Source organism: Modicisalibacter radicis, from assembly GCF_900961225.1.
Classification (GTDB): Bacteria; Pseudomonadota; Gammaproteobacteria; order Pseudomonadales; family Halomonadaceae; genus Modicisalibacter.
Map to the genome: position 1 here is coordinate 56626 of NZ_CAAHFN010000109.1, position 56485 is coordinate 113110.

Consider the following 56485-nt stretch of genomic DNA (forward strand, 5'->3'; position numbering starts at 1 on the left):
ACCGGCCGGCGCGGCCGGTGATCGAGCAACGCCGCGACCTGCCATTCGCTGTGCACGACCAGCCACAACCCCAGCGCATCGACCCGTTCGAGCTCGTCGGGGGCGAAGATCCCCTCGAGCAGGACGATCGGTTCGGCCACCCCCGCCTCGCGCAGCACCGTGGCCTCCTCGAGACTGGCCACGGCAAAGGCCGGCGCCAGGCCGCCGAGCGCACGGGCACAGGCCACGGCGCCATGCCCGTAGGCATCGGCCTTGATCACCACCAGCGCCTGGCTGGAGGGCGCCAGGTCGCGTGCCAAACGGTAATTGTGGCGAAGCGCGTCGAGATCGATATCGGCGTGGAGCGGCCGAGCCATGCATGCCTCCTGCGGCGAGAGGATGATCCGGGTTAGAGGGGCTCATTATTTGATAAAAGAAAGCGGAATTCACGCGCGAAAACACTAAAAAAGCGCGAGAACCCAGCATTTGGCACTGGATATCGCGCTTTCTGCAGCGAATAAGGGGCTTCGACGCTTGCCGTTATTCGCGGGGCGGCGTCGGCGGCTCGCCGATATCCATCATCGCCTCGTAGCGGCTGCCCTCTTCGTTGGGCAGGTCGAGGTGGACTTCGTCACCGGTCTGCAGCCATTCACTGAGGGTGCGCAGGCTGTTGGTGTCGAGGATGCCCGTCTCGCGACGCAGGGCGAGCAGATCGGTGACGTAGCTGTAGCGTGCGTCGGCGTAGTCGGCCTGGGCGTCGTACAGGTTCTGCTCGGCCTGCAGGACGTCGACGATATTCCGCGTGCCCACCTCGTAACCGGAGCGCGTGGCTTCCAGGGCGCTGCGGTTGGAGACGATCGCCTGCTGCTGGGCCTCGACGGTCTCGACGTCGTTGACGACCTGGGTGTACAGCGAGCGGACCTGCTGGGTGGTCAGGCGGCGTTGCGACTCGAAGTCGTACTGCGCGGCCTCGAGCTGATAGGTGTTGCTGCGCACCTGGGCGCGGGTACTGCCGCCGCTGAATAGCGCCCACGATCCCCGCAGGCCGATCTCGGCCCCCGAGTTCTCGCCCTGCACGTACTCGTTGTCGCTGTCCGAGTATTCGTAGCTGGCGTAGGCGTCGAGGCTCGGCAGGTAGCCCGCGCGCGCGATGTCGACGTCGCTGTTGGCGACCTCGATGGCCTGGTTGGCGGCCAGCAGCGTCGGATTGTTCTCCATCGCCAAAGCCACCCAGGCGTCGCGGGTGCTGGGCTCGGGTGACTCGATGGGCAACTCCTCGGACAGCGTGCTGATGGTGTCGTAGCGCTTGCCGGTGAGTCGCTCGAGCGCCTCGAAGCTGACCTGGAGATCGCTCTCGGCGGCGATGCGCTGAGCGCGCGCCAGGTCGTAGGTGGCCTGCGCTTCGTGGACGTCGGTGATCGCGATCAGGCCCACCTCGAACTGTTCGCGGGCCTGCTCGAGTTGCCGGCCGATGGCCTTCTCCTGGGCGACCCGAGCGGCGAGGATGTCGCGGGCCTGGAGAATCGCGAAATATGCCTCGGCGACATCGTAGAGCGTCTGCTGGCGCGTGCTTTCCAGCGTCAGCGCCTGCTGATCGATCTGCTCCTGGGCGCGCTGCAATTCGTGCCAGTTGGTGGCGTCGAACAGCGCCTGGGTGGCCTCGACGCCGACACTCGCGGAATTGTAGTTGTCGTCGCTGGGCGACGATCCGCCGGTTCCGGCACTCGCGGTGCTGCTCTGACTCTCGAAGGTGCGGTTGTTGGCGGCGTTGGCGGTGGCGTTGATCTGCGGCAACAGGTCGCCGCGCGCGACCTCCCGGTTTTCCTCGACGCTGTGGAAAGTGGCGCGCGAGGAGGCCAGGTCGGCATTGTTGTCCATGGCGTCGCGAGCGATCGTCCAGAGATCGGCCGCCTGGGCCTGGGTACACAGCGCGGAGGCGATCAGCAGGGGCAACAGCCGCCGGGCGAAGCCCGGACGCGACGACAGGCGCGGAAGTGAAACGAAGCGGGACGGCATCGATATTTCCTTTCGATAGCAAGCGATAGCGACAGCTATTATACATACGATGCCGCATGTTAGCTTGCGTAGCAAATGACAAATAATGCGCATGCCGGATGAGTGACGGCCGAACGGCAAACGCGGGCCATCGGCCCGCGTCGTCGCTACCCGTCAGTCTGCTCGACGGCCTCGCCTCACTCGAATATCGCGTCCAGCGAGAGGCCCTGCTTTTCCAGCACGCGTCGCAACTTCTTCAATGCCTCGACCTGGATCTGGCGAACCCGTTCACGGGTCAGGCCGATCTCCTCGCCGACCTCCTCGAGCGTCGCCGCCTCGTGACCGCGCAGACCGAAGCGGCGCACGACCACCTCCATCTGCTTGTCGGTCAGTTCGGCCAGCCAGTCGTCGACATGCTGCTTGACGTCGCCGTCGACGAGCGACGATTCCGGGCCGCTTTCGTTCTCGTCGGCCAGCGTCTCGATCAGCGGCTTGTCGCTCTCGCCGCCCAGCGGGTAATCCACCGACGAGACGCGTTCGTTGAGCCCCATCATTCGCTTGACCGTGCCCACCGGCTTGTCGAGGAATTCGGCGATCTCCTCGGCGGTGGCCTCGTGATCGAGCTTCTGGGTCAGCTCGCGGGCGGCACGCAGGTAGATGTTGAGTTCCTTGACGACGTGAATCGGCAGGCGAATGGTGCGGGTCTGATTCATCAACGCCCGTTCGATGGTCTGGCGAATCCACCAGGTGGCGTAGGTCGAAAAGCGGAAGCCGCGCTCGGGGTCGAACTTCTCGACCGCGCGGATCAGGCCCAGGTTGCCCTCCTCTATCAAATCCAGCAGCGACAGGCCGCGATTGAGATAGCGCCGCGCGATCTTGACCACCAGCCGCAGGTTGGACTCGATCATGCGCTGGCGCCCGGCGGGATCGCCCTTCTGGGCGAGACGCCCGAAGTGCACTTCCTCCTCGGGGGTCAACAGCGGCGAGAAGCCGATCTCGTTGAGATAGATCTGGGTAGCATCGAGGCTCTGGTGATAGCTGTTTTCTTCGCGACTAAGCGCCTTCTCGAAGGCTTCCTCCTGTTTGGCATCGCCTTCGTCGATGGCTTCTTCGACATCGACATTCACTTCGTTGAGATCGACTTCCTGTAGGTCCCGTTCAAGCATACTCATGTCGCTACCCCGTTTGTCTGCTGCTTTCCAATGCAGCCATCGGCCGGCTGGAATTATTGTTCTGGCCTGGCTGGGGCGACCGGCAAGACCGGTCGTCCGTCCCTGTTTGCGATCGCGATCCCCTCAACGAGAAGGCAGGTACTCGAGGGGATCTTGAGGCTGGCCTTCCTTGCGTACCTCAAAGTGCAACTTGACGCCATCGGCATCGGTATTACCCATGGTGGCGATCACTTCTCCTGCCTTGACCACGTCGTTTTCCTGGACTCTCAGCGTGTCATTGTGCGCATAGGCGCTCAGGAAACGATCGTTGTGCTTGAGTAGGATGAGATTGCCATAGCCGCGTACGCCATCCCCCGCGTAGACCACGATACCCGGCCCTGCCGCTCTGACAGGTTGCCCCTTTTGCCCGGCTATATCAATGCCGGCGGTGATGTTAGATCCATCACCAAAACGTCCAATGACCTCGCCCTCGGCGGGCCACTGCCAGGGGATATCCTCGACCGGCGAGTAGCTGCGCTGCTGCGCGCTCGGCTCGCTCGCACCACCGGCGACCGCCGTGCCGGCGTCGGTCGCGTCGCCCGCCGGGGAGCCGGACTGCGGCGTTTCCGACGCGGCCTGATCCGAGGCCGTCTCATCCTGCTGGCTATCCGTTGTAGCCGAGGAAGATGACGCGCGTGTGTCGGCCGTTGCCAGGCGTTCGTCGCTCGCGGCAGGGTCCGCCGCGTCGGCGGCCTCGGCTGCGGCCTGCTCACGCGCGATAGCCGCCTGTTCCTGGCGATCGCGCTCGCTGAGCTGGCCATCGGCGCCCGGGCTTTCGAAGTTGTATACGGGGCCCGGGCCGGCCGCGCCACCGGCTCCCGCCGCGCCGGCCAGCGCCTGGCTGCTGGGCGCCTGGGAGGTCGCACCGTCGTCCAGCGGCTCGCTGGACAGTCGCCGGTTGCGCTCGATGGTCTGGGTATCCGGGGCCAGCCAGTCGGGATTCTGCTCCGTCGCCTGGGTCGAGGCGCCGCTGGTCGCCGCCCCCGCCTGTGCACCCGACGCGCCCGACGATGCCAGCGCCTGGCCGTTCGCGCCGGCGCCGGAACCGGCATCGAGACGCAGGGTCTGGCCGGGCTCGATGCGGTAGGGCGGCGAGATGCCGTTGAGCCGCGCCAGTTCGCGGAAGTCCATGTTGTTGCGCCAGGCGATGCCGTAGAGGGTATCGCCGGACTGCACGGTGACCGCTTCGCGGGGTTGCTGGTTGCGGCTGACGGACAGGTCGCTGACCTGGGGGGCACTGCCGGACGAGGCGCAGCCCGCCACTGTCAGGGCCAGCACCGAAACCAGAAAAGCCTTGCGCATGAATTCAATGCTCCTTGAAGGATGACGTGGAACGTTCGCCCACCACCAGTACCAGCACCAGGCCACAGGCCATGAGTGCCAGCGCCGACCATAGCTGGGCCGGCTCACCGGTCAGCGCTGCATAATCGTCGGGCCATAGAAAGCGATAGTCGAGTGGAATGATCTGCTGTTCGGCCCCCAGTTGATAACGCGTCATCTCCCGCCATGGCCAGAGCAGCGGCAGCGAGCCGACGATGAACCCGGCCAGCAGCTGCAACGTGGCGGCATGATGGTGACGAAACAGCCAGGCCAGCAGCCGCGAGCAGGTCGCCAGCCCGATCAGGCAACCGATGCCGAACTGCAGGATCAAGCCTATGTCGAGACTCTTTATGCCCGTCATTACGGTGCCGTAAAGGCCCATGCTCAGCAACAGGAAACTGCCCGACACGCCGGGCAGCAGCATCGCGCTGATGGCGATGGCGCCGCCGACCACCAGCTGGAGGGCGCCGAGCCCGCTCAGCGCCGGCATCAGGCCCGGCAACAGCTGCGCCAGCAACATGCCGAGCGCCAGCAGCAGCACATGCCACAGCCGCCAACCGTTGATATGGCGTGTAACCACTACCGCCGAGGCCAGCACCAGACCGAAGAAGAAGGCGTTGAGCAGCAGCGGCTGATTGTCCATCAGGTAGGTGACCAGATGGGCAATGCTGACCAGGCTGGCGCCGATGCCCAGCAACAGCGGGATCAGGAACGCCAGGTTGAGATGCTCCGCCAGACCGCGCAGGCCGTCGCGACGCCAGGCCGCGTAGCCCGCCGGGCCGAACCGGCGAATCGTGTCGATGAGCTCCTCGTAGATGCCGGTGACGAAGGCGATGGTGCCGCCCGAAACGCCCGGCACGGCATCGGCGGCGCCCATCCCGGCGCCCTTGAAGAACAGCGAGAGTGCTCGCTTCAATGGTGGACTCCTTTCACAGGGTGTCGGGCCGGCGCATGGTCGGCCTCGTTAACGGATCACGCCTTCCAGCAGCGGCACGAAGCGCACCCGCTCGAGCCGCTGGCGCTCGTAGCATTCGCCATGCCGCTCGACCCGGGTCAGCCACTGCTCGCCGTCGTCGTCCTCGATCGGCGCGATCAGCGTGCCGCCATCAGCGAGCTGCGAAAGCAGCACCCCGGGCAGCTCGCTGGCGCAGGCGGTGAGCAGGATGGTGTCGAATGGCGCCGCTTCCGGCCAGCCGTGACCGCCGTCGGTCAACCGCAGCCGTACGTTGTGGACCCGCAACCGCGCCAGGCGCATGCGCGCGCGATCCTGCAGGACCCGGATACGCTCCAGCGACCAGACCGTAGGCACCAGCCGCGACAGGACCAGCGTCTGGTAGCCGGACCCGGTGCCGATCTCGAGCACGCGCCGGGGCTCGGCGGCCAGTACCATTTCGCTCATCCGCGCCACCATCCATGGCTGCGACAGCGTCTGACCGTGACCGATGGGCAGCGAGGTGTCCTCGTAGGCACGGTGCGACAGGGCCTCGTCGAGAAACAGATGGCGCGGCTCGCGGGCCATCACCTCGAGCACCCGCGGATCGTCGATGCCGGTCTCGGCGAGACGCGCGACCATGCGATCGCGGGTGCGCTGCGAGGTCATGCCGATCCCGCTGATTTCACGCCTGTCCAGACAGCGCATCCAGCCAGCCCCGTACGTCGCCGATGGCCGCATGCCGAGTCAGGTCGGTCTGCAGCGGGGTGATCGACACATAGCCAGCCTCGATGGCGGCAAAATCGGTATCCGAGCCTTCATCGGCACTCTCGCCGGCAGGCGCGATCCAGTAGCGCGTGCGTCCGCGCGGGTCCTTGACCTCGAGCGGACGCTGCGCGGGACCGCGATACCCCATGCGGGTGACGCGAAAGCCGCGAATCTCTTCCCACGGCAGGTCGGGGACGTTGACGTTGAGCAGGCTGCGTGGCGGCAGCGACAGCGTATCCGCCGCGCCCACCAGGCTCGCCGCGACCCGCCCGGCGGTATCGAAATGGCGCGAGCCGACCAGCGACACGGCGATCGCCGCCATGCCCAGGTTGCGGCCCTCCATCGCCGCCGCCACGGTGCCCGAGTAGAGCACGTCGTCGCCCAGGTTGCCGCCATGATTGATGCCCGAGATCACCAGGTCGGGCTTTTCGTCCCATACGCCGTTGACGCCCAGGTAGACGCAATCGGCCGGCGTGCCGTCGACGCTGTAGAAGCCATTGTCGAGCGCCGCCAGCGACAGCGGCCGCGACAGGGTCAAGGAGTTGCTCGCTCCGCTCTTGTCGCGATCCGGCGCCACCACGCGCAGGCGCGCATGCACGCTGAGCGCCTCGTAGAGCGCCTTGAGACCCGGCGCATGGACGCCATCGTCGTTGGAAAGCAGCAGTTTACGCATCGTGTCTCCTTTTCATCCGCACGCTAGAGCGTGGGATGCGCGATCAATTCGCGCAGTACCGCCGTGGCGAAGGCACCGCGCGGCAACTCGAAGTGAATCTCCAGCATCTCGCCGCGGCGCTCGAGACGCGGCTCGACCAGGCGCATGCGCAGCGCACGCCGGGCCAGCCGAACGCCGCTGCGCGCCAGGGCGCCGCAAAGCGCCGCATTGTCGTCCGCCAGGCGCCGTTCGTGGTCCGCCGGCTCGCCCCTCGCCTCGTTCTGCCCCACGCCCCAGAGCGGCCCGGCGGGGTGCAGGTCGAGCCGCGCGGCGCGTTCGGTCAGCGGCGCTCCGTCCGGCGACCCGGCGTCCGGCGTCCCGGCGTCCAGGTCGGCGACGAACTGGCTTTGCGTGCCGTCGAGCATCACCACGTCGCCGGCCAGCGGCGTCGCCCAGTCGCCGGCGCGAATCCGCGCCGCCAGCAGCTCGTTGAACAGATAACTGCGCGCGGTGGACAGCATCAGCCCCTGGCGGTCGTCGCGCTTGCGCCAGCCCCTGGCGAGTATGCCACAGGCGCGGCTCAGGTTATGGCCTTCGACACCGAAGCGCTGGGGGCCGAAATAGTTGGGCACGCCGGCCTCGACGAGGCGCTGCCAGCGCGTCTCGAGTTCCGGGTGCGCGACGATCGGGCCACCCAGCCGCAGGAAGAAACGGTTGCGGCGATGCACGCCGCGCTTGAGCTTGCGCGGGTGGCGCCGGTGGGCCAGCACCCGGACCGGCGTGTCGCCGAGACGCACGTCGAGATCCTCCGGCGCTTCGCGGCCCGGCAGATGCACCGACAACCATTGGCGGGTCACCGCGACGCGGTCCTTCATCCCCGAATAGCCGATGTCGCGGGGCGTGACCTCGCAGGCCCGGGCCAAGCGACGCGCCAGCTCGGCGGTACTCAGGTCGCGCTTCTCGAGCCACAGCCAGAGGTGCTCGCCGTGACCCTCGGGGGCGAAATCCAGGCACTCCTCGACCACGAAGTCCTCGGGGCTGGCCCGGTAGTCGCCCGCCGCCAGCGGGCCGCCGTGGGCGCAGGGCCAGTCGGGCGGCCAGGCCGGCCGCGGGGTCTCGACCGCTTCAGTCATGCGCGGTCTCGCTGCTCGTGCGTTCGTCCTGGCGGCTCTCTAGCAGCGCCACCGCCTCGGCGGCGATGCCCTCGCCGCGTCCGGTGAAGCCCAGCCGCTCGGTGGTGGTGGCCTTGACGTTGACCGCGCCGAGGGCCACGCCCAGATCCTCGGCGATGGCAGCGCGCATGGCGGCGATGTGCGGAGCCATCCTGGGCGCCTGGGCGATCACCGTGGCGTCGACGTTGGCGACCCGGAAGCCGGCCCCGGCGAGGCGCGCGGCGACGTCGCGCAGCAGGCCGCGGCTATCGGCGCCGGCCCAGCGCTCGTCGTCGTCGGGAAAGAGGTGGCCGATATCGCCCAGTGCACAGGCGCCGAGCAGTGCATCGCAGAGCGCATGGAGCAGCACATCGCCGTCGGAGTGGGCGATGAAGCCGTGGCTGTGGGCGATGCGCACTCCGCCGATCATCAGGTGGTCGCCATCGCCGAAGCGATGCACGTCGAAGCCGTGGCCGATTCGCATCATGCGCGGGTCTCTCGAGGGTTGCGTGGGTTGCAGTGGCCGGAATGAAGCTCGTGGTCGTCGGGCGCCTCGCGCTGAGCCGCGAGAATCTGGGCGGCCAGGGCCAGGTCTTCGGGATGGGTGATCTTGAGGTTGTCGCGGCGCCCGGCCACCAGCCGCGGCGACAGGCCCAGGGACTCGATGGCCGAGGCCTCGTCGGTCACCGGCGCGCCGGCACGTCCGGCCTGGTCGAGTGCCCGGCGCAGCAGCGCATAGCGGAAGCCCTGCGGGGTCAGCGCGTGCCACAGCCCGTCGCGCGGCTCGGTGGCCGCGACCCGCCCACCGGCATCGGCGCGCTTCATGGTGTCGGCCACCGGCGCGGCGAGCAGCGCGCCCACCGGTTCGTCGATCAGCGCGGCGTGCAGCCGGACCAGGTCGTCGCCATGCACGCACGGCCGGGCGACATCGTGGACCAGCACCAGGTCCTCGTCGCCGGCCTCGGCGGAAATCGCCGCCAGCGCCAGCGCCACAGTCTCGGCACGCTCGTCGCCACCGGCGACACGCCGCCAGTCGGCGAACGGCACCCAGGCCGGATCGAACCAGGCGTCCCCGGGGTCCAGGCAGAGCAGCAGCCGCGCCGACGGGAAGCTTTCGTGCAACCGCGCCAGGGTCTGCGCGAGCACCGGCCGGCCGGCCAGCCTCAGGTACTGCTTGGGGCGATCGGCGGCCATGCGCCGGCCCTGGCCGGCGGCCGGCACGATCAGCCACAGCGGCGCGTCGCTCATGGGCCGGCCTCCCTGTTCGAGGCCCGCCCCGACTCGCCGCCGGTGTCCTCGACACCCGGCACCCAGAAGAACTGCTCGTCCTGACGCACCATGCCGATGTCGCTGCGCGCGCGCTCCTCGATGGCATCGAGGCCGTTCTTGAGATCGACGACCTCGGCCGCCAGGCGCTCGTTGCGAGCCCGCTGGATGTCGTTCTCGGACGCCAGCGCATCGGCCCGGGCGCGGATATGGGTCAGCTCGCGCAGCCCGCCCTCGCCGAACCACAGGCTGTACTGCAGCAGGCCGAGCAGCGCGATCAACAATACGCCAAGCCACTTGAGCATGCGGGGTATCCGTTTCGGTTTAGGGTCTGGGCAACGCCGGGCATTATGCCATCATGAGGCAGTGATTGCCGACGCCCGTAGCCGTTGCGCGTCGGCTTTTGTCGAAGTCACCACCGATCGGGAGACACCATGTACAAGCTCGCGTTCTTCGTGCCCGTCGAATCCGCCGAGGACGTCAAGGAGGCCGTGTTCGAAAGCGGCGCCGGGCGTATCGGCGACTACGAGGCCTGCTGTTTCCAGACCCCGGGCACCGGCCAGTTCCGCCCCCTGGACGGCGCCGATCCGCATGTCGGCCGTGTCGGCGAGCTCGAGCGCGTCGCCGAACTCAAGGTCGAACTGGTCTGCCGCGACGACCGCATCCACGCCGCGGTGGCCGCGCTCAAGCTCGCCCACCCCTACGAGGAGCCGGCTTACGAGGTGTGGAGACTGGAGGATATCTAGGGGGTAAAGCGCTCACATCAGAGTCGTGCCGGCAAGGTGCTTGTACAGCACGGCGCAGCCGATGGCGATGAGTATGAGTCCGCCCAGGACCTCAGCGCCCTTGCCCACGGCGGTTCCGATGGCGCGACCGAGTAGCGTGCCGATGGTGACCATCAAGGTGGTCGCCAGGCCGATGGCCACCGACGCCACGACGATGTTGATGTCCGTCAGCGCCAGGGTGACGCCGACGGCCATGGCATCGATGCTGGTTGCCAGGGCGGTGAAGGCGATCAGCCACAGGGGCCTGTCAGCCTGGGCCCCGGCCATCCTTATCGCCTCGCAGTCACCCTTGCTCAGCCCTCCCCAGATCATGTGACCGCCCAGCAGCGCCAGCAGGAAGAAGGCTATCCAGTGATCGATGCCGGACACGAAGCGGATCGCGACATGGCCCAGTGCCCATCCCACCAGGGGCATGATCGCTTCCACCACGCCGAACACGGCCCCTATGCGCAGCGCACTGAACAGGCGCGCCCTGCTCAGCTCAGTCCCCCGGCCATGCCCGGCTCCCCGGCCGACGGAAGCGGCAAAGGCATCCGTCGACATGGCGAATGCCAGCAGAATCAACGAAACAGGATTCATGTACTCTCCGTCATGCCCACCCCGCGACGCCGAGGGATCGCCCTCGCGCCACAAAGACCCATTATTCTTATCAACTTTCAAACAGCCTATACGCACCACACCCGATTAACAATAACTCTATGAAAACAATGGAAAAATTAACCATCGTCAATCAGTGTCCCGAGGGTTGATACTATTAGGCAAGTATTCGGATGACTAACCGGGGTTGAACAACTTCCCTTCGGTTATTCGCCGGAAACCACCGGCGAATTCCCCGGCGAGCGATCGGTGGCTTACCGTTCGGGGCCGCGTCATGGCGCCGGGTGAGTGGAGATCAATGGCGGGCAACGTTACCGTCGGGATGCCGGGCGCCTGACGGCACCAATCGGGAACAAGTTCCCTCCCACAAGAACCGCCAGCCCATGCTCTGCTGGGCCATCCAGGCCCGGTTTTCGTGGGAGCGAATTTATTGATAGCCGTCAGGCGCTGCCGAAATAGCGCTGGCGATCCTCGGGGCCGATGTCGCTGACATGCAGCGGAAAGTCGCCCTGGCGGCGGTCGCTGAAGTAGTGGCGGAGGGTGCGCTCGATGGTGGGAAAGGCCAGCGAATCCCAGGGGATCTCGTGCTCGGCGAACATCGCCACCTCCAGGCTTTCCGGGCCGGCGGCGAAGTCGCCCAGCAGATCGGCGCGAAAGATCATGTAGACCTGGTTGATGTGCGGTAGGTTGATCAGGGTGTAGAGGTCGCGCAGCCGGACTTCGGCGCAGGCCTCTTCGCGGGTCTCGCGGGTCGCCGCCTCGAGGGTGGTCTCGGCGTTTTCCATGAATCCGGCGGGCAGCGTCCAGTAGCCGTGACGCGGCGCGATGGCACGCCGACAGAGCAGCACGCGGCCCTCGTGCACCGGCAGTGTGCCGGCGACGATGCGCGGATTCTGGTAGTGAATGGTGCCGCAGGCGTCGCACAGATAGCGCGGACGATCGTCGCCCTCGGGAATCGCAAAACGCACGGACTGGCCGCAATGGCTGCAGAAATTCATGAACTCCTCGAGCGGCACGACGTCGCTTGACGCCCTCTTCCCGGCTGGGTAATAAGGAATGAAATTCTCGGAATGCCCATGTTAGAGACTCTTCACGAGCGTCTGCAAGCACACAGGCCACGCAAGGTCGGCCTCGCCCTGCCCCAGGCGGCGGTGTTGCTGCCGATCGTCGAGCGCGACGAGCCGACGCTGCTGTTCACCCGGCGCACCGGGCACCTCAAGCAGCATGCCGGCCAGGTCGCCTTTCCCGGCGGCAAGCGCGAGCCCCAGGACCCGGACCTGCTGACCACCGCGCTGCGCGAGGCCGAGGAGGAGATCGCCCTGGCACCCACCCGGGTATGCCTGCTCGGCCGCTTGAGCGACGTCATCTCGCTGCACGGCATTCGCGTCACCCCGTTCGTCGGGACGATTCCCGCCGACCTGCCGCTGCGCCCGCAGCTCGGCGAACTCGACACCATCTTCGAGGTGCCGCTGCGCTTCTTCCTCGACGATCGCCGCAGTCACACCGACGTCATCGATGTCGACGGCGTGCTGCGCTACGTGCCCAGCTACGCCGCCGGGGGCCATATCATCTGGGGGCTGTCGGCGATGATGCTGGTGGAACTGCTCGCCGAGGGTTTCGGCTGCCCGGTGAGCCTGGACCGAGCCCCGGCCGGCAGCCCGTTGCACTACCGGCCGGAACGCCACCGGACGGTTCCCGACATCGACGCTTAGGCCTTCGCATGCTTTCATCCGATACCGCCAATCCGCTAGCGGGGCTCGATGAGGCCGCGCTGCCGACACTGGTCGACCGGCTCGTCGAGCAGGGCTGGTTCGTCGGCGAACGCTTCATCGACCCGGCCCTGTGCCGAGCCCTGCACGACGAACTTCGCACCCTCGCCGACCATCGCGCCCTGCAGGCCGCGGGGGTCGGCCGTGGCGAGGCGCATCGGTTGCGTCGCGACATCCGCGGCGACGCCATCCACTGGCTGAATCGCGACAGCCAGCCCCAACGCGACTACCTGGCGGCAATGGCCGGGTTGCAGGGCCAGATCAACCGGGCGCTCTACCTGGGGCTGTTCGAGTTCGAGGCACACTTCGCCCACTATCCGCCCGGCAGCTTCTATCGCACCCATCTCGACAGCTTTCAGGGACGCGCCAACCGGGTGATCTCGACGGTGCTCTATCTCACCCCCGATTGGCCGGCCGACGGCGGCGGCGAGATGGCCATCTATGCCGAAGAGGACGACACCCGCGAACTCGCGCGGGTCCGCCCCGAAGCCGGCACCTTCGTGTGCTTTCTCTCCGACCGGGTACCGCACGCGGTGCTGCCGACCCGTTATCCGCGCGCCAGCATCGCCGGCTGGTTCCGCCGCAACGCCTCGCTGGGCGGGTTGATCGACCCGGCGCGCTGACCACGAGGCGTGGCGGGACCCGGCTAGAAGTTCGGCGCGCGCTTCTCCAGAAAGGCGCCCATGCCCTCGCGCTGCTCGGTGCCGGCGAAGCCCAGTGCGAACAGGCTGGTTTCCAGCGCCAGCGCGCTGTCCAGAGGCTGGTCCTGACCGGCGTGGATGGCCTGCTTGGCGGCGCGGATCGCCTGCGGGCCGTTGGCGCCCAGTTGCCGGGTCAGTTCCTCGGCCAGCGTCTCGAGTTCCGCCTGCGGCACCACCCGGTTGACCAGTCCGACGCGCAGCGCCTCCCGGGCGTCGATCTTGCGGCCGGTGGTGATCAGGTCGAGCGCCATCGCCGGGCCGATACGCCGCGGCAGCCGCTGGGTGCCGCCGAAGCCGGGGATCACCCCGAGCAGCACCTCGGGCTGACCGAACAGCGCGTTGTCGCTGGCCACCGCCCAGTCGCAGGCCAGCGCCAGTTCGCAGCCGCCGCCCAGGCAGAAGCCGTTGACCAGGGCGACGACCGGCACCGGCAGGTTCTCGAGGCGCTTGAAGGTCGCCAGCGCCTGGGCCGCGAACCGGCGTGCTTCCTCGGGGGTCTTGTCGCGCATCTCGGCGATGTCCGCACCGGCGACGAAGGACTTTTCGCCGGCGCCGGTGATCAGCACCGCACGCAGGTCGTCGCGCGCGGCCAGCTCGTCGAGCGCCCGCTCGAGTTCGCCGAGCAGTTCGCTGTTCAGCGCGTTCAGCGCCTTGGGTCGATTCAGCGTCAGCCGGGCGACGCCGGCGCCCTCGGTGAGAGTAACCAATGCCTCGCTCATGCTCTCCTCCACGGTCGGGATATCCAGGCCCAGCATACACGCGCCGAGACGCTCCCGACATTGCACCATCGGCGGCCTACCGGGCGTCGCTGGACGCCTCGGCTTCGGCCCGCCGCACCGGCTGCGGCGTCTCGTCCGGCGGCGGCGGGCCGACCAGCGGCTCGGCGACATCCACCTCGGGCACCGCCTGGGACAGGTCCTCGGCGTGCTCGTGCTCGATCGCCCCCTGCACCAGCGCGTCGGTCACGTTGAGCTCGGCGCCCACCACCGTCTGCGGCGGATTGGGCGTGAACGGCGCCACCGGCAGCGGCGCGGGACGACGGCTGCGCCGCCAGGTGAAGAACAGCGCCAGCGCCGCGCCCAGCGCGGCCAACGCCCAGAACAGCCCGGCGTCGCCGAGGGTTGCCATGACCGGCGTGATCAACGGCGGGCTGAGCGTCGAACCGACGGCGTTGATCAGCAGCAGCCCCTGGCTCATGCGCACCAGCGCGCCGGCCGGCGCACGGTCGGCGGCATGGCTCACCGCCACCGGATAGAGCGCGAATACCCCGCCGCCGAGCAGGAACAGCACGCCGGCCAGCAGCCAGGGCCGGCCGGCCAGCGACAGCGCACCCAGTGACAGCGCCAGGCTGGCGATGCCGATCAGGATCAGCACCAGCTGGCGGTCATGGCGGTCGGACCAGCGGCCGATGGGGTATTGCAGCAGCATGCCGCCGAGCACCATCACCGCCATCATCTGGCCGATGTGCTGAACGCTGAATCCGCTGCGCTGCAGATAGAGCGGCATCAGCGAGTAGAGCGCGGCAACCGCCAGCCCCGAGCCGAAGCAGCCCATCACCCCGGTCGGCGTGAGCATGATCAGGCGCAGCGGCGGCAGCGGCTCGGCGTGCTCGAGCAGCGGCGAGACCCGTGGAATCATTGCCATCGGCAGCACCGACAGCGACGCCAGCAGCCCGATCACCATGAACGGTACCTGCGCGCCGGCGGCATCGGTCACGCCCAGCAGCAGTTGGCCGATCACCCCCGCGGCATACAGCGAGATCATGTACAGCGCCAGCAGCCGACCGCGCACCCGGGTGTCGGATGCGGTCAGCAGCCAGCTCTCGATGACCAGATACACGCCCACCGTCGCCCAGCCGCCGATCAGGCGCAGCACGAACCACGACCAGGGATTCAGCCACAGCCCGGCGAGCAGCACGGTCACCGCCACCAGCGAGGCGAAACAGGCGTAGGCGCGAATGTGGCCGATGCGCAGCAACAGCCGGTCGTTGAATAGCGCGCCGATCGCCAGGCCGATGAAATAGGCCGACGAGACCCAGCCGATCACCACCGCCGAGGTGCCGGCGGCATCCAGCCGCAGAGTGATCAGCGTTGCCAGAAAGCCGTTGCCGATCCCCAGGATGAAAAGACCCAACAGGGGAGCCAGGGCCATGGCCAGCAGTTGCCGCGACATGCAGGAAGTGCCTCGTGTCATCATTCGGGCAGGACGCCCACGGGAACCGGCGAACGCGGGTCAGGATTTCGCCGGCGACTATACGCCGGCCGGCCGGCACCACAAAGCGAATTTCAGCAGTCTGGATCAAGAAAATCGCTGCATAATTTCCGCTTATGCGGACACCCGGTTTGGCGTCATTCGGTGTTTGCCGCAGGCGGCCCACGAGCGGGGCTTGCGAGACACGGGGGGACGGGGCAGGATGAGAACGATTAGCGTATCCTGAAGGACGATAACAGCCATGCACGGGCTAGCTGCAACGCTCCCGTGCCGATTGCCCACGGGGGACATCACCATGCTAGCGGGCCTGGATCATCTGGTCGTCGTCGTCACCGACATACCCCGCGCCGTGGATTTCTACACCCGGGTGCTGGGGCTGGAGGCACGTTACCGCGATGCCGAGCGCGTCGACCTGGTGCTCGGCGACATCGCCCTGCGCCTGCACCCGGTCGACACCACCATCGTGCCGCGCGCCGGCTGCCCGATGCCCGGCAGCCTGGATATCTGTTTTCGCAGCCTGCTGCCGCTCAGCGAGGTCCAGGCGCACCTGGAAGCCCTGGCGGTCCAGGTCGAGACCGGACCGGTCGCCCGCCAGGGCGCCGGCGGGCCGATCGTCTCGCTGTACCTGCGCGATCCCGACAACAACCTGATCGAACTCTGCCGCCCCGACCGTCAACCCATGGAGGTTTCATGACCGAGCAACCCGTCACTAACGAATCACCCCAATCCACCGACACCACCATCGCCACGGTGGTCTATGCGCTAATGCTGGCCGGCTTCGTGGTCGGGGTCACCCCGATCGTCGGGGTGATCATCGCCTACGTCTACCGCGGCAAGGGGCCCGACTGGCTCGACGAACACTACCGTTACCAGATCCGTACCTTCTGGATCAGCCTGCTCTATGGCATCGTCGCCCTGGTGCTGTCGCTGATCGGCATTGGCCTGCTGCTGCTGATCGCCCTGGCGGTATGGGTGATCGTGCGCTGCGTGAAAGGCTTCAAGGGCCTGCAGGAGAAACGCGCGCCGAGCAACGTCGATACCTGGCTGTGGTAAGGACGAACGCACGCAAGGCTGAAGGTGGGTGGCCTTGTCGCTATAATGCCCTCCCCAGTGCCCAAGCAGCCACGATCGATGAGTGAACCACCCCGTTCCAAACCGCTCCAGGCCAAGGCCATCGCCACCGTTTGGCGGCTGCTGTCACGTTGCTCGCCCGCCTTGCTGTGGCGTATGGCCCGTGGTCTCGGGCCGCTGGTTCATCGCCTCAGCGCCCGCGAGCGCAAGGTGACCGACATCAACCTGCGCGAGGTCTATCCGCAGTTCGACGAAACGCGCCGCACCCGGCTGGCCCGCGACAGTATCCGCCACTCCACCGCGACGATGCTCGAACTGGGCTTCGCCTGGATGGCCGCGCCGGCCCGGGTCGAGGCCTCGATCCAGGCCGTGCACGGCCGCGAACTGCTCGACGACGCGCGCGCCGAGGGCCGCGGAGTGATCGTGCTGGCGCCGCACTTCGGCAACTGGGAGGTCCTCAACTTCTGGCTGTCGGGGCACTTCCCGTTCACCGCGATGTACGAGCCGCCCAAGATCGCCGAGCTCGACCCGCTGATCCGCCAGGGGCGCGAGCGCATGGGCGCGGCCCTGGTCCCCACCAACTCCCGCGGCGTCGCGGCACTGCTCAAGGCGCTCAAGCGCAGCGAGGCGGTCGGCATCCTGCCCGACCAGGAACCCGCCTGGCGGGGCGGCGTGTTTGCCGATTTCTTCCACCGGCCTGCCTATACCGGCACGCTGCTGCCCAAGCTGGTGGCGCGGACCCAGGCCCGGGTGGTCACCGGCGTGGCCCGCCGCCGGCTGGGCGGCGAAGGCCGGGCGCAGGGCTTCGAGATCCACTTCCTCGCCGCCGACGAGCGCGTCTACGATCCCGACGAGGCGATCGCCGCGCGCGGCGTCAATGCCAGCGTCGAGGCGGCAATCGCGCTGGATCCGGCGCAGTACCAGTGGGAATACAAGCGCTACCGCAAGACCCCCGAAGAGCAGCAGCAGCGCAGCGACTACCGCCGCTACCGGCTCTATCGCTGATAGCCGTTTCGCGCCGCTCTGCAGGCAGCACCGGCGGCTATCCGGCGACGCGCCTTCTCGCTGGACGATCTCAACGGCCGCCTGGTCGAGGCCGCGGCCCGCGCCATCGAGCAGGGCGCACTCGATAACGCCGGCTTGAACGAGCTGGCCGCCGCGTCATCGAAGCGCAATGAAAGCGACGCTATAGCCTCACTTCGACGGCCGGATCGCTGCCGGGCTCCAGTGCCTCTCCCTTCCACAGACGATGCAAGCGGGTCTTGAGAATGTCACCGGGCCCCGAGATGAAGGCAGGACGGCCGAAGTGCGTCATGACCTCGTGCTGGCGTTCGAGAGCACGCCGGTCCTGCGAGACCACCGGCGCCAGGAACAGGCGTATGGCCGCCTGCTTGAGCCAGCCGGGCACGGTGCCGCTGGGCGTCGAAAAGCGCGCGAAGGGCATGAAGCTCCCTTCGGTGACCGGCGTGAAGATGGCGGTGACGCACAGGGTGAGGCTGGACTCGCCTTCCCAGCGGGCCTGCACGGTGGTGGGCGGATAATAACGGGAAACACTGCGTGAACGAGTGCGCTCCAGGAAGCGCGACATCATGCCCAGGTCGGGGGCAGTCTGTTCGATCGCCATTTCGATCCCGTCACCGTGGCTGGTCACGATCAAGGACACCGGCAATCGCTTGTCACGTCGACGAATGAAACCGTGATGCAGGTGGTTGGTATGAAAAGGGTCCATGACATTCTCGATCGCATCGAAGGCGCGACCGGTCCAGCAGCCCTGCTGCCACCAGAAATGGTCGAGTGCCGGATTACCGAAGTCGGGGGGCAACGGTGGCTCGGCTGGCGCCGTATCGGAGAGCGTCACGAAGATACCGCCGTGGCGCTCGACCACACGCAACGCACTGGCCTTCAAACCGTCATCGCGCGTCGTATCGACGAGACAGCCGGGGACCTCGAGGCAGGTGCCGTCGCCGGCGAAGCGCCAGCCATGGTAGGGACACTCCAGTCCACCCTTGTGCACCCGGCCTTCGGAAAGCGGGTAATTACGATGCGGACAGCGATCGACCAAGGCACCGACCCCCTGCTTGCCACGGAACAGGGCAATGGGTACATCACAGCACATCGTCTTGCGCACTCGATGGCAGGCGAGATCTTTCGACAGGGCGACCAGGTGCCAGGCATCGCGCACCGACTGGGGATAGTTCATCAGGGTAATTCCTCGCCATTCCACTCGAGATCGTGTGTTGTCGCGGCATTGGTCGAGATGTTGCGCATGACGCCTGCCAGGGTAAAGGCAGCGGCATCCACCAATGCGCCGAAAAAGGGCCGACGATCCCCCGGGCGGGAAATCGCATCATGACCGGAGACCAGGCAGCGCCACCATTGGCGTACCTTGGTATCACGCAGCGCACGGGGCAGGCCCAGCAAGAGCATCGCCGGCCCGAGATAGCAAGTCGCCGACGGCGAGGCTCCGGGGGCAGGAACGCCATCCGCCATCGCCCGGGCCAGGTCCCCCGCGCCAGCGAGCAGGTGCACGCCACTGGTGGCCCGGGGGTTGCACTCGAGCAGGAAGGGAGAACCCGCGGTATCGAACATCACGTCGCAGGCGAACTGACCATGGATGCCCGCGGAGCGCGCCAGACGTGCGGCAATGTCGCTCAGCACCCGTTCACGCTGGCTGGTCAGGGGATCGAAGGCGTAGCTTGCGCCTCCCTGCAGGCGCCACTCGGAACCGTAGGCGGCAAAGGCAACGAGCTCGCCACGACGTGCGACGGCATAAAAGCAGGCCTCTTCGCCGATGATCCGTTGCTGAGCCATCCAGGGCGCATCGGGACCGGGGGTAATCGCGGTCAACTCGCACGGGCCGGGTGCGACCCGGGTACGGTCCCCGAATCGACCGAACCGCGGCTTGAACACCCAGTCGCGACTCGTATCCGCGAAATCCGTCAGATCCCGGACGGAGTCGATGGGGTGAGACGCCGGCACCGGCAACCCGGACGCGGCACAGTGGCGGGCGAAGGCCAACTTGTCGTGGAGCCGGCGCAGCGTCGGCAACGGCGAAGCACACAGACGCGCTTCCAGGCGGCCCTGCATGGCCGGCGCGGCAAGATAGAAAACCTCTTCACAGGTCGGCACGACCAGCTCGATGTCGAAGGTATCGACGAGTTCGACGATGCGCTCGCGGAATGCCGCACTCTGATGCCTGGGCGCCGGATAACGATGAACACGTGCGGGGGCCCTCGACCAGCTCGCCATCCGCGCCGGTACACAGTCGGCCAGATGCGGTTCCCATCCGGCGGCGGCGAAGTCGCGAGCGAGATCGAGCGCCGCGGCGGCCCGGGCACCGGTAATCAGGACACGCCTAGGCATTGCCACCTTTTACCTTGCGGCGCTTGGGACCGCGCCACGCGGTCAGATCCTGCATCACCACGACCGGCACCGTTCCTCCAAGCTCGCGTGTCAGCGATCGCGCGGCAAGCGTGGCGATATCGGCCGGACAGCAGGGTGACACGTGAAGCACGACGCGATCGGTATCCGCCACCGCCTGCCAGTTCGTGTCGCCTCCCAGCACAGCTTCGATCGCCGCCACCACGCGTGGGGGCGTGAACGTACGGCCCGCGTAGTACCAGATATCCGTCACGCGGCCTTGCGGCGGATGAATGACGCGTCCCGCGAAACCGCATGGGCAAGGTCGTGCATCGATCTCGAGGTAGTCGTCGCCGCGGACACGCACGATCGGCTGGCTGACCCGGCGCAGGTCGGTGATGATCGGCCGGTAGCCCGGCGTCCCCGGTACCGGCTCGAGTTCAATGATCATGACATGATCGTTCAGATGCAGGCGCCCTTCGGCGCACTCGGCGGCAATGAACCCTTCGGTCGCCTGATAGATGCCACGCGGTCTCAAGCCCAGCCTGTCGTCGACGAAGCTGCGTTCGGCCTCGCTGACCGGCTCGCTGCCACAGAACAGATGCCGCAGGGAAGGAAAGCGCGCTCCGGCCCGGGCAAAAGCAGCCAGACGATGCGGCGGTGCGATCAGGATCGTCGGATCGAATTGTCTGAGTCGTTTCAGGGACGCCTCGGTCGACTCGCCGAGCGGAACATGCGCAAAGGCGAAGCGGCGACGTCCGACGTCACTGTAGAGCGAATTGCTGGCCCGCAGGTGCAGGGCCAGCCGCTGACGCCGGAGCAGGTCGGGCGCCGGCAGTAGCCGGGCAAGAATCTGCCCGAGATAGTCGGCACGCTCCGAGGGCCGCGACAGAAACAGCCCGCGGGCGCCGCTCCCCGATCCCGTCGACCAGCCCGCCGACAATTCACCGGACGCAGCCCCCTCTTCGGCATCTTGCGCCAGGGCGCGCAATGTCGCATCGCTCATGCCCAGGCTGTTCCAGGCGCCGTAATCGCGGCGCAGGGTAGCGGTATCCGTGATCGGAAAGCCGGCCAGATCGCTTCCCGAATGGAAGGATAACGCAGGGGTACGCGCCAGCACCGGCTGCAGGTCACGCCACAAGGCGGCTCGGCTCGCCGCCAGCTGATCGGGCGACATGCGCAGTGCCCGCCGCGTCCTCAGCCAGGACCGGAAGACTCGATCAATCCGCATGACTCTCGCGAAACCTCGACGCGCTATCGGCACAGTGGGAAGGCAGAATGGTCAATTCACGATTACCCCTGTCGGCCGCGATCAGCGCCTGTAGTGTGGCGCGATAGCGCCGTGTGTTGCCGAGCAGCGCAGTGGTGACGAACGGCGGTGGCCGGCCCTCGCGTATCGACTTGCCCAGCCACACGGCATCGCCCGCGAGCAGCACCTGGTGGTCCCGGGTGGTACGCAAGGCAAGCCCCCAATGGCCGACACAATGCCCCGGCAGTTCCACGGCTAGCAGGCTTCCGTCGCCCAGAATGTCGTGCCCCGCGGTGAATGGCGCGAATCCACCGGGCAGGCGCCTGACCGGTGCTTCTTCGAAAAAGCGGGCGTTGGCATCGACCCCACGAGGCACCAGGGCCGGTAGCAGGCCCCGCCGGACCCCGCTGAAACGGCCGGTCCGGCGCAGCCCATCGAGCCCGGCGCGCGAGCAATGGACCGGACGCCGGGCAAGATGCCCGATTCCGGCAACGTGGTCGCCGTGAAAGTGCGAAACAATGGTTCCCGCGATGCTGTCCTCTTCGATGCCATGCTCGTCCAGCCAGGTCTTCCATTGCTGTCCCGCGCCGATATCGACGGGGGTCGCCCAGCGGTAGAGCCGTTCGGGAAACGGCGTGGTGGCTTCGATGAAGGCGCTGTCATACCCCGTATCGAACAGAAACAGGCCCCGCTCGGGATGCTCGATCACGCCGACGAGTGCCGGAAAGTCGACCGGACACAGACTCCCTCCCGAGATCGTGGCACGCTCGGGGTGACGACACGAACCGCGTTCGAGCCAGCGAAAGCCGACGCGAATCACGGCGTCCCCCGGGGGGAAGCGAGCTGCCGCGCTTCGGCCAGCAGCGTGTCGAGGGCAGCGTATCGTGGCCGGTATCCCAGCAACCGTCGGGCAGGCTCGAGGTCGAAGGTCTGCGAGTAGGCCAGGGTCGCCAGCTTGTAACGCGTCAGTGCCGGCTCACGCCGGGACCGGCTCAACCAGGCAAGCGCTTCCAGTGAGACGGCGATACCCTGCGCGACACGCAGCGGCAGCGGAACGAGACGTGGTGCCACGTTCAACGCGGCGGTGAGCCGCCGGGCAATGTCTTCCACGGCGAGGGGCACGCCTCCCGATACGTTGATCGCCCTGCCGGCCAGCCCGGGCGCGCGCGCTTCCGCTTCACAGATGGACCAGGCCGCATCACGCAGGTCGGTCAATTCGATAAGAGCCCGGCCCCCGCGGGGGAGCGGCATCCGCTGGCGCCCGGCAAGTTCGACCAGACTCGGCAGAATCACGCGGTCGCCAGGGCCGACCAGCGCGCGTGGCCGAATCGCGCAGCAGGCCATGGCATCCTCGCGTGGAGAAAGCACCCGGCGTTCCGCGATGGACTTGGTACGCGCGTAATGATTGAGAGGCCGGGAGGCAGGCGAGTCATGCTCGCCGATCGAGAGCCGGTCGCCAAAGGTCGCGAAAATGGACGGAGACGAGACGAACACGAAACGGGCCACGCCCGAGCCGGCAGCCGCTTCGAGCAGACGCTCGGTCACGAGGACGTTGTTGGTCTCGAAGGCCCGACGTGGCCCCCAGCTCGCCGACAGGGCCGCCGCATGAATCACGCTATCGGCACCCTCGCTCAACCCGGCGAGGTCGGCATCCGGTCGCGCAAGATCGGCCACGACGAACTCTGCCCCCAAGGCCCTCAACGCCTCTCCTGCCGGCGCCGAGCGGCCCACGGCGCGCACCTCGTGCCCGCGTCTCAGCGCTTCACGCACCAATGCCTTGCCCAGACCGCCGGTCGCACCGGTAATGAGCATGCGCCGACGGCTCATAACCGGATGACCATCGCACTGGCACTGACGCCAGCGGCAGTGCCGAGCAGCAGTACCGGGTCACCCGGCCCGGCGAGACCATGGGTGAGCACGTGGGAAAGCACGCTGGGTATCGAGGCGGCTATCTGGTTGCCGGTCTCCGGAAAGATCGTGATCACGCGCTCGCCCCGGGGCTCGAAAAGTCGCCTGACATGCTCGACGCCCGGGGCACTGGCCTGATGACACACCACACAGGCGAGAGCGTCACGATCGATTCCCGCTTGCGCGAGGGCGCGTTCAATGACGCCGGGCAGCAACTTGGCGGCGGCCTTGAAAATGCCGAAGGCATCCATCTCGAAATAGGAGCCGGCAATCAGCGCCTCGTAACCTTCTTCGACACGCAACCGCGTTCCCCCCGCGCGAAGCCGCGCGAGTTCCTGATGAGCGCCATGCGTGACCGTCGCACTCGACAGCATGCCGCACGGTTCGCCCGGTGCGGCCTCGATCGCCAGCGCCGCCGCTCCATCGCCGAAGATGGAACTCGTCTTGCGGACATCAGGGTCGAGCCCGGCCGACGCGATATCACTCGCAAAAAGCAGTGCGCGATTCCAACGCCCACATGCCACTCCCATGGCGGCGATATCGAATGCCGCCATGAATGACAGGCAGGTCTGATTGACATCGAAACTGGGGACACCCGACTGACCGAGGCCGAGACGGTTCTGCACCAGTACCGCCGTCGAGGGAATCGGTTGTTCCATCACCCCGCATGCACCGATGATCACGTCTGGCCGATCATCCTCCCAGCCTGCGCCATCCAGCGCCGCTCGTGCCGCCTCGGCGGCCATCATCGACGTCGTTTCCTCCTCGCCCGCCACATGGCGCGCGATGATGCCGAACTGGCGTTCTGTCGAACCGGGATCGAGGCCGTAACGCGCATCAAGCTGGCGCGATGACATCACACAACGAGGTCGATAAGCGCCCCACCCGACAATCGAGAAGTTGCTGATCAATTATCCATTCTCGCCGTCAATTGAAGCATCGAAGCATATTACAAAGTACCGTCAAGTTAAACGAATGTTCAGAACGTCACTGATTCCATGAAGTATGGCTATTATTTGGCTTCTTGAATCTCAAGAACCACTCCAGGCCATTGTCATAAACATCGACAGAGCAATGAACCGTTAAACCTTTATCAAACGGTCAGCGGTTCACGAAGTTCGAGAACACGTCACACACCTTGTGTTTTTATATTATTATCGAACTGCCCACGGTCGGCCCCTCTCTCGTCTCATGGCATGACTTCGCAACACGCGCCACACCACGAGCCCCGACCCTCAAGAGCGGCCGGGCCGCACGCACGACGAGGCCTGGCGCCTTCGCATCGCTCCCGTCGTCCTTGCCTCATTGTTTCTGCCCTGCCCCGAGGTCACACTGCGGCGCCCGCTTGAAGAGGATCAGCCACAGCGCCCCGGCGATCAGCACGCCACCGGCCAGATGCGCCAGGGTGACCCGCTCGTCGAGGAACAGCGCGCCCCACAGCACACCGAACGCCGGCACCAGCATGGTCACGGTCAGCGGCTTGACCGGCCCCAGGTCCTGCAGCAGGCGAAAGTAGAGCAGGTAGGCCAGCGCCGTGCAGGCCAGCCCCAGTGCCAGCATGGCCAGCCACACATCGCCCTGCAGCCAGTTCGTCAGCGACGGCTGACGCCAGGCTTCGAGCAGCATCAGCGGCGCCAGCAGGGCGCTGGCACCGGCCTGCGAGCCCAGCGCCAGCAGCCGTGAGTCCAGCCCGCCACGCTCGGCGACATAGCGCCGCACCAGAAAGCCCGAGAGCCCATAGCAGGCTGCCGCGACCAGGCAGGCCAACGCCCCGAACAGCAGGCTCAGGTCCACCGCCACCGGGCCGGTACGCACCAGCACGCCGACGCCCGCCAGGCCCAGCGCCACGCCGATCAGCCGGTCGCGGGTCATCGCCTCGTCGAACAGCGCCGCGCCGAGCAGTACGCCCATCAGCGGCGTGGTGGCGTTGAACATCGCCGAATAGCCGGCCGGCAGCACCTGGGCGGCAAGACAGAACATCGCGAAGGGGATCCCCGAATTGACCATGCCGATCGCCAGCGTCGTGCGCGCCTTGCCCTGGAAGCGCCACTGCACCCGCCACACGGCGAGAATCGCCAGCAGTCCCAGCATTGCCAGAAAGACCCGGAAGAAGGCCGTGACGAACGCTCCCAGCTCCGGCGCGGCGATGCGCATGAACAGAAAGCTCGCCCCCCACAGGGCGGACAGCAACAACAGGCGAAGTGTGGAATCCAGCGGCATGGCGGGCTCATGGTGAGGGATGTCGCTGGCCATCTTACCCCCAACGGCGCCCCGCGACCGGCCACTTTCGGCCATCCACCCCCACCGGTCCGATCACTATCCGACCGTCGGTGCAGGCAGCCCGTGTAGAAGTCGCCTGGGGGTCTGCGTCAAACGTTCTATGCCGCCGGAACGCACCACCACCGTCTCGCTGATCGCCACCCCCGCCGCGGACAGATACATATGGAAGACCATCCCCGCTTCCAACACCCATTGGGCAGCCGGCTGAAAGGCACAGGAGAAGTCGCTGGTTCGCGGCGTACGGGTATAAAGTCCAAGGCTGTATCCGGTGACGTTGTCGAAACGATGGCGCAATCCAGCCTCGAGCACCCCCTGGCGCGCGATGCGATCGACGTCACGGGCCACCGCCCCAGGCCGCATGGCCGCGAACTGGCGGTCCTGAATCTCGATCAATTGCCGGCAGATCGCGGCAACGCCGCGGCGATCCTCGCCGATCAGGATCGGACGCATCAGCCGTGCGCTGTAGTGCGCTACCTTCGGAATCAACTCGACATGGAGGACGTCGCCCGAAGCCAAGGGTTCATCGAGACGCCGGGCATGCAGGAAACCGCTGTCGCCCACCGCCTTGACAATGGGGCCGGTGTCGCCGCTGTCCGCGCCCTGCCGCAGAAAGAAGCCGGCTGCCATGGCCGCCGCGTCGCGAGCCGTGTCTCCGGCTTTCAACCTGCGGACAAGCCTCCCCATGGCACCATCGGCGATCGCGGCCGCACACTGCAGACGTTCGATCTCGGCGTCCTCCTTACAGCGGCGCAGGCCATCGCTGAGCCCACCGCTGTCGATCCAGCGTACCCCGGGGAGCCGTTCTCGCAAGCCGACGAAAGTGGCCAGGTCCATGCCGTAGGAGGTGTAGTCGAGGGCGACGACAGCAGCGCCCTGTCCCCGCTTGACGAGAGAAGCGGCAACGACATCCAGCGCATCGCAGTCGTCGGCGTAACCGACCACGTCCTCGAGCACGCCCTCCTCGCGGCAGGGCTCGACATCCAGCGCTCGCAGCACCATCCAGGGCACTCCGTCTACCGGCACCGCCACGCAGCGGTAATCGGTCTGCGAGACGCTGTAGCCGATCGCCCAGGCCATCAGTTCACCGTGGTCGATCAGCATCAGGTCGGCACCGATCCGGCGTAGTTCGTCGCGAATTCGACCGAGCCGCGCAGCGTAGTCGATGGCGATCATCGTCTAGTCCGCCACTTCGCACACGGTGAGAATCGCCAGCAGGTAGATCCGCACCATGTCGAGATAGTCACGGATCTCGACGCGCTCGTCCGGCATGGTGTTGTACTTGCCGCCGGGCCCACAGACAACGCCCTGCATGCCGAGACGCTGGTAGAAGTGCGCCGCGTCGGTGCCAAAATAGGCCGGCGGCGCGAACACGCCAGTCGGCTGAGGCTCGCCGCGCACCTTTTCGTAGGCGGCGTTCACCGCCTGGACGATGGCCGCCGCGGGGTCGACCTCGAATGGCGCCATGGTCGGCTTGCCTTCCTGGCGCTCGGGGATCAGTGTCGCCTCGAGACCGGGATGGCGGGTCTCCAGGCCATCGAGAATCTCGCGCAGATCCGCCAGCACGCTCTCTTCGGTCTGTCCCGGCGCATAGCGACAGCTGCCGCGTAGCCGGGCAAAGTCGGCCACCTGGGGCGGCCGCCACTCGTAGAGTTCGCGCCCGAGCGCGGCGTGCACCACACCGACATGACCGAGATTGACCTTGCGGTGCTCCTCGGACTTCACCCCGCTGAAGGTGGCGGCGTTGATCAGTGGCACCAGTTCGGTAGCGGCGGCCAGGGCGTCGACCGCCTCGCCGCGCTTGGACAGATGGCGCGTCTTGCCGGTCAGTTCGATGGTCCAGATAAGCGAGCCCGCGTGCATGGTCAGCGCCTGCAGGTCGGTGGGTTCGGAGTTGATGAAACAGTCCGCCGCGATGCCCTGCTCGATCGCCGCCACCGTGCCGATGCCACCCTGCAGTTCACCGACCACATAGGTCAGGATCACGTCGCCCTTGAGCCGCACACCGGCATCGATCAACGTCTTGAGCGCGCAGAAGTAGGCGGCGTCGCCGGCTTTCATGTTGGACACGCCGATGCCGTAGATGAAACGCTCGTCGAATACACCCCCCCACGGGTCTACCGTCCAGCCCTCGGTGACTGGGTTGGTATCCAGGTGCCCGTTGAACAGCAGACTCTTGCCGCCGCCGGCCCCAGGCAGGCGGCCGATGGCGTTGGCGCGACCACCCGGCACGTCCTGCAGCGCCGACTCCAGCCCCAACTCGCGCATCCGGGCGTCCATCCAGCGCGCCAGTTCGAGTTCGCCGTGGCTCTCGCTGTAGCTCTTGTGGCGTACCATGCGGGCGAGGAAGTCGAGGCAGAAGTCATCGTCGACACGGGCAAGCAGCTCATCGGACATCATGAGGCGGTGTTCCTTGTGGTTGTGCGGTGGCATGGGATACGACGGAGGGGACCGACGGACGCGAGACTGGCAACGGCGTCGCCGCCAGCAGCGCCCGGGTATAAGCGTGCGCCGGCCCGGCGGCCATGGCCTCGGCGCTGAGCAGTTCGACCAGGTCACCGCGATACATCACCGCAATTCGGTGGGCGATCTGCTGGATCAGATTGATGTCGTGAGTGATGAACAGATAGGCCGTGCCATGGTGCCGGCGCAGCGACAGCAGCAGTTCGATCACACTGGCCTGGACCGAGACGTCGAGCGCGGCGGTGATCTCGTCGCAGATCACCAGGTCCGGACGTGCGGCGAAGGCACGGGCGATCGCCACGCGCTGCTTCTGGCCGCCGGAAAGCTCGTGGGGATAGCGCCGCGCCAGCGCCGGCTCCAGGCGCACTTCCCTGAGCGAGCGGGCGACCGCCTGTGCCAGGGTCTCGCCCTCGGGCAGCCCGAACAGCCGATAGCTGCGCCCGATCAACTCCGTGACCCGATGGCGCGGATTGAGCGACGCATCGGGATGCTGGAATATCAGTTGGACACGGCGACGATAGTCATCGCGCAGCCTGCCACGCGTCGCCACGCGCTGGCCATCGAAGTCAATCTCTCCAGGGTGGTCGACCAGCCCGGTCAACGCCTTGGCCAGGGTCGACTTGCCCGAGCCGGATTCGCCAACGACACCGACGATCTCGCCGGGGGCGATGTCCAGATCCATCGGCGCCAGGGCGCGAAAACGGCGATCCGGGCGATCCAACCAACGCGCCAGCCACGAGTGGCGGCCGTAGTCGACACCGATGCCACGCATTGACAGCAGAGGCTGAGAGGCCTTGTCGGGACTCTCGTCGAGCAGCCGTCGCCGCGGATCCGGTACCGCCGCCACCAGACGGCGCGTATAGGGGTGCGTCGGGGCGGCGAAGATCTCCCGCGCTGGCGAGCGCTCGACGATCCGGCCCTTCTCCAATACGCAGACCCGATCGGCGATCCGCGACACCAGCGCCAGATCGTGGGAGATGTAAAGGGCGGCGACGCCGGTATCCTCACGCAGCCGCGCAAACAGGTCGAGTACCTGGGCGGCATTGATCACGTCCAATGCCGTGGTCGGCTCGTCGAAGATCAGGCAGGCAGGACGACAGGCGAAGGCGCCGGCGATCAGGGCCCGCTGTTTCTCGCCGCCGGAGAGTTGATGGGGAAAGCGCGCAAGCATTGCCTCGGGCTGCTTGAGATCGACATCCCCCAGCGCAGCAATGGCGAGGGCTCGCGCCTCAGTGCGCGAAGCCCGGCGGTGGCGACGGATCATTTCAATTAACTGCGAACCCAGCGTCAGAGTCGGATTAAGCGCCGCGCTCGGATCCTGGAACACCATACCCAGGCGACCGCCTCGCAGCGCACACAGGCGTCGCGGTTCGAGGGTGGTCAGATCATCCGCACCGAGACGAATAGAGCCACCGCCCTCGACCGCGTTGCGCGCAAGATAGCGCATGATTGCCCACGCCAGAGAGGTCTTGCCCGAGCCGGACTCGCCAACCACACCGACCACCTCTCCTTGCGTCACGTCGATATCGACATGCTCGAGCACCTCGAGCGGCCCTCGCGGGGTAAGGTAGCTCAACGAATAGTCGCTGACCGACAGCAAAGGCAAACTCATACGCGACTCCTTGGATTGAGGGCATCGCGCAGGCCGTCTCCCAGCAAGTTGAAACCGATCGCCACCAACGCGATGCAGAAGCCCGGCATGATCATCATCCACGGCGCGGTGAACAGATGGCTGCGCGCCTCGGAGACCATTAGCCCCCATTCCGAGGAGGGCGGCTGCGCTCCCAGCCCAAGGAAGCTCAGGGTGGCGAACAGCATTACCGCGAAGGCGACACGCACGGTGCCCTCGACGATAACCGGCGCGACGATGTTGGGCAGCATCTCGCGAAGCACGATGAAGCGGGTCGACTCACCGCGCACGATGGCGGCGCTGACATAATCCTGGGTGCGCACGGCGAGCGCCACGCTGCGCGCCACCCGCACCATGCCCGGGGTGAAGGCGATGGCGATCGCCGCCACCGCGTTGATATCGCTCTTGCCCAGGGTAGACACGATCAGCAGCGCGAACAGCAGGCTGGGAATGGCCATGATCGCGTCCATGGTGCGCATGATCGCCTCGTCGACACGACCGCCGAGATAGGCGCTGAGCGTGCCAACGACGGCACCGAGGAGCATGGCGATGGCGGTCGCCAACAGCGACATCACGATGGTCGCGTGAGCGCCGACCATCACCCGACTGAACAGGTCACGCCCCATCTGGTCGGTGCCGAACCAGTGGTCGAGGTCGGGCGGCTGGTAGCGCGCGGTGAACGACAGTGCATTGGGGTCATAGGGCGCCAGCCACGGCCCCAGTACAACCAGGATCAGCGCCAGCAGGCAGATGGCGACGCCAACCACCCCTTGGGGCGAACGTACGAGCGCCTTGAGGGTATCAGGCATATTGAATCCGTCGGTCGAGCCAGGCATAAGCCAGATCGGCCAGGAAGTTGGCCAAGGCATAGGTGGCGGCGATGATTAACACGCCGGCCTGGATAGCCGGCAGGTCACGATTCTGCACCGCGACGATCAGGGCGCGACCGATGCCGGGAATGGCGAAGATCTCCTCGACCACGATGATGCCGCCGAGCAGATAACCTACATCCAGCGCGACGATGGTGATGGTCGGCAGCAGCGCGTTGCGCAGCGCGTGGTGAAGCACGACACGACGTGGCGATAGCCCCTTGAGGTGCGCCGCGCGCACATAGTCGCTGGCGAGCACGTCGACCATCTCGGAACGCACCATGCGCGAGACGTGGGCGACCAGAATCATCGACACCGTCAGCGTCGGCAGCACCATGTGCGCCAGCCAGCCACCAATGCTTTCGGTGACCGGAACATAACCGGTGGCGGGCAGCCAGCCGAGAAAATCGGCGAACAGCAGCGCGACCACGGTCGCGGTCACGAATTCGGGCACCGAGATGCCGATATAGGAGACCATGGCGACGACGAGGTCCATTGCCCGCCCCCGATGCAGCGCCGCAACGATCCCCAGCGGAATGGCCACCGCCAGCATCAGCACGAGCGCGAGCAGTGCCAGCAGCAGCGAGCGGCCCAGCGCCGGGAACATCATCGCGGCGACATCCTGACCGGTACGCATCGAGCGACCGAAATCACCCGCGGCGATCCCGCTCAGCCAGTGCCAGTACTGCAGCCAGGCCGGCTGGTCCAGCCCCAGTTGAGCACGAACCTGGGCCAGCGACTGCGGAGTAGCGGAAGCGCCGAGCAGCGTGACCGCCGCGTCTGCCGGCAGCAACTGGGTCATGCCGAAAACCAGCAGCGAGACGACCAGCAGCGTGTAGACGATGGTCAACAGCCGTCGCCCGAGATAGGCCGCGGTCATCGCACGCCTCCCGCGAGCGACTGGCAGGCACTAGCCGGCATCGCTGCTCTCCCGGCTCTCTCCGCTATCGCCACCCAGGCCGACGAAGTCGAGACGCTGAACCGCGCCGCGCGGGTTGGGCTCGAACCCCTCGACCCGCTCGCGCCTGGCTGCCAACCGATCGAAAAAAACCGGAATCACCGAGGGTACCTGTTCGTGCATCAACTGCTGCGCCCTGGCGTAGAGTTCGCTGCGCTTCGCCTCATCGGCGGTCTGGCTTGCCTCGGCGACGAGCCGGTCGAACTCGGCATTGTTCCAATGCGTCTCGTTCCACGGCGCCTCGCTGGTGTAGAGCAGCGAGAATACCGAATCCACCGTCGGCTGCATGTTGTAGAAACCGACATAGAACTGGCCCTTCTTCCACACCTGCTCCAGGTAGGTACTGTGGGCGATGGTCTGTACCTCGATGCGGAAACCGGCCGGCGCCGCCATCTCGCGCAGTGCCACTGCCAGCGGCGTGCGCGTGGGTGGGCTGTCGGAAGCGACCAGGGTGAGATCGAGGCCGCCGCCATAACCGGCCTCCTCGAGCAGCGCCTTGGCACGCGCCGGATCGGGCTTGCGTTTGGGCTGCTTGGCGTAGAACGGATAGGCCGCGTTGATCGGCGTGTCATTGCCCTGCGTGCCGAAACCATTGGCGGTGAACGCCACCATCGCCTCGCGGTCAACGGTCAGCGCCAGCGCCTGACGCACGCGTACGTCGTCGAACGGCGGCCTGCTGCAATCCATGTTGACGTTGAGAAACTGCCCTGAGGGCACGTGCAGTGTCTCGACACCATCGGCGCTGTTCAGGCGCTCGTATTCGGTCGCCGCGAGTTCCAGCATCAGGTCAGTGTCGCCGGCAATCAGTGCAGAGCCCTCGGCGGTGGTGTCCGGATAGACCAGCACCTCGACCCGCGCGACCCTGGGGCGTTCAGGGGCGTAGTATTCCGTATTGCGCTCGACCACGATGCGACTCTCGGGCTCGAAAGAGACCAGCTTGAACGGGCCGGTGCCGATCGCTTCACGCGACAGCCGGTTCAGGTCGCCACGGGCGATGTCGGCAGGCACGATCTTGGCGTCGGGATAGGCCAGCGAAGTGGGCAGATCGGCGTACGGCGCGCTCAGTTCGATCACTACGGTGGTAGCGTCGCTGGCGGTGACCGCCTGGATCGGCCCGACGTTACGCTGAGCGGGAGAGGCGGTCTTCGGATCGAGAATCGCGGCGAAGGAAGCAGCCACATCCTCGGCACTGCAGGAAGAGCCGTCATGAAACTTCAATCCCTGGCGCAAATGGAAGGTCCATTGCCTCAGATCGTCGCTGGCTTCCCACTCGCTTGCCAGATCCGGCTGCGGTCGCATCTCGGCATCGAGGCGGGTCAGCCCGCTGTAGAGTAGCTCCGCCAGCAGGTACTCGGGATTGACCCGCGCCCGCAGCGGGTTGAGCACTGCCGCCGCCTGATCGACGCTGACCCTGAGTGTCGCGCCCTCAATGCCCACATCGCCTTGGGCAAGAGCTTGGCCAAAGCGTCCAGCGGCGGGCATCAGCAGTGTGGCGACAGTAGCCGCGGAGCCGGCAAGAAAACGCCGGCGAGTCAGGGAATACTTCATGAGGGGATCCTCTTATTACTATTGTTGTGGTGATGGAGTCGCCGCGCCTCACTGGGCTGGCGGCACAGACGGCTGGAAGTCGTCGGCGAGATAGAGCAGCGTGGCCTGGGCCAGCGCAATCAGGTCGTCGAGGGTGGTGAACTCGTCCGGCGCATGGGTGGCGTTGTCGGGCCGCGACAGCCCGCCGAGGAGAATTTCCTGGATGCCGGCCTGCTGTACCCAGCCCATGTCGGAACTGGTGGAAGCTCCCCAGCGACGGAAATCATCTGCGGCATAACCGAAGCCATGCGCCAGCGCCGCCTGCCAACGCGGCCAGTGGGGACCGCCGGGATCGCTCACCGGCGCCAGGTGGCCGATGATCTCGTGACTGACGTTCACGGCGTTGGATCGCCGCTGGCCGACGGCGATGGCCGATTCCAGTTCCGCCATGACATCATCGAAGCGCTCTTCCGGGGCATAGCGGCGGTTGACCAGCAGGTCGAAGCGCGCCGGCAGCGACGACCCCTTGCTACCGCCATGGCCAGCAGCAAGGGTCAACCGAGAGCGAAGCGGTTCGCCCTTGAAATGGGGCGGCGCTGGCATCGCCGATACCCGTGCTTCTACCACCGGTTTCAGCGCGTGCAGGGCATTCACGATCGGCAGGGCGGCCTCGAAGGCGTTGACGCCATCGCCCGGATCGCCGGAATGGGCGCCACGCCCCTCGACGCGAATGGCCAGGTCGATGCTGCCAAAGCAGCCACCCCAGATGCGCGGTGCAGCGCCGCCGTTGTAACTGAGCAGATGCCCTTCGACCCGGCCCTGCTCGGCAAGATAACGGATACCGGGATAGAGCCCGCCCTCCTCGTCGGTACAGAGCAGGAAGACGGGATCGAAGCGCAACTCGACCCCATGTAACCGAGCCGACCTGACCGCCATCAGTGCTGCCGCGATGGACCCTTTCATGTCCGCCGAACCGCGCCCGTAGAGACGCCCGCTCTCCTGCGTCAATGCCAGCGGCGGCCGCGTCCAGCCATCGCCAGGCGGTACCGTGTCGGTATGAAAGTAGAGGTTACAGGTGCGCGCGGGATCGGGGACCGCTCCAACCGGCCGCGCGATCAGGTTGACGCGCGCTCCCTCCGCATCGCCCTGCCGAGTCCGCCAAAGCGATTCGGGCACGCGGACCCGCTCGAACGCGAAATCCAACGGCTCCAGCAAGGTCGTCATCAGTTCGGCGAAGCTAGCGTAACCGCTTCCTGGTGGAAAGGAGGTATCGCAAGCGATCATGGCCGCCAGGTCATCGATCATCTGCCGGGGAGTCGCGGCAATCGCGGCGAGGGCACGTTCGAGGGACATGGCCACTCCTGTCAGCGTTTTTGTATTTCTATAAAGATTATAGATAAGCAGGCTTTGGTATAATGGTCAAGTCTCCGCCAGCGTGATAAACCTTTCCAATGACTACACCCTGTTTCGAACGACTGACCACCTCGCAGAGCGCACCACTGTACGAAGTCGTCAAACGCCACCTCTCGGAAGCCATCCTCATGGGCCAGTGGAGTGCAGGCGAGGTACTGCCCGGCGAGACCGCACTAGCCCGTGAGTTCGGCGTCTCGGTGGGCACCATGCGCCGGGCGCTCACGGAGCTGACCCAGGAGGGGCTGGTGATGCGCCGTCGCAAGACGGGCACGGTGGTTACCGGGCGGGCGCCGCATCACAACCTCAAGTACTTCTTCCAGTATTTCCGCCTGCACGATCGACACGGCCAACTACTGCGCTCGACGACCCGCTGGCTCGACATGCAGCCGGGAAACGCCACCGCGAGGGAGGCAGAGCTGCTGGGTTGCGCCGCCGATGACGCAGTGCTCCGCCTGCACCGGCTGCGCCTGATCGATGACCGGCCAGCGATGCACGAACGAATGACCTTCGTCACAGCCAGGGTGCCGGGGTTTCCCGCCTCGCTGGACGAGCTGCCCGATCTGCTCTATCGCCATCTTTTCGAACGTCTCGACATCCGCATCGCCGCCGTCCGCGAACGGCTGCAGGCCCGACTCGCCGACGATGAGGATTGCCGGCTGCTTGACCTGAAAACGCCGCATGCGGTACTGGCGATCGACGAAGTGTCGTTCGACCAGCTCAGCCGGCCGGTATTGATCGCCCACCATCGCGCGGTGACCGATGATCTGATCTACATCAACGAGATCCGCTGATACCTCTCGTCGCTTGACCCTCCCTCACCCCTGGCCCAGACTGCTCCCTGCGCGCCTCGAGCGCGCACGCTTGACGGGGTGCCGGTGGGACCGGCTGAGATGATCCATGCGTGCATTGCACGCCAGGGTTGATCCCGCAGAACCTGATCCGGGTAATTTCCCGTCTTCGAGAAAGAAGGGAAAGTGTACCGGCGTAGGGATCAAGCCTGGGTAGACCTTCCCTTCGCGAGATTCCCTGCGTGCCATTATCGCGGCGCCCAAGCGCCACGACAGGAGCACGACGTGACTTACCGCTTTGCCGACCTCAAGACCGCCTGCCAGGCCGACTGGCGCGCCTACTGCGAACATGACTTCGTCGCTCGGCTGGGCGCCGGCAGTCTCGCGCCCGAGGCATTCCGCCATTACCTGCAGCAGGACTACCTGTTCCTGGTCCATTTCGCCCGCGCCTATGCCCTGGCGGCCTACAAGAGCCATACGCTTGCCGAGCTACGCCAGGCCTACGATGGGCTCAGGACCATCCTCGATGTGGAACTCGACCTGCATGTCGGCTACTGCCGCGAGTGGGGAATCGGCGAGGACGACCTGGCCAGGCTGCCCGAAGCCCGTGCCACGCTGGCCTACACCCGCTACGTGCTGGATACCGGCAGCCGGGGCGACCTGCTCGATCTGCACGTCGCCCTGGCGCCGTGCCTGATCGGTTACGGCGAGATCGCCAACTGGCTCAACGCCCAACCGTTTACACGCCATGACGGCAATCCTTACGCCGACTGGATCGCCATGTATGCCAGTGACGAGTTTCAGCAGGCGATGCATGCCGAAACCGCCTGGCTGGACGAACGCCTTGCAACGCTCGACGCCTCGCGTTTCGAGCAACTCGTCACGATCTTCCGTGACGCCACCCGACTGGAGATCGATTTCTGGCAGATGGGGCTGGATCAGTCCGTCTGAGCCCTCTGCCGAAACCGGGCGTGATTGAGTGCCCGGACAATCCGGCGCCGCCTGGCGGCGCCGACGCTTGACGGGGTGCCGTTGGAAACGGCTGAGATCACCCTACGACACGCTAGTCAGCGCGTCGTCACGGTGGGGCCCGTTGAACCTGACCTGGCTAGGACCAGCGTAGGGATCAAGCGACAGGCAGATTCTCCGCACCGGTGCACTGCCCCTGTCCGTCCTACCTGTCCTCCCTGACAAGACACAACCCCAAGGGAGTACACCGCATGAGCAAGACCACCCATTTCCTCGCCGAGACGGCGCGCGTCGACGCCGCCGCCATCCAGGCCCTTCCCGGCTCGCGCAAGATCCATGTCGAGGGCACACGAGCCGGCATTCGCGTGCCGTTTCGCGAGATCACGCTGTCGCCGACCAGGACCTCCGGCGCCGACGAGGCGAACCCGCCGCTGCTGGTCTACGACACCTCGGGGCCCTACACCGATCCCGATGCATGTATCGACCTGCGCCGCGGCCTGTTCGAGCTGCGCCGCGCCTGGATCGACGAGCGCGACGACACCGAGCTCCTCGACGGCCCGACCTCGGACTACGGCCGCCAGCGCGCCAACGACCCCCTGCTGGCCCCGCTGCGCTTCGAGCTGACCCGCACCCCACGCCGCGCCAGGGAGGGCCGCAACGTCACCCAGCTGCACTACGCCCGCCAGGGCATCGTCACCCCCGAGATGGAATTCATCGCCATCCGCGAGAATCAGCGTCGGCAAGCGCTCTCCACCAAGTACTCGGGCACGGAAGAAGTCGAGCGGATCCTCGGCCACCAGCATCCGGGCCAGGGCTTCGGTGCACGCCTGCCGGAGGAGATCACGCCGGAATTCGTGCGCGACGAGGTCGCCGCCGGCCGGGCGATCATTCCCTGCAACATCAACCACCCGGAATCCGAGCCGATGATCATCGGCCGCAACTTCCTGGTGAAGATCAACGGCAACCTGGGCAACTCGGCGGTCACCTCCTCCATCGAGGACGAGGTCGACAAGATGACCTGGGGCATTCGCTGGGGCGCGGATACCATCATGGATCTCTCCACCGGGCAGAACATTCACGAGACCCGTGAGTGGATCGTGCGCAACTCGCCGGTACCGATCGGCACCGTGCCAATCTACCAGGCGCTGGAGAAGGTCGGGGGTGTGGCCGAGAACCTGACCTGGGAGATCTTCCGCGACACCCTGATCGAGCAGGCGGAACAGGGCGTGGATTACTTCACCATTCACGCCGGCGTGCTGCTGCGCTACGTGCCGCTCACCGCCCGGCGGGTCACCGGCATCGTCTCGCGCGGCGGCTCGATCATGGCCAAGTGGTGCCTCTACCATCACCAGGAGAGCTTCCTCTACAGCCACTTCGAAGATATCTGCGAGATCTGCAAGCGCTACGACGTGGCCTTCTCGCTGGGCGATGGCCTGCGCCCCGGCTCGGTGGCGGATGCCAACGACGAAGCGCAGTTCGCCGAACTCGAGACCCTGGGTGAATTGACGAAGATTGCCTGGAAGCACGACGTTCAAGTGATGATCGAGGGCCCGGGCCACGTCCCCATGCACCTGATCAAGGAGAACATGGACAAGCAGCTCGAATACTGCGATGAAGCGCCTTTCTATACCCTCGGTCCGCTGGTCACCGACATCGCACCGGGCTACGACCACATCACCTCGGGCATCGGGGCGGCAATGATCGGCTGGTATGGCTGCGCGATGCTCTGCTACGTCACGCCCAAGGAGCACCTGGGCCTGCCCAACAAGGACGACGTCAAGACCGGCATCATCACCTACAAGATCGCTGCCCATGCCGCTGATCTCGCAAAAGGTCACCCAGCCGCTCAGCGCCGTGACAACGCCCTGTCCAAGGCGCGCTTCGAGTTTCGCTGGGAAGACCAGTTCAATCTGGGGCTCGATCCGGACACCGCGCGCGAATACCACGACGAAACGCTGCCCAAGGATGCGGCCAAGGTGGCACATTTCTGCTCGATGTGCGGACCCAAGTTCTGCTCGATGAAGATCAGCCAGGAAGTACGCGACTATGCCAATGAACATGGCCTGAACGGTGATCGGCAAGCAGTGATGAAAGGCATGGAGGAGCAGGCGGAGAAGTTCCGCGAGCAGGGCGCCGAGCTGTATCGCGAAATCTGACCGCACCGTCGGCCTCCGACGACGCCGCACCGCGCCTCGGTGCGGCGTCGCTCGTGCACTGCTTTTGCCGACTCGTCATGGACCCGGGGCGCGGGGTAGTTTAGCGTACCGGCGATGACACACCGGATGGCAGGCACAGGGAAAGGAACTCAGCATGCGCAAGAGACTAGGTGGCAGGGCACTCCTGCTGGCGGGATTGCTGGCGCTGTCGCGACTGACCATGGCCCAGGCTGCCGAGGGCGACACGGTGGGCCATTATCCGCTGCCCGAAGCGGGTGACCTGGTCGGCCAGGTACAAACCGTATCGGCCAGCGGCGAGGACACGCTGATCGACATCGGCCTGCGTCACGGCGTCGGCTACAACGGCATGGTCCGCGCCAATCCGCAGACCAACGTCTGGGTCCCGGGCGAAGGCACCGAAGTGGTGGTTCCCACTCGCTTCATCCTGCCGCCGGGCCCGCGCGAGGGCATCGTCGTCAACCTGGCCGAGATGCGCCTGTACTATTACCCGGATACCCCGCAAGGCGCGACGCCGCGCGTCGAGACCTACCCCATCGGCGTCGGCCGCATGGACTGGCAGACCCCGCTCGGCCGGACGACGATCACCGCCAAGATCGAGGACCCCGCCTGGTATCCGCCGCAGAGCATCATCGAGGAGCGCGCCAGGCGCGGCGAGACGCTGCCCCGCGTGGTGCCGCCCGGGCCCGACAATCCGCTGGGCGAGCACGCCCTGATCCTCGACCTGCCGGGCTACCTGATCCACGGCACCAACCGCCCGGCGGGGGTCGGCATGCGCGTCTCGCACGGCTGCATTCGCATGCTGCCCGGGGATATCGCCGACCTGATCCACCGCGTGCCGGTCGGCACCGCGGTGCGCCTGATCGATCAACCGGTCAAGCTCGGCTGGACATCGCGCGGCACGCTGGAGGTACAGAGCCATCCGGTTCTCGAGACCACCCCGGAAGCCCGGTCCGAGCGTATCGCAGAGACCTTCGCCGCCGTGACCGAGGCAGCCAACCAGCATGGCGTTCTCGTCGATTACGCCCGATTGCAGGAACTGGCGGTCACGGCCGACGGGATCCCGCACTCCGTGATGCTGACCGAGGCCCCGTTCGAGGTGCCCTACCATTTCTACGATCAGTTGGTGCTCGCCCCCTCTCTCTACCACTTGATCGAGGCATCGCCGGCACAAGAGACACGCCCCTGACCCAGGTCAGTATCCCAAGCCTTTCCCATCAACACGGCGGCTCTCCTGCCGATATAGACAATTGGCAGGAGAGCCGTCCCTTGACCGGAGATAGCAGCACGCCCCCACCCTTCCTGCCGAACTCATCACTCCCGTTCAGGAAAGGTCCCCAATGAAGCACCTTTTGCACCGCATCCCCATCAGTCGCAAGTTCATGCTTGCCCTGGCCCTGCCCGTGCTGGCCATGCTGTTCTTCGCCGTGACCGGCATCGTCGAGCGACAGAGGGTCGTCGCCAACATGGAGCGGCTCCAATCGCTGACCACCCTGGCCCGGCAGGCCGGTAACCTCGTTCACGAAATCCAGCGCGAACGCGGCATGACGGCAGGCTTTCTGGGCAGTGAAGGCAACACCTTCCGCAGCGAGCTGGGCGACCAGCGCCCGGCCACGGACGCCCAGGCGGCCACGCTCCTGGCCAGTCTCGATGCACTCGATAGCCGCCTGCTGGGCACGGAGCTGAACGCCCAGATCGACGCGGCCCGCCAGCGACTCGACGCCACGCCGGGCCTGCGTCGCCGCGTGGACGCGCTGGACGTCCCGGTCGGCGATGCCCTGAGCCACTACACCGCCATCAACGCCGCGCTGATGAACCTGACCGGCACGCTGAGCCATGTGACCGCCGAGGCCAGCATCGCCCGCCGCCTGGCGGCCTATTACAACCTGCTGGAAGCCAAGGACCTCGCCGGCATCGAGCGCGCCCTGCTGGCCAACGCCTTCGCCGCCGACCGGATGCCTCCGGCACTGCATCGCCGGTTCATGAATCTGATCGGCGAGGAAGCCGCGTTCCTCGAGGGCTTCGACACGCTGGCTACCGCCACGATGCACGACCATTATCAGCGGGCGCTATCGGGCCCCGAGATCGATCGCCTGGCCGGGCTGCGCGAACTGGCCATCGAGCGTGCCGACCGGGGCGGTTTCGGGGTCGACCCGCAGCAGTGGTTCGATTGGCAGACGGTCAAGATCGGCCGGCTCAAGACAGTGGAAGACGCCGTCACGGAAGAGATACTGACCACGGCCCAGGCCCTGCGCAGCGACGCCCGCATCGACCTGTGGAGCTATGTCGGCATCGCCGGCCTGGCCTCGCTGCTCACCCTGGCGCTCACCCTGGCCATCGTGCGCGCCATCGTCGGTCCGCTCAGGCGCACCCTGCACGAGGTCACCAACCGCGGCGGCGACCTGACCCAGCGCCTGGCCGTCCCCGGCAGCGATGAACTCTCCCGGCTCTACCAGGCCTTCAACGCGGCCACCGACGATACCGAGCGGCTGGTGGCCAACATCCGGAGCAGCGCCCTGTCCATCGAGGTCGCCAGCGGCGAAATTGCCCAGGGCAACCAGGACCTGGCGCAACGCACCGAGGAGCAGTCCGCATCGCTGGTGGAAACCGCCTCGAGCATGGAGCAGATCACCGCGACGGTCCGCCACACCGCCGACAACGCCGGCCAGGCACAGCATCTTGCCGAGGATGTCGCCGGCCAGGCCACCCAGGCCTGCGACGTTGCCGACCAGGCTCGCCAGGCGATGACCGCGATTCATACCGCCAACCAGGAGGTCACGGCGATCGTCGCGGCCATCGACGGTATCGCCTTCCAGACCAACCTGCTGGCGCTGAATGCCTCGGTGGAAGCGGCACGCGCCGGCGAACACGGTCGCGGCTTCGCGGTGGTCGCCTCGGAAGTCCGCCAGCTCGCCAGTCGCAGTGCCAGCGAGGCCGAGCGCATCCGCGCATTGATCGGCCGCAACGTCACGACCATCGATACCGGCAGCCGCCTGGTCTCGGATACCCACGGGACGCTGGCCGAGATCGCTTCGCGCATCGGCCAGGTCGCCTCGCTGGTGAGCGACATCTCGGCCGCCGCCACCGAGCAATCGGCAGGTATCGATCAGATCAATCAGGCCGTGGCCCAGTTGGAAGAGGTCACCCAGCAGAATGCGGCGCTGGTCGAGCAGATCGCGGCCGCGAGCAAGTCGCTCGACGAGCAGGCCGTCGACATGGCCCAGGAGGTCGGCCAGTTCACGGTCACCGACACCGGGCATGCCCACGCCGCCCTGCCCCAGCCGACGCATCGGGATGCCGTCCCCGCCTGAGGCGCGATTCATCGGGCGGCCCCGCCCGATGAACCTACCTGGATCAGCCGGTCGCTGGCCGTGGGAATGCCTGGCGCCCATGCATAAAACCCGCCACGTTGGTGGCGGGCCGTTGTGCCGCGTCAGGCAAGATTCATCACGCCAAGTCGCGCAGCGCCTCGGGGTGCTTTTCAGCCACACGCAGCAAGGTACACGCAGTGCCGGTGGGCTCGCGACGGCCTTGCTCCCAGCCACGCAGTGTGCCGGGGCTCACATTCAGAAGCTCAGCGAACTCTCGCTGCGAGAGCCCCATGCGGTGCCGCACCTCGGCAGCCTTGGGGACCTCCACCCGGGTCACGCGGGCAGCCTCGCCCCGCTTCATCTGGCGCACGGATTCCAGTAGCTTATTGCCCAGCTCTTCGCCGGTCATGAAGTCAGCGTCACGCATCGTCGAGCGCCTCCTTGATTTGCTTGAGAATGGGAGCCGGAATGTTTCCCCGAACCGACTTGGCATAGATCACCAGCAGCCAAATCTTGCCATTCTCCAAACGATTATAGTGGATCACCCGTACACCACCGCGCTTTCCCGTATTTTCTCGCTGCCAGCGCACCTTTCGGCAACCACCGGAGCCAGGGATAACCCGCCCCACCTCAGGATTCAGTGCCAACCATTCGTAGAACTCACCACGCTCTTCCTCATCCCAGAGGTCGTCAGCGTCTTTGGTGAAGATATCCGTTTCGGCAATGGTGTACATGCGCCCCAATATACGTCACTGACGCACACCGCGCAACGCGGCCGCCAGGAAGAGCGGCTCAAGGCGCCCGGCGCCCACCGTCGAGAGGTGAGGCAGGGTACCGCCCTGGTGCACCCGGCCAACAGCCTGAACGGATACGGCACATAAAAAAGCCACACGGCGGACGTGTGGCTTTGGTTCGGCGACCCTATCTTGTCAGCGATTCGCGTCTCAGCGCAGCGAGGTCCACAACACCGGCGTGCCGGGGAGCTGGAAATCGATCGCCATCATCACGCTCAGGGCAGTGATGGTGAAGATCGAAAAGATGAAGACCTTCTTCGCCCAGGCCTCGTCGTTGGCCGTGCGATAACCGGCCAGCGCCATGTACAGCCAGTAGCCGCCCATCGCCGCGGCGACGATGAAGTAGCCGTAACCGGCATAGCCGGCGAAGCTGAGCAACAGCGTGGCCGCGAGGAAGGCGAGGATATAGCCGGCGATGTAGTGCTTGGCCGTCTTCACGCCCCGCACGACCGGCAGCACCGGGATCGATGCGGCGCGATAGTCCTTGAAGCGAAAGATGGCGATCGCATAGGAGTGCGGCATCTGCCACAGGCAGAAGATCAACAGCAGCGTAAGCGCGCCGAGGTCGAACTCGTTGCTGACCGCACAGTAACCGACTACCGGTGGCGCCGCACCGGACAGGCTACCGATCAGCGTGCCGTACTCCGAATGGCGCTTCAGGTAGAGACTGTAAAGCCCTACGTAGATGGCGAAGCCGATCGCCGCGAACAGCAGGGCAGTCGGCGTGGTGCCGACATACAGCACGCCGAAGCCGGCCAGCCCCAGCAGTGTGGCGAAGACCAGCGTCGCCCGGGGCGACACCAGCCCCTGAACCAGCACCCTGTCCTGCGTGCGCTCCATCAGCCGGTCGATATCGCGATCGATATAGTTGTTGAACGCACAGCCGGAAGCGATCACCAGCGCAATGCCCATCACCGTGGCCAGCAGGAGCATGAAGTCCACGTTGCCCTGCGAGGCCAGGAAGAAGCCCCCCGCCACGGAGATCAGATTGCCGAAGATGATCCCAGGCTTGGTGAGCGAAACAAAGGCCTTGGCTTTCACCGGAAACGACTTACCCACCGAGCATCACGTTCGCATGCAGTTGACGCATGATCCATATCGAACCGCCGATAATCAGAATCAGGATCGCCACGGTGAAGACCATTGACGCAAGTTTCCATCCCTCGTCCGCCTTGGCGTTCAGATGCATGAACAGCACCAACTGCACCGCGATCTGGAACACGGCCGTCACCACGATGGTGAGCACCGTGGTCAAGGTACTGAAAGCACCTGTCATGACGAGCGCGAACGGGATCACGGTCAGCACGAGGGAAGCGATCAGACCGATCACATAAGAGCGCACACTGCCATGACTGTGCTGATCGTGAGAGGTTTGTCCGCTCATATCAAAGGACTCCCAGCAAATAGACGAAGGAGAAGACGCAGATCCAGACGATATCCAGGAAGTGCCAGAACAGACTCAGGCACATGATCCTCGCTCGTGTCATCTCGTTCAGGCCCTTGGTCTGCAACTGGACCAGCATTACCAGGATCCAGATCAGACCAAAGGTCACGTGCAGACCATGGGTCCCCACCAGTGTGAAGAAGGCCGACAGGAAGCCGCTACGATCGGGTCCAAAACCCTCGAGTATCAACTCCGTGAACTCGTAAAGTTCCAGGCCGATGAAGCCGGCGCCCAGCAGGAAAGTGGCCACCAGCCAGGCCTTGACCTGCGATATACGGTTGGCGCTCATCGCCAGCACCGCCATGCCGAAAGTGAAACTGCTCACCAGCAGCAGGAAGGTGTTGACCAGGATCAATGGCAGACTGAAAATCTCGTCCGCCGACGGACCGCCCGCCGTGCCCGAAAAGAGCACGGCATAAGTAGCGAACAGCACCCCGAAGATCACCAGATCGCTCATCAGGTAGACCCAGAAACCAAACTGCTTTATCTCTGAGGCATCGTGGTGCTCATGCCCGGACTGGGCATGAGCGTCGTGCTTGTTAAGAGTATCGGTTGCCATGATTACGCCTGCACCCCCAGGTTATCATCCGCCTCGTTGCGGGCATCGCTGCCGGCATTGACGAGTCGTGCATGGTGCTCTTTCTCGATCAGTTCGACTTCCGCCGCCGGGACGTAGTAGTCAATGTCGTCGTTGAAGACCCGCATCATGAAGGCGATGAACATGCCGGCGGCACCCACGCCGACAAGCCACCATATATGCCAGACCAGCGCGAAGCCGAAGGCGATACTGAACGCGCCGATGATCGGGCCCGCCGCCGTATTTCTGGGCATGTGGATATCTTCATAGGGCGGCGCTGACAGCTCGAACTTGCCGTGCTTCTTCAGCTCCCAGAAGGTATCGCGAGATTCGACATGCGGCAGATGCGCGAAGTTATAGTGCGGTGCCGGTGACGATGTCGCCCACTCGAGTGTCCGGGCATCCCACGGGTCGCCAGTGATATCCACATTCTTCTTGCGATCGCGAATACTCACGACGATCTGGATGGCGGTGCAGGCAATGCCCAGCAGGATCAGTATCGCACCCACCCAGGCCACGATGAAGTACGGCTGCCAGTCGGGATCAGCGTAAGACTGCATGCGACGCATGGCACCGAAGAAGCTCAGCACGTAAAGCGGCATGAAGGCCACATAGAAACCGATGATCCAGAACCAGAAGGAACGCTTGCCCCACTTCTCATTGAGCGTGAATCCGAAAGCCTTCGGGAACCAGTAAGTCATCCCCGCCATCATGCCGAACACCACGCCACCGATGATGACGTTATGGAAGTGGGCGATGACGAACAGGCTGTTGTGCAGCACATAGTTGGCCGCAGGAATCGACAGCATCACACCGGTCATGCCACCGATGGTGAAGGTAATGATGAAGCCGATCGTCCACAGCACCGGCGACGTGAACGACAGACGGCCACGGTACATGGTGAACAGCCAGTTGAAGATCTTCACCCCGGTCGGAATGGCGATGATCATCGTCGCGATCCCGAAGAAGGAGTTGACATCGGCGCCCGCGCCCATGGTGAAGAAGTGGTGCAACCAGACAGTGAACGACAGAAAGGCGATGACCATCGTGGCCCAGACCATGGTGGTGTAGCCGAACAGGCGCTTCTTGGTAAACGTCGCGATGACCTCGGAGAATACCCCGAACGCCGGCAGAATCAGGATGTACACCTCAGGATGGCCCCAGGCCCAGATGAGGTTGACATACATCATTATATTGCCGCCCATGTCGTTGGTGAAGAAATTCATCCCCAGGTAACGATCAAGGGTCAGCATCGCGATGGTCGCGGTCAGAATCGGGAAGGACAGAATAATCAGCACGTTGGTGCACAGCGCAGTCCAGGTGAAGATCGGCATGCGGAACATCGTCATGCCTTTGGTGCGCATCTTGAGAATGGTGACGAAGAAATTGATACCGGTCAGCGTCGTGCCGACGCCCGATATCTGCAGCCCCCATATCCAGTAATCGACCCCCACGCCGGGACTGTACTCGATCCCCGACAAGGGTGCGTAGGCCAGCCAGCCAGTCTTGGCGAACTCACCGACGAACAGCGAGATCATGGTCAACGCCACACCGGCGATGAACAGCCAGAAGCTCAGGTTGTTCAAAAACGGGAAGGCAACGTCGCGCGCGCCGATCTGCAACGGCACCACCAGGTTCATCAGGCCGATGACCATGGGCATGGCGACGAAGAAGATCATGATCACGCCGTGGGCGGTGAATATCTGATCATAGTGATCGGGGGGTAGATACCCCTCGGCGCCGCCGGCGGCCATGGCCTGCTGAGTACGCATCATGATGGCGTCGGCAAACCCCCGCAGCAGCATGACCAGGGCCACCAGGAAGTACATGATGCCGAGCTTCTTGTGATCGACGGAGGTCAGCCATTCCGACCACAGCCATTTCCACCGCTTGGTGTATGTCAGCCCGCCAAAGATGGCCAGGCCACCAAGCGCGATGGCGATGGCGGTGGCCACGAGGATTGTCTGTTCATAGGGAATATCGTCAAGACTCAGTTTTCCGAACATAATGTTACTCCGCTGCCTCCGCGCTCATAGGTGCCTCGCTATCACCGCCGTTGTTTCCACCTTCTCCACGTCTGCCGTTATTGAAGCTCTCGATGATATTGCGATAGAGCTCGGGCGATACGTCGGAGAAATAGAGCACCGGAACATCGATTGACGGTTCCGCCAACTTCGGGTAAGTGCCGTTGAATGTAAGCGACTTGGGCGCCTGCTTGACCTTGTCGACCCAGGCCTCGAACTCTCCCTGGGGCATTGCCCGTGCGTCGAAGAGCATCTCCGAGAAGCCGGCACCGCTGTAGTTGGTCGACCTGCCGTCATAGACGCCCACCTCACTGGCGATCAGGTTGACATCGTTGTCCATGCCCGCCATGGCGTAGATCTGGCTACCCAGGGCGGGTATGAAGAACGAATTCATCACCGACGCCGAGGACACATGGAAGTGAACGGGCACGTCGACGGGAATGGCCACCTCGTTGACTGCGGCAATATCCTGCTCGGGGTAGATGAATAGCCACTTCCAATCCAGCGAGACGACCTGGATCTCGAGCGTCTCGGCTTTTGTCCCGAGCGGCTTCTGTGGCGCCAACGAGTGCGAGGTTTTCCAGGTGATGATGGCCAGGAACAGGATGATCACGCAGGGTATGAGCCAGACGACGATCTCTATCTTGTTCGAGTGGGCCCAGTCCGGCGTGTACTTGGCGGCCAGATTGGTGGCGCGGTAACGCCAGCCGAAGACGACGGTCATCACGATGACCGGAATCACCACGATCATCATCAGCAAGAAGGCCGTGATAATCAGCGACTTCTGTGCTTCCCCGACGGGTCCCTGCGGATCCATCAGCGCCGAGCTACAGCCACTCAACAGCAATGGCAGCAGCAATAGCGGCAATATAGTTAAAATGGGGGAGTATTTCTTTTTCCTCATCTCTCGACCTCGTCAGAGCATGGAGACGACCATCGGCAACAGGTGCGCCAGGAACACGACCCTTGAGTGCCGTCGTCACGACGTTGTTGCCAAGGTGCCTGTCCGGTGCGTACGGCAGACCGCCTGGGCACTGCTGGGCAGTGGCTTATTAGAAATGACGTACTGGCTCGAGAATCCGGCGTGGACTGGATTCGGCAAGCATGGGCGACATGCTAGACCACACACCGCGAAACGCGGGCATTGTGCTCGAATCGAGCGCCTATGAGAAGGGACGATTTGCCGCAGGGTTGCGCACCTTGACAGCTACGCAATCCTTTGGCCTGCATTACAAGCTACTCCAGGCTACCGACACCACCATCAGGATCGGCGTCGCGGGCCCGGCGGATTGCCGCATCCTCCGGTTGCAGGGTGGTGTGGGAAATACCGAAGCGCTCTTGAAGGATCAGTCGCATTTGCGGCAATACACTCTCCCAGTGAGCCATGGCTTCCAGCTCGACATGCGCGGCCAGCGCATGGTTGCTTGAGGACAAGCTCCAGATATGCATCTCATTAACTGCGCGTACGCCTTCGATTTCGGTCAGTGCCTGGCCCACTTCATGGGCATCGACACCATGCGGCACCCCTTCCATCAAGACCCGGACCACCTCGCGCAGCAGCCGCACGGCGGATACCAGGATCAGCAAGCTGACGAACAACGACAATATCGGGTCAACGATGTACGGACCGCCCAGGTAGATGGTCGCCCCCGCGGCGAGCGCGGCGATCGACCCCAGCAGATCGCCCATCACATGCAGCAGTGCACCGCGCACATTCATGGTCCGTTCGCCGCGCATCAATACCCAGGCGACAATGATATTCACCAGCAGGCCGACCCCACCGATAACCAGAACCACGCCACCGCTGACCTCCGGGGTATCAGCCAGGCGGCGAATCGCCTCGTAGGCGATGTAGGCGATAATCGCGAACATGAACAGGACGTTAAACAGCGCGCCAAGCACTTCCGCGCGCTGGAGGCCGAAGGAATGTTTGCGTGATGCGGGCTTGCTCGCCAGCCATGCGGCAAAGGCACCGACCCCAAGCGACAGTGAATCCGTCATCATGTGACCGGCGTCCGACAGCAGTGCCAACGAGTCGGCCATCAGGCCGCCTATGACTTCGACGATGGCGTAGCCGGTCGTGAATACCAATGCGAACAGCAACGTTTTACCGCTACCGTGGCCGTGGCTGTGGCCGCTGCCGTGATTATGAGTGTGACCAGACATGCTTGGGCTCCTTGTGCTTCCCCGAGAAGATACTGCTTTACGCAAGGGCCTATTGACGTTGCGCCGCGGTCGCGCGCAAACCCCAACAGCCCCTAGAAGTCACGGCTGATGGTCAACAGAGTCAGCGACAACGCTTGTCTGGCTGATGCCGTACTTCCGTCCAGATAAACAGCACGGCACCCACAACAATCCACACGTCCGCCAGATTGAACGACGGCCAGTGCCAGTGAGCGTAGTGAAAGTCGAGAAAGTCCTCCACGTAGCCTAGCCGCAAGCGATCCATGACATTGCCCAGCGCCCCGCCGAGGATGGCGCTGAGTGCGAGCCGATAACTCAGTATGCGCGGTGAGCGCCAAAGCCAGTACACCAGCAACACCGAGATGACGAGCGCCAGCCCGATGAAAAACGGCTGTTGCCAACCACCGGCATTCGCGAGAAAGCTGAACGCCGCGCCCGGATTATGACGATGAGTCCAGTTGAAGAAGGAGGTGACGGAGACATTTTCTCCATACGCGAGCGTGACACGGGCAATGTACTTGCTTACCTGGTCCACCCCCAGCAGCAGCAACGAGAGCCACAGCCAGTGCATGGCCCTTCCCGGCTCGCGGCCTTGCTCCGCAACCTGCTGGCTATAAGTGGGCATATCCCCTTTTCCTCCGGATTCAGATCTAGAATCTGCTCGCCGTGGAGCGGCAAGCGTCATGTACCCGCCCGCTGATGCCGGCGGATTCGGCTGACCAGGAGCAAGCCTAGTCCGAGTGCGATCAGGCCGAGCACTGGCCAGTCACGCCAGCGCACGTAAGGAGTCGCGCCAGTGCGCGGCGTGACCTCGACGTTGAGGGTGGCCACTTCGAACTGCGGAGCGCGCTTGATCACCTTGCCTTCATGACCGATGGCTGCAGTGACCCCCGTATTGGTAGCCCTGAGCAGATCGCGCCCGGTTTCAATGGCCCGCATGCGTACCATCTGGAAGTGCTGGAGGGGGCCGAGCGAGCGGCCGAACCAGGCATCGTTGCTGATATTCACCAGCAGCTGCGCTTCGGGCAGCAGCTCGGTGACCTCGGCACCAAAGATTGCCTCGTAACAGATGAAGGCCCCGACGGGCACTCCTGCCGCTTGCAGCACAGGCGCCTCCCGGCCCGGCGTGAAATCGGACATGGGCGCCCCGAGCACGTCGAGGGCCGACCCCAACATATCCCGAAATGGAACATACTCGCCAAAAGGCACCAGATGGCGCTTGTAGTAGAACCCCGACGGATCGGAGAGGCTGACCACCGCGTTGTAGTTGCGGCCATTCGCCTCGCGTACCGGGACACCTACCATCAACGATGTGCCGGCCTGGTCGGCGAGTGTCTCGAGTCCCGCCAGATACTCAGAGGCCTGGTCATACCACATCGGAATCGCCGCTTCCGGCCAGATCACGATATCGGCCCCGAGTTGCTGCTCGGTAAGCGCCTGATAGCGCTCAAGCGTGACATCCCGGTAATCCGGGTCCCATTTCTGGCCTTGCCCAATGTTCCCTTGCAAGAGGGCGGCATCGAGCGGTTCGGCGGCTGGCTGCGTCCACTCACGGTCCAGCAGTTGCAAACCGGCGAGAACGGCGACCAACACGCCACCGGCTGCCGCAACACGGCGCAGGCTGGGGCCCAGCACGACCCAGGCAAGCCCGCCGGCGAGCAATGCCACCAGAAAACTTACCCCAAGTACACCGAACACCGGCGCGACGGTGGCGAGCGTGGTGTCGACCTGACTGTAACCGATAAAGAGCCAGGGAAACCCGGTCAAGAACCAGGTGCGCGCCCATTCACTCAGCACCCAGGCCATCGGCAGCCCCAGCCAGAGCGCCACTCCATCCATTTCAGGACGCAGGCGGCGCACGAGGTACGCAGCGCTCCATGGAAAAAGGGCCAGCAGCGAGACAAAGGCAGCCGTAGCAGGCACGGCCACCAGGGGTCCATTACCGTACTCACTAATGCTGATATAGACCCAGGAGACACCTACACCGAAGTAGCCGAGACCAAATAGGTAGGCCGACCACAACGCCTGACGCTTTGAAGGTTGTGCGACAAGGACAAAAAACGCGGCTAGCGCAATTACCGCCAGCCACGCCCAAGCCACAGGAGCAAAGGCAAACGGCAATGCGCTCCCTGCCAGTAGTGCCGACGCCCCTTTCAGCAGCGGCCTTTCGCAAACGCCAGCGAACAGGCTTGAGCCTAACGTGTCGCTATCGCCCGGCACTCACGCCTCCGCAGACCATACCAGCCCTGTCACTCATGCTTTCTACTCCCTCAGTAAAATCACATCAGTCCATTCGTTCAGCCAGCCACCCCAATCTCAAGCTTCCCTGGCTGTTCTCTGAGCGTCCGATTTAAGCACTCGCTGCCGAGCCGGCAGACACCGAGGCCTTCGGCGAGGCATCGGCCGTTGCGCCGCCACCTCGTGTCGGGCCCTGACGTCTCTCGAAGCGTAATAGACGCAACGCATTCAGCGTCACCAGTACGGTCGCGCCGGTATCGGCCATGATGGCCAGCCACAATCCGGTCAGGCCAAAGATGGTCGTCAACAGGAAGACCGCCTTCAGTCCCAGCGCAATGGCGATGTTCTGGCGAATGTTGTTCATGGAAGCACGAGCCAGACGAATCATGGTCGCTATATCGGTCACGCGGTTGCGCAGCAAGGCGCCGTCGGCCGTTTCCAAGGCAACATCCGTGCCCGACCCCATGGCCACGCCGACGTGTGCGGTGGCCAGTGCAGGTGCATCGTTGATCCCATCGCCCACCATGACCACCCGGTCCTTGGCAACCATTTCCTTGATTGCCGTGACCTTGTCGTCAGGCAACAGCCCAGCTTGAAATTCGATACCCAGGGGGTCAGCAATCGCTTTCGCGGTACGTGGGTTGTCGCCGGTCAGCATCACCGAGCGAATGCCCAGTGACTGGAGATCCTTGATGCCCTCAATGGCGTCCCTGCGCGGCTCGTCACGCATGGCAATCAGCCCGACGATGGTGCCGCCCCGGAACACCACGACGGAGGTCTTGCCCTGTTCCTCTAGCGCTGCGACCCGCGCCTTAATAACCTCTGTCAGCACGCCCTGCTCCTCAGCATAGCGTGGCGAACCAACATAGCTGCGATGGCCGTCAACGCTTGCTTCGACACCATGGCCGGCGATGACGCGCGCGTCCATCCCTTGGGAAAACGTGATATGGCGTGATTCGGCATGGTTCAGCACCGCCTCGGCGAGCGGATGGCTGGAGCCGGCCTCGACACTGGCTGCCAGGGCAAGCACGTCGGCCTCATCGAAGTCATCGGAAGCCGCTTGCACGTCGGTAACGACCGGCTTCCCGGCGGTCAGGGTGCCAGTCTTGTCGAAGGTCACGAGACTGGCCTTGGCGGTTGACTCGATCACCGCGCCACCCTTCATCAACAGCCCACGGCGTGCCCCAGTGGACAACGACGAAGCGATCGATGCCGGCACCGAAATCACCAGCGCGCACGGGCAACCGATCAGCAATAGCGCCAACGCACGATAAACCCATTCACCCCAAACACCACCGAAAAACAGCGGTGGGATAATCGCAACGAGTAGCGCAGTCCCCACCACAACGGGCATATAGACGCGGCTGAAGCGATCAATGAAGCGCTCGGTGGGCGCACGGGCTTCCTGCGCTTCCTCGACCAGGCGGATGATCCGCGCGATGGTATTGTCCTCAGGTGCCTTGGTCACTTGAATCCGCAGGACGGCATCATTATTGATGGACCCGGCAAAGACCAGTTCGTCCGTGGTCTTGCTCTTGGGTACCGATTCTCCAGTCACCGGCGACTCATCAATGGACGACATTCCTTCAATGATCTGTCCGTCGGCAGGAATCCGGTCACCGGGGCGCGCGACGACGATCTGCCCGATCTTCAGATCCGCGGCATTGACCTTGCGGGTGCCCCCCTGCATGTCTTCGACCAGCGCGCTCTTGGGCACTAGATCACCCAGCGCGCGAATGCTCGAGCGGGCACGATCCGCGGCCACCCCTTCAAGCACTTCGCCGACGGCGAACAGGAAGACCACCAACGCCGCCTCCTCGGCGGCACCGATGATCAGCGCGCCACCGGCGGCGATGGTCATCAGCATCTCGATGGTGAAGGGCATCCCCGCGCGCGCGGCGGAAAAGGCACGTTTCGATACGGGGAGCAGCCCGACCAGACACGCCAGAACGAACCCCCAATAAGCCAGCGACTCCGAGACCACCAGGCGCACCGCCACCGCGGCCAGCAGCACGGCTCCCGTCATGACCACCAGCCGGCCCTTGCCATGCATGAACCAGCGCTTGGAGGTCGCCGATGCCGCCTCTGCAGTGCCCTCGTCAGCTGTGGCGCAAGCACCATTCGAGCCATGACCGGTTGAGCCGGTGCGCGGCGTCACACTATACCCGAGCCGCTTGACCGATTTCTCGACGCTATCCGGTGAGGTCAGCTGCTCATCGAGCTTCAGCGTGAGCGTCTCGTTCATCACCGAGACCTTGATGTTGGAGACACCCGGGAGTTTCTCCACACCACCACGAATTTTCGCCGCGCAACTGGCGCAGTCCATACCACCGACCTTCCAACTGAGCGAGCCCTCAGCGTCAGCTGTCGTTACGTCGTCTGCGTTGTCATGACTGTGATCATGGTCGTGGCAATGGGCGTGATCGTGATCATGGTCGTGGCAATGGGCGTGATCATGCGTGTGGCCATGGCCATCGTCATAGCTGTTTTGTGAATGACGCTCGTGCGGACCACTCTCCTGTTCGACGGCAGTAGGCGTGAACTGGACGCCATAGCCAAGCCGCTTGACGGTCTTCTCGACTTGTTCCATCGACGTTCGTTGCGAGTCCAACTCGAGCGTCAGCGTCTCCGTTATCACCGAAACGCGTACGTCGGAAACGCCTTTCAGACGCTCCACCGCACCACGGATCTTACCCGCGCAGCTCGGGCAATCCATGCCATGAACGGTCCACTGGTAGGTATTATCAGATTGTCTGCCCACTTCATCTGTCATGAAAACCACCTCGAAATCATTGATCGACCAAACCTAAACCCTATAGTGGCTATAGAATCAAGGCTTGCTGTCATGACTGGTGAGCCGACATGCGAGGCGGACTGCTATTGATTGCCATCTTCGTCGGTCTGTTCAGCGATGGTCCGCTGATCGTGTGGTGCTCGCCGCAGCGCCGTTTTCTGCGATCTTGGAAGCTTTCTTCTTTACTTCTTTACCAAGAACAAGGCCAAGCAGCGTGATCCGGAGATGAAGCAGACCAATAAGGGCAACCAGGGGTATTTCGGTCTGAAGGCCCATAAAGGGGTTGGCCAAGAACCGGGCGCAACGCTTCATCCTGTTGGGGCTGACCAATCTGGTACTGGCGACATGATGCGAGGGCCAAGTTGATGGGGCCAGTACGCCTTGAATCTGGCCTGGCAGCCGGATAACCCGGCTGTCGGGGAAATAAGCCACCTGTGGAGATCAGTAATTAACCGCTGAGAAGCAGGGGTTGCAGTGCTGAGTGCCAAAGGCGCTCGCGATCGAATTGATCAGCGATTCCTTTAGCCAGAAACTCAGCGCGCACCGAAGGCATCCGACGCTGATTCAGGCGGCTGAGCCCGAGAACTCTTCGTCGATTCGTCCGCCTGAGACCCACGGGGCTCAGGGAGTCCCATTGGTGTTTTTGGAAGCACGGACATGCTCTTCGAGCTCTTCGAATGTCGGGCGTTCTGCGGTAAAGAGCGCCTTGCGGCCGAATTCGACGGCCAGCTGAGGGGCATAACCGTTGAGGCTAGCCATCAATGTGACACGAATGCACTGCAGCATTTTCACAGCCTCGGCCACCTGATGGTGAATACGTGCCGCAACCGGGTTGACGAAGCCATAGGCCAGCAAAATTCCTAGGAAAGTTCCGATAAGCGCGTTGGCAATTAGTATCCCCATCTCATCAGCACCCTGATCTGCCGAACCAAGCGCATGCACCACACCCATAACAGCTGCCACTATGCCAAAAGCAGGCAGGCCATCGCCTACAGCATGCAAGGCATGCGCCGGCACTTCTGCTTCATGCTGGAAAGTCTCGATCTCGTGCTCCATGAGAGCATCGATCTCGAACGGGTCCATGTTCCCGCTGACCATGAGACGCAGGTAATCGGTGAGAAATGCCATGATCATCGGATCGCTGAGCAACCTGGGATACTCCGCAAAGAGCGCACTATTCCCAGGATCATCAATGTCCCGCTCGATAGCCATCATGCCATCGCGTCGCGCCTTAGAAAGCAGCTTGTACTGAAGGGCCATGAGCTCCATGTACATGTTTTTGTTATACTTCTTCGTCTGTTTGAGCTTGGAAAAGGTACGAAAGGTCGCCTTGATCGCCTTACCGTTATTGGCCGCTATGAAGGCACCTATTGCCGCACCGGCAATCATCAGGATCTCAGCAGGCTGATAGAGTGCACCGAGATGCCCCCCGATCATCAGATATCCGCCAAAAACCGATACGGTAACTATGATATAGCCCAGAACAAGTAACATAGTGAAACTGCCTTTCATTTGGTAAGCCAATCACTTAATATCGGCGCCATTCTCCTGAGCTTGAGGGCATGCATCTCCGAGGGGTCGTTTTTCCCGTTAACCCAGCTTATTCATGAAGCAGGGCTGGAAATGAAGATGGCGAGTATTTTCTCTTGTAGAATCAAGATGTTCCTAGCAGAACACGATTCAAGAAGACTACTCACCATGGGTGAAACCCTAACGACCTGGTCGCCCTCGTGCAACGGCTCTGTCCGTGTCGAGCTGAGCGGCCAACGCACCACCAGCGACAGCGGCGCTCTGCTGCTGCGTAAACCCTCGACAACAGCGGCGTGACCGAGGCGCTGGAGGACAATCTGGTCGACCGTCGCGCATAGGCTTGCCCTGTAGGGTAGGCACAGCGTGTTGTTTGGGGTAGCATGCCATCATTTAACTTTATCTGGTCTATCATAAGCTCCCATGTTAAGAATCCGTCGTTCCCTGCCTCGCACCCGTAAGCTACTGATTTTCGTCCTAGCCGCGCTAGTTACATTACTAGGCACGCAAGAAATATACTCTGTACTAAAGGCTTATAATAGAGACGACGCCCTCCCTAACGGGGTTAGTTCGCTAAGCGCTGGGCTAGCTACAGATTTCCAAGCTCAAGCTGACACTACGACAGCTGTTAAAGCCAGAACCAACTATACGGGCCCCGCTCAGGCTTCCACCGGACTCACCAAGACCACGGCAGGCTCACCGCAAACCTCCCTATTGGCAACAGACGAAGTTGAAGATGCTCGCCTTTTTAAAGTAGTTGTCCAAAACAACGTTGTTCGCGCACCTAGAGTGTCAAATTCCAGCGCTCACAAGACTAATCCAAAAACCAATAAAAAAGCTAGAAAACTGGAGAGCCAGTCGCTACATATGGCGATCAGGCTTCCCGGCTCGCCATTTGGACCCAATGGTAGCGAAGCTGGTGGTAGTTCCAGTGATGGCTTATCTGTCGATCTAATACATAACGATGAAAAAGTAGACCTGGAAGAAGAACTGGTAGCCAACGAAAAATACGCTCCATCTTGGGAAACTTATACCATTCAAGCTGGCGACACCTTCGCGGACATGGCCGAACGCACCCTGGGTCTAGGCTATAGTGAAGTTATGCAGCTTCTCAAAAAAATCCCGGACAAAAAGACGTTCACTCGCTGGCGCGTCGGTGATAGCTTTGACTTTAAGATCAACGAATCTGGTAAATTATCAGCACTCCGAATCATGGAGGATGGTCGTTCGGGCCTTCTAATTGAACGCGGTGACGACAGCAAGAGCTTTGAGGTTACTCGTTTTGAAAAAGTGGCTCAGACAACGGAGCGACTATATGCAGGTATTGTCAATGGCAGTTTTGCTCAGTCAGCTAGCGCCACTGGCCTATCTTACTCAGAGGTATTGGAGCTGAGTAACCTACTATCAAAAAAAATAAATTTTCGTCGCGACACCCGTCGTGGAGATCAGTTCCAAGTTTTGGTAGAAGTCGCCATGATCGAGGGTCAGGATACTGATTCGCGAATCCTAGCCGCTCACTACGAAGGCGCCAAAATAGATTTGGCTGTCGTCAGAAACCCTACTGATGACAATTTTTACACCCCTGAAGGCTACAGTCTTT

53 protein-coding genes, 2 pseudogenes and 2 riboswitches (2 of these 57 running past the window's edge) are annotated in these 56485 nt (G+C 64.3%); of the genes and pseudogenes, 14 read left to right on the top strand and 41 right to left on the bottom strand.

Going from position 1 to position 56485, the window contains the following annotated elements:
- From alr to ftsB, 11 genes are all read right to left on the bottom strand, one after another.
- On the bottom strand, positions 1 to 356 hold the start of the coding sequence (gene alr, locus HR9077_RS18465; protein ID WP_136068773.1) for an alanine racemase. Its footprint begins 745 nt before the window's first position; only the first 356 of its 1101 coding nucleotides appear in the window; it begins with the start codon at positions 354 to 356; its stop codon lies off the left edge, out of view.
- A gap of 163 nt (positions 357 to 519) precedes the next feature.
- Positions 520 to 1995: a TolC family outer membrane protein gene (locus tag HR9077_RS18470; protein ID WP_136068774.1), complete on the bottom strand. Its 1476-nt coding sequence runs from the start codon at positions 1993 to 1995 to the stop codon at positions 520 to 522.
- A gap of 176 nt (positions 1996 to 2171) precedes the next feature.
- On the bottom strand, positions 2172 to 3146 hold the full coding sequence (gene rpoS / locus HR9077_RS18475; RefSeq protein WP_136068775.1) for an RNA polymerase sigma factor RpoS: 975 nt from the start codon (positions 3144 to 3146) through the stop codon (positions 2172 to 2174).
- A gap of 123 nt (positions 3147 to 3269) precedes the next feature.
- Positions 3270 to 4487, bottom strand: a complete 1218-nt coding sequence (locus HR9077_RS18480) for a peptidoglycan DD-metalloendopeptidase family protein (protein WP_136068776.1) — start codon at positions 4485 to 4487, stop codon at positions 3270 to 3272.
- A gap of 4 nt (positions 4488 to 4491) precedes the next feature.
- On the bottom strand, positions 4492 to 5421 hold the full coding sequence (locus tag HR9077_RS18485) for a DUF368 domain-containing protein (RefSeq protein WP_136068777.1): 930 nt from the start codon (positions 5419 to 5421) through the stop codon (positions 4492 to 4494).
- A gap of 48 nt (positions 5422 to 5469) precedes the next feature.
- Positions 5470 to 6144 (bottom strand): protein-L-isoaspartate(D-aspartate) O-methyltransferase, encoded by a 675-nt coding sequence (locus HR9077_RS18490; protein ID WP_136068778.1) that lies wholly within the window; start codon positions 6142 to 6144, stop codon positions 5470 to 5472.
- Entirely contained in the window at positions 6122 to 6877 is a 756-nt protein-coding gene (surE, locus tag HR9077_RS18495; protein ID WP_136068779.1) for a 5'/3'-nucleotidase SurE, read from the bottom strand. Before surE ends, HR9077_RS18490 begins: the two co-directional genes overlap by 23 nt.
- A gap of 23 nt (positions 6878 to 6900) precedes the next feature.
- Positions 6901 to 7989, bottom strand: coding sequence for a tRNA pseudouridine(13) synthase TruD (gene truD, locus HR9077_RS18500; protein WP_136068780.1), 1089 nt, complete (start codon positions 7987 to 7989; stop codon positions 6901 to 6903).
- A complete protein-coding gene (gene ispF, locus HR9077_RS18505; protein WP_136068884.1) occupies positions 7982 to 8491 on the bottom strand; it encodes a 2-C-methyl-D-erythritol 2,4-cyclodiphosphate synthase in 510 nt (169 codons plus the stop codon). The genes truD and ispF overlap by 8 nt, the downstream gene beginning before the upstream one ends.
- Entirely contained in the window at positions 8491 to 9255 is a 765-nt protein-coding gene (ispD, locus tag HR9077_RS18510; protein ID WP_136068781.1) for a 2-C-methyl-D-erythritol 4-phosphate cytidylyltransferase, read from the bottom strand. Before ispD ends, ispF begins: the two co-directional genes overlap by 1 nt.
- Positions 9252 to 9578: a cell division protein FtsB gene (gene ftsB, locus HR9077_RS18515; protein WP_136068782.1), complete on the bottom strand. Its 327-nt coding sequence runs from the start codon at positions 9576 to 9578 to the stop codon at positions 9252 to 9254. The genes ispD and ftsB overlap by 4 nt, the downstream gene beginning before the upstream one ends.
- A gap of 129 nt (positions 9579 to 9707) precedes the next feature.
- Here ftsB and HR9077_RS18520 point away from each other — a divergent pair, with 129 nt between their 5' ends.
- Positions 9708 to 10019 (top strand): YqfO family protein, encoded by a 312-nt coding sequence (locus tag HR9077_RS18520; RefSeq protein WP_136068783.1) that lies wholly within the window; start codon positions 9708 to 9710, stop codon positions 10017 to 10019.
- A 12-nt stretch (positions 10020 to 10031) separates the two neighbouring features.
- On the opposite strand, the gene HR9077_RS18525 is transcribed toward HR9077_RS18520, so the two are convergent.
- Together HR9077_RS18525 and HR9077_RS18530 are read right to left on the bottom strand one after the other, a co-directional pair.
- Complete coding sequence (locus tag HR9077_RS18525; RefSeq protein WP_136068784.1) at positions 10032 to 10637, bottom strand: manganese efflux pump MntP; 606 nt, start codon at positions 10635 to 10637, stop codon at positions 10032 to 10034.
- Positions 10638 to 11095: 458 nt separating this feature from the next.
- Positions 11096 to 11653: an NUDIX hydrolase gene (locus tag HR9077_RS18530; RefSeq protein ID WP_136068785.1), complete on the bottom strand. Its 558-nt coding sequence runs from the start codon at positions 11651 to 11653 to the stop codon at positions 11096 to 11098.
- Between the two features lie 78 nt (positions 11654 to 11731).
- On the opposite strand from HR9077_RS18530, the gene HR9077_RS18535 reads away from it, so the two are divergent.
- Positions 11732 to 12367, top strand: coding sequence for a CoA pyrophosphatase (locus tag HR9077_RS18535; RefSeq protein ID WP_136068786.1), 636 nt, complete (start codon positions 11732 to 11734; stop codon positions 12365 to 12367).
- Between the two features lie 8 nt (positions 12368 to 12375).
- Positions 12376 to 13047, top strand: coding sequence for a 2OG-Fe(II) oxygenase (locus tag HR9077_RS18540; protein ID WP_136068787.1), 672 nt, complete (start codon positions 12376 to 12378; stop codon positions 13045 to 13047).
- A 23-nt stretch (positions 13048 to 13070) separates the two neighbouring features.
- Here HR9077_RS18540 and HR9077_RS18545 read toward each other — a convergent pair whose 3' ends face one another.
- Complete coding sequence (locus HR9077_RS18545; protein WP_136068788.1) at positions 13071 to 13844, bottom strand: enoyl-CoA hydratase-related protein; 774 nt, start codon at positions 13842 to 13844, stop codon at positions 13071 to 13073.
- A gap of 76 nt (positions 13845 to 13920) precedes the next feature.
- Entirely contained in the window at positions 13921 to 15297 is a 1377-nt protein-coding gene (locus tag HR9077_RS18550) for an MFS transporter (protein ID WP_136068789.1), read from the bottom strand.
- A 334-nt stretch (positions 15298 to 15631) separates the two neighbouring features.
- Between HR9077_RS18550 and HR9077_RS18555 the strand changes: the two genes are divergently transcribed.
- The 3 genes from HR9077_RS18555 (at position 15632) to HR9077_RS18565 (ending at position 17412) form a co-directional block, all read left to right on the top strand.
- Positions 15632 to 16030, top strand: a complete 399-nt coding sequence (locus tag HR9077_RS18555; RefSeq protein WP_136068790.1) for a VOC family protein — start codon at positions 15632 to 15634, stop codon at positions 16028 to 16030.
- The gene (locus tag HR9077_RS18560) at positions 16027 to 16389 is read left to right on the top strand and encodes a DUF4870 family protein (RefSeq protein WP_136068791.1); all 363 of its coding nucleotides are present in this window, start codon (positions 16027 to 16029) and stop codon (positions 16387 to 16389) included. The genes HR9077_RS18555 and HR9077_RS18560 overlap by 4 nt, the downstream gene beginning before the upstream one ends.
- Before the next feature lie 78 nt (positions 16390 to 16467).
- Positions 16468 to 17412 carry a lysophospholipid acyltransferase family protein gene (locus HR9077_RS18565; RefSeq protein WP_136068792.1) on the top strand — a complete coding sequence of 315 codons (945 nt, stop codon included), beginning with the start codon at positions 16468 to 16470 and terminating at the stop codon, positions 17410 to 17412.
- 181 nt (positions 17413 to 17593) lie between these two features.
- On the opposite strand, the gene HR9077_RS18570 is transcribed toward HR9077_RS18565, so the two are convergent.
- The 14 genes from HR9077_RS18570 to HR9077_RS18635 all read right to left on the bottom strand — a co-directional run bounded on the left by HR9077_RS18570 (position 17594) and on the right by HR9077_RS18635 (position 34001).
- On the bottom strand, positions 17594 to 18607 hold the full coding sequence (locus HR9077_RS18570; RefSeq protein ID WP_136068793.1) for an aromatic ring-hydroxylating oxygenase subunit alpha: 1014 nt from the start codon (positions 18605 to 18607) through the stop codon (positions 17594 to 17596).
- Complete coding sequence (locus tag HR9077_RS18575) at positions 18607 to 19770, bottom strand: ATP-grasp domain-containing protein (RefSeq protein WP_136068794.1); 1164 nt, start codon at positions 19768 to 19770, stop codon at positions 18607 to 18609. Before HR9077_RS18575 ends, HR9077_RS18570 begins: the two co-directional genes overlap by 1 nt.
- Complete coding sequence (locus HR9077_RS18580) at positions 19763 to 20944, bottom strand: hypothetical protein (RefSeq protein WP_136068795.1); 1182 nt, start codon at positions 20942 to 20944, stop codon at positions 19763 to 19765. The genes HR9077_RS18575 and HR9077_RS18580 overlap by 8 nt, the downstream gene beginning before the upstream one ends.
- Positions 20945 to 20987: 43 nt before the next feature.
- Positions 20988 to 21836: an MBL fold metallo-hydrolase gene (locus tag HR9077_RS18585; protein WP_136068796.1), complete on the bottom strand. Its 849-nt coding sequence runs from the start codon at positions 21834 to 21836 to the stop codon at positions 20988 to 20990.
- Complete coding sequence (locus HR9077_RS18590) at positions 21833 to 22828, bottom strand: NAD-dependent epimerase/dehydratase family protein (protein ID WP_168380997.1); 996 nt, start codon at positions 22826 to 22828, stop codon at positions 21833 to 21835. Before HR9077_RS18590 ends, HR9077_RS18585 begins: the two co-directional genes overlap by 4 nt.
- A gap of 11 nt (positions 22829 to 22839) precedes the next feature.
- Positions 22840 to 23835: a 3-oxoacyl-[acyl-carrier-protein] synthase III C-terminal domain-containing protein gene (locus HR9077_RS18595; RefSeq protein WP_136068798.1), complete on the bottom strand. Its 996-nt coding sequence runs from the start codon at positions 23833 to 23835 to the stop codon at positions 22840 to 22842.
- 391 nt (positions 23836 to 24226) lie between these two features.
- Positions 24227 to 25144, bottom strand: coding sequence for a DMT family transporter (locus HR9077_RS18600; protein ID WP_136068799.1), 918 nt, complete (start codon positions 25142 to 25144; stop codon positions 24227 to 24229).
- 96 nt (positions 25145 to 25240) lie between these two features.
- Positions 25241 to 26377 (bottom strand): M24 family metallopeptidase, encoded by a 1137-nt coding sequence (locus HR9077_RS18605; RefSeq protein ID WP_136068800.1) that lies wholly within the window; start codon positions 26375 to 26377, stop codon positions 25241 to 25243.
- A gap of 3 nt (positions 26378 to 26380) precedes the next feature.
- Positions 26381 to 27601 (bottom strand): M20 family metallopeptidase, encoded by a 1221-nt coding sequence (locus HR9077_RS18610; RefSeq protein WP_136068801.1) that lies wholly within the window; start codon positions 27599 to 27601, stop codon positions 26381 to 26383.
- Positions 27588 to 29276: an ATP-binding cassette domain-containing protein gene (locus tag HR9077_RS18615; RefSeq protein ID WP_136068802.1), complete on the bottom strand. Its 1689-nt coding sequence runs from the start codon at positions 29274 to 29276 to the stop codon at positions 27588 to 27590. The genes HR9077_RS18610 and HR9077_RS18615 overlap by 14 nt, the downstream gene beginning before the upstream one ends.
- The gene (locus tag HR9077_RS18620) at positions 29273 to 30103 is read right to left on the bottom strand and encodes an ABC transporter permease (RefSeq protein ID WP_136068803.1); all 831 of its coding nucleotides are present in this window, start codon (positions 30101 to 30103) and stop codon (positions 29273 to 29275) included. Before HR9077_RS18620 ends, HR9077_RS18615 begins: the two co-directional genes overlap by 4 nt.
- Positions 30096 to 31043: an ABC transporter permease gene (locus HR9077_RS18625; RefSeq protein ID WP_136068804.1), complete on the bottom strand. Its 948-nt coding sequence runs from the start codon at positions 31041 to 31043 to the stop codon at positions 30096 to 30098. Before HR9077_RS18625 ends, HR9077_RS18620 begins: the two co-directional genes overlap by 8 nt.
- A 30-nt stretch (positions 31044 to 31073) precedes the next feature.
- Positions 31074 to 32669: an ABC transporter substrate-binding protein gene (locus tag HR9077_RS18630; RefSeq protein ID WP_136068805.1), complete on the bottom strand. Its 1596-nt coding sequence runs from the start codon at positions 32667 to 32669 to the stop codon at positions 31074 to 31076.
- Between the two features lie 48 nt (positions 32670 to 32717).
- A complete protein-coding gene (locus tag HR9077_RS18635; protein ID WP_210725973.1) occupies positions 32718 to 34001 on the bottom strand; it encodes a M20 family metallopeptidase in 1284 nt (427 codons plus the stop codon).
- Between the two features lie 98 nt (positions 34002 to 34099).
- Between HR9077_RS18635 and HR9077_RS18640 the strand changes: the two genes are divergently transcribed.
- From HR9077_RS18640 to HR9077_RS18660, 5 genes are all read left to right on the top strand, one after another.
- A complete protein-coding gene (locus HR9077_RS18640) occupies positions 34100 to 34852 on the top strand; it encodes a GntR family transcriptional regulator (RefSeq protein WP_136068806.1) in 753 nt (250 codons plus the stop codon).
- A gap of 64 nt (positions 34853 to 34916) precedes the next feature.
- Positions 34917 to 35069: riboswitch (TPP riboswitch) on the top strand.
- 65 nt (positions 35070 to 35134) lie between these two features.
- Positions 35135 to 35800, top strand: a complete 666-nt coding sequence (gene tenA / locus HR9077_RS18645) for a thiaminase II (protein WP_136068807.1) — start codon at positions 35135 to 35137, stop codon at positions 35798 to 35800.
- A 61-nt stretch (positions 35801 to 35861) separates the two neighbouring features.
- Positions 35862 to 35992: riboswitch (TPP riboswitch) on the top strand.
- Positions 35993 to 36069: 77 nt separating this feature from the next.
- Positions 36070 to 37974 (top strand): phosphomethylpyrimidine synthase ThiC, encoded by a 1905-nt coding sequence (gene thiC / locus HR9077_RS18650; protein WP_136068808.1) that lies wholly within the window; start codon positions 36070 to 36072, stop codon positions 37972 to 37974.
- Positions 37975 to 38128: 154 nt separating this feature from the next.
- Entirely contained in the window at positions 38129 to 39181 is a 1053-nt protein-coding gene (locus HR9077_RS18655; RefSeq protein WP_136068809.1) for a L,D-transpeptidase family protein, read from the top strand.
- A gap of 151 nt (positions 39182 to 39332) precedes the next feature.
- Complete coding sequence (locus HR9077_RS18660) at positions 39333 to 41303, top strand: methyl-accepting chemotaxis protein (RefSeq protein ID WP_136068810.1); 1971 nt, start codon at positions 39333 to 39335, stop codon at positions 41301 to 41303.
- 136 nt (positions 41304 to 41439) lie between these two features.
- Here the strand turns inward: HR9077_RS18660 and HR9077_RS18665 are convergent, their stop codons facing one another.
- The 11 genes from HR9077_RS18665 to HR9077_RS18715 form a co-directional block, all read right to left on the bottom strand.
- A complete protein-coding gene (locus HR9077_RS18665; protein ID WP_136068811.1) occupies positions 41440 to 41730 on the bottom strand; it encodes a helix-turn-helix domain-containing protein in 291 nt (96 codons plus the stop codon).
- Positions 41723 to 42037: a type II toxin-antitoxin system RelE/ParE family toxin gene (locus HR9077_RS18670; RefSeq protein WP_136068812.1), complete on the bottom strand. Its 315-nt coding sequence runs from the start codon at positions 42035 to 42037 to the stop codon at positions 41723 to 41725. Before HR9077_RS18670 ends, HR9077_RS18665 begins: the two co-directional genes overlap by 8 nt.
- Positions 42038 to 42247: 210 nt before the next feature.
- On the bottom strand, positions 42248 to 43156 hold the full coding sequence (cyoE, locus tag HR9077_RS18675) for a heme o synthase (protein WP_244613358.1): 909 nt from the start codon (positions 43154 to 43156) through the stop codon (positions 42248 to 42250).
- Positions 43149 to 43481 (bottom strand): cytochrome o ubiquinol oxidase subunit IV, encoded by a 333-nt coding sequence (gene cyoD, locus HR9077_RS18680; RefSeq protein ID WP_136068813.1) that lies wholly within the window; start codon positions 43479 to 43481, stop codon positions 43149 to 43151. The genes cyoE and cyoD overlap by 8 nt, the downstream gene beginning before the upstream one ends.
- Position 43482: 1 nt before the next feature.
- Positions 43483 to 44100, bottom strand: a complete 618-nt coding sequence (gene cyoC, locus HR9077_RS18685) for a cytochrome o ubiquinol oxidase subunit III (RefSeq protein ID WP_136068814.1) — start codon at positions 44098 to 44100, stop codon at positions 43483 to 43485.
- Between the two features lie 2 nt (positions 44101 to 44102).
- The gene (cyoB, locus tag HR9077_RS18690) at positions 44103 to 46124 is read right to left on the bottom strand and encodes a cytochrome o ubiquinol oxidase subunit I (RefSeq protein ID WP_136068815.1); all 2022 of its coding nucleotides are present in this window, start codon (positions 46122 to 46124) and stop codon (positions 44103 to 44105) included.
- A 4-nt stretch (positions 46125 to 46128) separates the two neighbouring features.
- On the bottom strand, positions 46129 to 47046 hold the full coding sequence (cyoA, locus tag HR9077_RS18695; protein WP_136068816.1) for a ubiquinol oxidase subunit II: 918 nt from the start codon (positions 47044 to 47046) through the stop codon (positions 46129 to 46131).
- A 332-nt stretch (positions 47047 to 47378) separates the two neighbouring features.
- Positions 47379 to 48308, bottom strand: coding sequence for a cation diffusion facilitator family transporter (locus tag HR9077_RS18700; RefSeq protein ID WP_136068817.1), 930 nt, complete (start codon positions 48306 to 48308; stop codon positions 47379 to 47381).
- A 121-nt stretch (positions 48309 to 48429) separates the two neighbouring features.
- On the bottom strand, positions 48430 to 48951 hold the full coding sequence (lspA, locus tag HR9077_RS18705; protein WP_136068818.1) for a signal peptidase II: 522 nt from the start codon (positions 48949 to 48951) through the stop codon (positions 48430 to 48432).
- A gap of 56 nt (positions 48952 to 49007) precedes the next feature.
- The gene (lnt, locus tag HR9077_RS18710) at positions 49008 to 50546 is read right to left on the bottom strand and encodes an apolipoprotein N-acyltransferase (RefSeq protein ID WP_244613359.1); all 1539 of its coding nucleotides are present in this window, start codon (positions 50544 to 50546) and stop codon (positions 49008 to 49010) included.
- Between the two features lie 130 nt (positions 50547 to 50676).
- Positions 50677 to 53337 carry a heavy metal translocating P-type ATPase gene (locus tag HR9077_RS18715; RefSeq protein WP_244613361.1) on the bottom strand — a complete coding sequence of 887 codons (2661 nt, stop codon included), beginning with the start codon at positions 53335 to 53337 and terminating at the stop codon, positions 50677 to 50679.
- A 213-nt stretch (positions 53338 to 53550) separates the two neighbouring features.
- Between HR9077_RS18715 and HR9077_RS22520 the strand changes: the two are divergent.
- Positions 53551 to 53670, top strand: a pseudogene (locus tag HR9077_RS22520) (IS5/IS1182 family transposase); the annotation flags it as partial.
- Between the two features lie 309 nt (positions 53671 to 53979).
- Here HR9077_RS22520 and motA read toward each other — a convergent pair.
- Positions 53980 to 54852: a flagellar motor stator protein MotA gene (gene motA / locus HR9077_RS18725; RefSeq protein ID WP_136068819.1), complete on the bottom strand. Its 873-nt coding sequence runs from the start codon at positions 54850 to 54852 to the stop codon at positions 53980 to 53982.
- A gap of 165 nt (positions 54853 to 55017) precedes the next feature.
- On the opposite strand from motA, the pseudogene HR9077_RS18730 reads away from it, so the two are divergent.
- Both HR9077_RS18730 and HR9077_RS18735 read left to right on the top strand, forming a co-directional pair.
- Positions 55018 to 55220 (top strand): annotated as a pseudogene (locus tag HR9077_RS18730) (hypothetical protein); the annotation flags it as partial.
- Positions 55221 to 55599: 379 nt separating this feature from the next.
- On the top strand, positions 55600 to 56485 hold the 5' portion of the coding sequence (locus tag HR9077_RS18735; RefSeq protein WP_244613362.1) for a peptidoglycan DD-metalloendopeptidase family protein. 524 nt of this gene lie beyond the right edge of the window; the window shows 886 of its 1410 coding nt (coding positions 1-886); it begins with the start codon at positions 55600 to 55602; its stop codon lies beyond the right edge, outside the window.

Excerpts from the sequence above, each read along its gene's own strand:
- HR9077_RS18490 (WP_136068778.1), bottom strand. The coding sequence starts at position 6,144 with ATGCGCTGTCTGGACAGGCGTGAAATCAGCGGGATCGGCATGACCTCG.
- truD (WP_136068780.1), bottom strand. The coding sequence starts at position 7,989 with ATGACTGAAGCGGTCGAGACCCCGCGGCCGGCCTGGCCGCCCGACTGG.
- lspA (WP_136068818.1), bottom strand. The coding sequence starts at position 48,951 with ATGCCCACTTATAGCCAGCAGGTTGCGGAGCAAGGCCGCGAGCCGGGA.
- HR9077_RS18600 (WP_136068799.1), bottom strand. The coding sequence starts at position 25,144 with ATGCCGCTGGATTCCACACTTCGCCTGTTGTTGCTGTCCGCCCTGTGG.
- HR9077_RS18590 (WP_168380997.1), bottom strand. The coding sequence starts at position 22,828 with ATGCTCATTACCGGTGCGACCGGCGGTCTGGGCAAGGCATTGGTGCGT.
- HR9077_RS18525 (WP_136068784.1), bottom strand. The coding sequence starts at position 10,637 with ATGAATCCTGTTTCGTTGATTCTGCTGGCATTCGCCATGTCGACGGAT.
- HR9077_RS18640 (WP_136068806.1), top strand. The coding sequence starts at position 34,100 with ATGACTACACCCTGTTTCGAACGACTGACCACCTCGCAGAGCGCACCA.
- HR9077_RS18520 (WP_136068783.1), top strand. The coding sequence starts at position 9,708 with ATGTACAAGCTCGCGTTCTTCGTGCCCGTCGAATCCGCCGAGGACGTC.
- HR9077_RS18470 (WP_136068774.1), bottom strand. The coding sequence starts at position 1,995 with ATGCCGTCCCGCTTCGTTTCACTTCCGCGCCTGTCGTCGCGTCCGGGC.
- cyoA (WP_136068816.1), bottom strand. The coding sequence starts at position 47,046 with ATGAGGAAAAAGAAATACTCCCCCATTTTAACTATATTGCCGCTATTG.
- ftsB (WP_136068782.1), bottom strand. The coding sequence starts at position 9,578 with ATGCTCAAGTGGCTTGGCGTATTGTTGATCGCGCTGCTCGGCCTGCTG.
- HR9077_RS18555 (WP_136068790.1), top strand. The coding sequence starts at position 15,632 with ATGCTAGCGGGCCTGGATCATCTGGTCGTCGTCGTCACCGACATACCC.
- HR9077_RS18635 (WP_210725973.1), bottom strand. The coding sequence starts at position 34,001 with ATGTCCCTCGAACGTGCCCTCGCCGCGATTGCCGCGACTCCCCGGCAG.
- motA (WP_136068819.1), bottom strand. The coding sequence starts at position 54,852 with ATGTTACTTGTTCTGGGCTATATCATAGTTACCGTATCGGTTTTTGGC.
- HR9077_RS18670 (WP_136068812.1), bottom strand. The coding sequence starts at position 42,037 with ATGTACACCATTGCCGAAACGGATATCTTCACCAAAGACGCTGACGAC.
- HR9077_RS18665 (WP_136068811.1), bottom strand. The coding sequence starts at position 41,730 with ATGCGTGACGCTGACTTCATGACCGGCGAAGAGCTGGGCAATAAGCTA.
- HR9077_RS18530 (WP_136068785.1), bottom strand. The coding sequence starts at position 11,653 with ATGAATTTCTGCAGCCATTGCGGCCAGTCCGTGCGTTTTGCGATTCCC.
- HR9077_RS18625 (WP_136068804.1), bottom strand. The coding sequence starts at position 31,043 with ATGACCGCGGCCTATCTCGGGCGACGGCTGTTGACCATCGTCTACACG.
- rpoS (WP_136068775.1), bottom strand. The coding sequence starts at position 3,146 with ATGAGTATGCTTGAACGGGACCTACAGGAAGTCGATCTCAACGAAGTG.
- ispF (WP_136068884.1), bottom strand. The coding sequence starts at position 8,491 with ATGCGAATCGGCCACGGCTTCGACGTGCATCGCTTCGGCGATGGCGAC.
- HR9077_RS18580 (WP_136068795.1), bottom strand. The coding sequence starts at position 20,944 with ATGTCGCCCGATCAGCTGGCGGCGAGCCGAGCCGCCTTGTGGCGTGAC.
- HR9077_RS18655 (WP_136068809.1), top strand. The coding sequence starts at position 38,129 with ATGCGCAAGAGACTAGGTGGCAGGGCACTCCTGCTGGCGGGATTGCTG.
- HR9077_RS18605 (WP_136068800.1), bottom strand. The coding sequence starts at position 26,377 with ATGATCGCCATCGACTACGCTGCGCGGCTCGGTCGAATTCGCGACGAA.
- HR9077_RS18565 (WP_136068792.1), top strand. The coding sequence starts at position 16,468 with ATGAGTGAACCACCCCGTTCCAAACCGCTCCAGGCCAAGGCCATCGCC.
- HR9077_RS18480 (WP_136068776.1), bottom strand. The coding sequence starts at position 4,487 with ATGCGCAAGGCTTTTCTGGTTTCGGTGCTGGCCCTGACAGTGGCGGGC.
- HR9077_RS18610 (WP_136068801.1), bottom strand. The coding sequence starts at position 27,601 with ATGATGTCCGATGAGCTGCTTGCCCGTGTCGACGATGACTTCTGCCTC.
- cyoB (WP_136068815.1), bottom strand. The coding sequence starts at position 46,124 with ATGTTCGGAAAACTGAGTCTTGACGATATTCCCTATGAACAGACAATC.
- HR9077_RS18535 (WP_136068786.1), top strand. The coding sequence starts at position 11,732 with ATGTTAGAGACTCTTCACGAGCGTCTGCAAGCACACAGGCCACGCAAG.
- cyoC (WP_136068814.1), bottom strand. The coding sequence starts at position 44,100 with ATGGCAACCGATACTCTTAACAAGCACGACGCTCATGCCCAGTCCGGG.
- HR9077_RS18700 (WP_136068817.1), bottom strand. The coding sequence starts at position 48,308 with ATGTCTGGTCACACTCATAATCACGGCAGCGGCCACAGCCACGGCCAC.
- HR9077_RS18575 (WP_136068794.1), bottom strand. The coding sequence starts at position 19,770 with ATGCCTAGGCGTGTCCTGATTACCGGTGCCCGGGCCGCCGCGGCGCTC.
- HR9077_RS18620 (WP_136068803.1), bottom strand. The coding sequence starts at position 30,103 with ATGCCTGATACCCTCAAGGCGCTCGTACGTTCGCCCCAAGGGGTGGTT.
- HR9077_RS18570 (WP_136068793.1), bottom strand. The coding sequence starts at position 18,607 with ATGAACTATCCCCAGTCGGTGCGCGATGCCTGGCACCTGGTCGCCCTG.
- HR9077_RS18545 (WP_136068788.1), bottom strand. The coding sequence starts at position 13,844 with ATGAGCGAGGCATTGGTTACTCTCACCGAGGGCGCCGGCGTCGCCCGG.
- HR9077_RS18550 (WP_136068789.1), bottom strand. The coding sequence starts at position 15,297 with ATGTCGCGGCAACTGCTGGCCATGGCCCTGGCTCCCCTGTTGGGTCTT.
- HR9077_RS18715 (WP_244613361.1), bottom strand. The coding sequence starts at position 53,337 with ATGACAGATGAAGTGGGCAGACAATCTGATAATACCTACCAGTGGACC.
- HR9077_RS18630 (WP_136068805.1), bottom strand. The coding sequence starts at position 32,669 with ATGAAGTATTCCCTGACTCGCCGGCGTTTTCTTGCCGGCTCCGCGGCT.
- HR9077_RS18560 (WP_136068791.1), top strand. The coding sequence starts at position 16,027 with ATGACCGAGCAACCCGTCACTAACGAATCACCCCAATCCACCGACACC.
- HR9077_RS18615 (WP_136068802.1), bottom strand. The coding sequence starts at position 29,276 with ATGAGTTTGCCTTTGCTGTCGGTCAGCGACTATTCGTTGAGCTACCTT.
- HR9077_RS18540 (WP_136068787.1), top strand. The coding sequence starts at position 12,376 with ATGCTTTCATCCGATACCGCCAATCCGCTAGCGGGGCTCGATGAGGCC.
- surE (WP_136068779.1), bottom strand. The coding sequence starts at position 6,877 with ATGCGTAAACTGCTGCTTTCCAACGACGATGGCGTCCATGCGCCGGGT.
- cyoD (WP_136068813.1), bottom strand. The coding sequence starts at position 43,481 with ATGAGCGGACAAACCTCTCACGATCAGCACAGTCATGGCAGTGTGCGC.
- ispD (WP_136068781.1), bottom strand. The coding sequence starts at position 9,255 with ATGAGCGACGCGCCGCTGTGGCTGATCGTGCCGGCCGCCGGCCAGGGC.
- HR9077_RS18660 (WP_136068810.1), top strand. The coding sequence starts at position 39,333 with ATGAAGCACCTTTTGCACCGCATCCCCATCAGTCGCAAGTTCATGCTT.
- thiC (WP_136068808.1), top strand. The coding sequence starts at position 36,070 with ATGAGCAAGACCACCCATTTCCTCGCCGAGACGGCGCGCGTCGACGCC.